52 protein-coding genes, 1 tRNA gene, 1 other RNA gene, 1 pseudogene and 1 other annotated feature (1 of these 56 cut by a window edge) are annotated in these 57,112 nt (G+C 53.4%); of the genes and pseudogenes, 21 read left to right on the forward strand and 34 right to left on the reverse strand.

The window, feature by feature from the left end; all coding sequences use genetic code 11:
- Positions 1-682: 682 nt before the first annotated feature.
- Genes J1779_RS14105 through galB form a run of 4 tightly spaced genes read right to left on the reverse strand, consistent with a single transcriptional unit; the run spans position 683 to position 4,180 of the window.
- Complete coding sequence (locus J1779_RS14105; RefSeq protein WP_217204041.1) at positions 683-1,585, reverse strand: NAD(P)-dependent oxidoreductase; 903 nt, start codon at positions 1,583-1,585, stop codon at positions 683-685.
- A complete protein-coding gene (locus J1779_RS14110; RefSeq protein ID WP_217204042.1) occupies positions 1,578-2,702 on the reverse strand; it encodes a 4-oxalomesaconate tautomerase in 1,125 nt (374 codons plus the stop codon). Before J1779_RS14110 ends, J1779_RS14105 begins: the two co-directional genes overlap by 8 nt.
- A gap of 9 nt (positions 2,703-2,711) precedes the next feature.
- Positions 2,712-3,437: a 4-carboxy-4-hydroxy-2-oxoadipate aldolase/oxaloacetate decarboxylase gene (locus tag J1779_RS14115; RefSeq protein ID WP_217204043.1), complete on the reverse strand. Its 726-nt coding sequence runs from the start codon at positions 3,435-3,437 to the stop codon at positions 2,712-2,714.
- A complete protein-coding gene (gene galB, locus J1779_RS14120; RefSeq protein WP_217204044.1) occupies positions 3,434-4,180 on the reverse strand; it encodes a 4-oxalmesaconate hydratase in 747 nt (248 codons plus the stop codon). Before galB ends, J1779_RS14115 begins: the two co-directional genes overlap by 4 nt.
- Before the next feature lie 151 nt (positions 4,181-4,331).
- Here galB and J1779_RS14125 point away from each other — a divergent pair, with 151 nt between their 5' ends.
- Positions 4,332-5,546: a LysR family transcriptional regulator gene (locus J1779_RS14125; RefSeq protein ID WP_217204045.1), complete on the forward strand. Its 1,215-nt coding sequence runs from the start codon at positions 4,332-4,334 to the stop codon at positions 5,544-5,546.
- Between the two features lies 1 nt (position 5,547).
- Here the strand turns inward: J1779_RS14125 and aroQ are convergent, their stop codons facing one another.
- The 6 genes from aroQ to J1779_RS14155 all read right to left on the reverse strand — a co-directional run bounded on the left by aroQ (position 5,548) and on the right by J1779_RS14155 (position 11,407).
- Positions 5,548-5,988, reverse strand: a complete 441-nt coding sequence (gene aroQ, locus J1779_RS14130) for a type II 3-dehydroquinate dehydratase (protein WP_122095532.1) — start codon at positions 5,986-5,988, stop codon at positions 5,548-5,550.
- A 15-nt stretch (positions 5,989-6,003) separates the two neighbouring features.
- Positions 6,004-6,837 (reverse strand): amidohydrolase family protein, encoded by an 834-nt coding sequence (locus J1779_RS14135; protein ID WP_217204046.1) that lies wholly within the window; start codon positions 6,835-6,837, stop codon positions 6,004-6,006.
- On the reverse strand, positions 6,834-8,096 hold the full coding sequence (locus tag J1779_RS14140; protein WP_217204047.1) for a gallate dioxygenase: 1,263 nt from the start codon (positions 8,094-8,096) through the stop codon (positions 6,834-6,836). The genes J1779_RS14135 and J1779_RS14140 overlap by 4 nt, the downstream gene beginning before the upstream one ends.
- 121 nt (positions 8,097-8,217) lie before the next feature.
- Positions 8,218-9,597 carry an MFS transporter gene (locus J1779_RS14145; RefSeq protein ID WP_122095530.1) on the reverse strand — a complete coding sequence of 460 codons (1,380 nt, stop codon included), beginning with the start codon at positions 9,595-9,597 and terminating at the stop codon, positions 8,218-8,220.
- Between the two features lie 321 nt (positions 9,598-9,918).
- Positions 9,919-10,758, reverse strand: a complete 840-nt coding sequence (gene dapF / locus J1779_RS14150) for a diaminopimelate epimerase (RefSeq protein ID WP_217204048.1) — start codon at positions 10,756-10,758, stop codon at positions 9,919-9,921.
- A gap of 73 nt (positions 10,759-10,831) precedes the next feature.
- Complete coding sequence (locus tag J1779_RS14155) at positions 10,832-11,407, reverse strand: nuclear transport factor 2 family protein (RefSeq protein ID WP_217204049.1); 576 nt, start codon at positions 11,405-11,407, stop codon at positions 10,832-10,834.
- Positions 11,408-11,612: 205 nt separating this feature from the next.
- Between J1779_RS14155 and J1779_RS14160 the strand changes: the two genes are divergently transcribed.
- Positions 11,613-12,197 (forward strand): GNAT family N-acetyltransferase, encoded by a 585-nt coding sequence (locus J1779_RS14160; RefSeq protein WP_217204050.1) that lies wholly within the window; start codon positions 11,613-11,615, stop codon positions 12,195-12,197.
- Positions 12,198-12,292: 95 nt separating this feature from the next.
- Here J1779_RS14160 and J1779_RS14165 read toward each other — a convergent pair whose 3' ends face one another.
- Genes J1779_RS14165 through J1779_RS14180 form a run of 4 tightly spaced genes read right to left on the reverse strand, consistent with a single transcriptional unit; the run spans position 12,293 to position 16,577 of the window.
- Positions 12,293-13,222 carry an ROK family protein gene (locus J1779_RS14165; protein ID WP_217204051.1) on the reverse strand — a complete coding sequence of 310 codons (930 nt, stop codon included), beginning with the start codon at positions 13,220-13,222 and terminating at the stop codon, positions 12,293-12,295.
- Positions 13,219-14,085 (reverse strand): ABC transporter permease, encoded by an 867-nt coding sequence (locus tag J1779_RS14170; RefSeq protein WP_056780840.1) that lies wholly within the window; start codon positions 14,083-14,085, stop codon positions 13,219-13,221. Before J1779_RS14170 ends, J1779_RS14165 begins: the two co-directional genes overlap by 4 nt.
- A complete protein-coding gene (locus tag J1779_RS14175; protein ID WP_183846697.1) occupies positions 14,085-15,005 on the reverse strand; it encodes an ABC transporter permease in 921 nt (306 codons plus the stop codon). Before J1779_RS14175 ends, J1779_RS14170 begins: the two co-directional genes overlap by 1 nt.
- A 27-nt stretch (positions 15,006-15,032) precedes the next feature.
- A complete protein-coding gene (locus J1779_RS14180) occupies positions 15,033-16,577 on the reverse strand; it encodes an ABC transporter substrate-binding protein (RefSeq protein ID WP_217204052.1) in 1,545 nt (514 codons plus the stop codon).
- 235 nt (positions 16,578-16,812) lie between these two features.
- On the opposite strand from J1779_RS14180, the gene J1779_RS14185 reads away from it, so the two are divergent.
- From J1779_RS14185 to J1779_RS14195, 3 genes are read left to right on the forward strand one after another with little or no spacing between them, the layout of a single operon-like run.
- Entirely contained in the window at positions 16,813-17,952 is a 1,140-nt protein-coding gene (locus J1779_RS14185) for an ROK family transcriptional regulator (protein ID WP_183846701.1), read from the forward strand.
- A 12-nt stretch (positions 17,953-17,964) separates the two neighbouring features.
- Positions 17,965-19,398: a M81 family metallopeptidase gene (locus J1779_RS14190; protein ID WP_217204053.1), complete on the forward strand. Its 1,434-nt coding sequence runs from the start codon at positions 17,965-17,967 to the stop codon at positions 19,396-19,398.
- A gap of 1 nt (position 19,399) precedes the next feature.
- A complete protein-coding gene (locus J1779_RS14195) occupies positions 19,400-21,220 on the forward strand; it encodes an ABC transporter ATP-binding protein (RefSeq protein WP_217204054.1) in 1,821 nt (606 codons plus the stop codon).
- Positions 21,221-21,276: 56 nt separating this feature from the next.
- Here J1779_RS14195 and J1779_RS14200 read toward each other — a convergent pair.
- The 4 genes from J1779_RS14200 to J1779_RS14215 all read right to left on the reverse strand — a co-directional run bounded on the left by J1779_RS14200 (position 21,277) and on the right by J1779_RS14215 (position 23,111).
- A non-coding RNA gene (locus J1779_RS14200) (RtT sRNA) lies at positions 21,277-21,406 on the reverse strand.
- 45 nt (positions 21,407-21,451) lie between these two features.
- A tRNA-Tyr gene (locus J1779_RS14205) sits at positions 21,452-21,536 on the reverse strand.
- A gap of 216 nt (positions 21,537-21,752) precedes the next feature.
- Positions 21,753-22,601 carry a formyltetrahydrofolate deformylase gene (gene purU, locus J1779_RS14210; protein ID WP_056780822.1) on the reverse strand — a complete coding sequence of 283 codons (849 nt, stop codon included), beginning with the start codon at positions 22,599-22,601 and terminating at the stop codon, positions 21,753-21,755.
- Positions 22,602-22,646: 45 nt separating this feature from the next.
- Entirely contained in the window at positions 22,647-23,111 is a 465-nt protein-coding gene (locus J1779_RS14215; protein ID WP_217204055.1) for a YchJ family protein, read from the reverse strand.
- A 148-nt stretch (positions 23,112-23,259) separates the two neighbouring features.
- Between J1779_RS14215 and rssA the strand changes: the two genes are divergently transcribed.
- From rssA to J1779_RS14235, 4 genes are all read left to right on the forward strand, one after another.
- On the forward strand, positions 23,260-24,171 hold the full coding sequence (gene rssA, locus J1779_RS14220) for a patatin-like phospholipase RssA (RefSeq protein ID WP_056780813.1): 912 nt from the start codon (positions 23,260-23,262) through the stop codon (positions 24,169-24,171).
- Positions 24,172-24,267: 96 nt separating this feature from the next.
- Complete coding sequence (gene rssB, locus J1779_RS14225) at positions 24,268-25,281, forward strand: two-component system response regulator RssB (protein ID WP_217204056.1); 1,014 nt, start codon at positions 24,268-24,270, stop codon at positions 25,279-25,281.
- 227 nt (positions 25,282-25,508) lie between these two features.
- Positions 25,509-26,852: a UDP-glucose dehydrogenase family protein gene (locus tag J1779_RS14230; RefSeq protein ID WP_056780807.1), complete on the forward strand. Its 1,344-nt coding sequence runs from the start codon at positions 25,509-25,511 to the stop codon at positions 26,850-26,852.
- Positions 26,853-26,861: 9 nt separating this feature from the next.
- Positions 26,862-27,869, forward strand: a complete 1,008-nt coding sequence (locus J1779_RS14235; protein ID WP_217204057.1) for an NAD-dependent epimerase — start codon at positions 26,862-26,864, stop codon at positions 27,867-27,869.
- A gap of 197 nt (positions 27,870-28,066) precedes the next feature.
- Here the strand turns inward: J1779_RS14235 and hns are convergent, their stop codons facing one another.
- Positions 28,067-28,474 carry a histone-like nucleoid-structuring protein H-NS gene (gene hns, locus J1779_RS14240; protein WP_056780802.1) on the reverse strand — a complete coding sequence of 136 codons (408 nt, stop codon included), beginning with the start codon at positions 28,472-28,474 and terminating at the stop codon, positions 28,067-28,069.
- A 624-nt stretch (positions 28,475-29,098) separates the two neighbouring features.
- On the opposite strand from hns, the gene J1779_RS14245 reads away from it, so the two are divergent.
- Complete coding sequence (locus J1779_RS14245) at positions 29,099-29,707, forward strand: thymidine kinase (RefSeq protein WP_217204058.1); 609 nt, start codon at positions 29,099-29,101, stop codon at positions 29,705-29,707.
- Positions 29,708-29,843: 136 nt separating this feature from the next.
- On the opposite strand, the gene adhE is transcribed toward J1779_RS14245, so the two are convergent.
- On the reverse strand, positions 29,844-32,519 hold the full coding sequence (gene adhE, locus J1779_RS14250) for a bifunctional acetaldehyde-CoA/alcohol dehydrogenase (RefSeq protein WP_056780797.1): 2,676 nt from the start codon (positions 32,517-32,519) through the stop codon (positions 29,844-29,846).
- A gap of 540 nt (positions 32,520-33,059) precedes the next feature.
- Here adhE and J1779_RS14255 point away from each other — a divergent pair.
- From J1779_RS14255 to oppF, 6 genes are all read left to right on the forward strand, one after another.
- Positions 33,060-33,704, forward strand: coding sequence for a YchE family NAAT transporter (locus J1779_RS14255; protein ID WP_056780794.1), 645 nt, complete (start codon positions 33,060-33,062; stop codon positions 33,702-33,704).
- A gap of 1,165 nt (positions 33,705-34,869) precedes the next feature.
- Positions 34,870-36,510: an oligopeptide ABC transporter substrate-binding protein OppA gene (gene oppA, locus J1779_RS14260; RefSeq protein ID WP_122095517.1), complete on the forward strand. Its 1,641-nt coding sequence runs from the start codon at positions 34,870-34,872 to the stop codon at positions 36,508-36,510.
- A 181-nt stretch (positions 36,511-36,691) separates the two neighbouring features.
- Positions 36,692-37,612, forward strand: coding sequence for an oligopeptide ABC transporter permease OppB (oppB, locus tag J1779_RS14265; RefSeq protein WP_056780787.1), 921 nt, complete (start codon positions 36,692-36,694; stop codon positions 37,610-37,612).
- A gap of 15 nt (positions 37,613-37,627) precedes the next feature.
- Positions 37,628-38,536, forward strand: coding sequence for an oligopeptide ABC transporter permease OppC (gene oppC / locus J1779_RS14270; RefSeq protein WP_056780783.1), 909 nt, complete (start codon positions 37,628-37,630; stop codon positions 38,534-38,536).
- 11 nt (positions 38,537-38,547) lie between these two features.
- Entirely contained in the window at positions 38,548-39,570 is a 1,023-nt protein-coding gene (gene oppD / locus J1779_RS14275; RefSeq protein ID WP_056780780.1) for an ABC transporter ATP-binding protein, read from the forward strand.
- 29 nt (positions 39,571-39,599) lie between these two features.
- Positions 39,600-40,604 carry a murein tripeptide/oligopeptide ABC transporter ATP binding protein OppF gene (gene oppF / locus J1779_RS14280; RefSeq protein ID WP_056781023.1) on the forward strand — a complete coding sequence of 335 codons (1,005 nt, stop codon included), beginning with the start codon at positions 39,600-39,602 and terminating at the stop codon, positions 40,602-40,604.
- Between the two features lie 70 nt (positions 40,605-40,674).
- Here the strand turns inward: oppF and J1779_RS14285 are convergent, their stop codons facing one another.
- Complete coding sequence (locus J1779_RS14285) at positions 40,675-40,998, reverse strand: HI1450 family dsDNA-mimic protein (protein WP_056780777.1); 324 nt, start codon at positions 40,996-40,998, stop codon at positions 40,675-40,677.
- An 80-nt stretch (positions 40,999-41,078) separates the two neighbouring features.
- Positions 41,079-42,539, reverse strand: coding sequence for a cardiolipin synthase (gene cls / locus J1779_RS14290; RefSeq protein ID WP_056780773.1), 1,461 nt, complete (start codon positions 42,537-42,539; stop codon positions 41,079-41,081).
- A 280-nt stretch (positions 42,540-42,819) separates the two neighbouring features.
- Here cls and J1779_RS14295 point away from each other — a divergent pair, with 280 nt between their 5' ends.
- Positions 42,820-43,002, forward strand: a complete 183-nt coding sequence (locus J1779_RS14295) for a YciY family protein (protein ID WP_056780770.1) — start codon at positions 42,820-42,822, stop codon at positions 43,000-43,002.
- Here J1779_RS14295 and J1779_RS14300 read toward each other — a convergent pair whose 3' ends face one another.
- Together J1779_RS14300 and J1779_RS14305 are read right to left on the reverse strand one after the other, a co-directional pair.
- On the reverse strand, positions 43,003-43,194 hold the full coding sequence (locus tag J1779_RS14300; RefSeq protein ID WP_338019865.1) for a YnfU family zinc-binding protein: 192 nt from the start codon (positions 43,192-43,194) through the stop codon (positions 43,003-43,005).
- An 83-nt stretch (positions 43,195-43,277) separates the two neighbouring features.
- Positions 43,278-43,574, reverse strand: a complete 297-nt coding sequence (locus J1779_RS14305; RefSeq protein ID WP_056780765.1) for a YciI family protein — start codon at positions 43,572-43,574, stop codon at positions 43,278-43,280.
- Between the two features lie 213 nt (positions 43,575-43,787).
- On the opposite strand from J1779_RS14305, the gene J1779_RS14310 reads away from it, so the two are divergent.
- Positions 43,788-44,519 carry an energy transducer TonB gene (locus J1779_RS14310; protein WP_122095516.1) on the forward strand — a complete coding sequence of 244 codons (732 nt, stop codon included), beginning with the start codon at positions 43,788-43,790 and terminating at the stop codon, positions 44,517-44,519.
- Between the two features lie 80 nt (positions 44,520-44,599).
- On the opposite strand, the gene yciA is transcribed toward J1779_RS14310, so the two are convergent.
- From yciA to J1779_RS14330, 4 genes are all read right to left on the reverse strand, one after another.
- Positions 44,600-45,040 (reverse strand): acyl-CoA thioester hydrolase YciA, encoded by a 441-nt coding sequence (yciA, locus tag J1779_RS14315; protein ID WP_056780758.1) that lies wholly within the window; start codon positions 45,038-45,040, stop codon positions 44,600-44,602.
- Between the two features lie 74 nt (positions 45,041-45,114).
- Positions 45,115-45,654, reverse strand: a complete 540-nt coding sequence (locus tag J1779_RS14320) for a septation protein A (RefSeq protein WP_056780754.1) — start codon at positions 45,652-45,654, stop codon at positions 45,115-45,117.
- Between the two features lie 99 nt (positions 45,655-45,753).
- A complete protein-coding gene (locus J1779_RS14325) occupies positions 45,754-46,506 on the reverse strand; it encodes a YciC family protein (RefSeq protein ID WP_056780752.1) in 753 nt (250 codons plus the stop codon).
- A gap of 122 nt (positions 46,507-46,628) precedes the next feature.
- Positions 46,629-46,994, reverse strand: a complete 366-nt coding sequence (locus tag J1779_RS14330) for a YkgJ family cysteine cluster protein (RefSeq protein WP_136375055.1) — start codon at positions 46,992-46,994, stop codon at positions 46,629-46,631.
- A 291-nt stretch (positions 46,995-47,285) separates the two neighbouring features.
- On the opposite strand from J1779_RS14330, the gene ompW reads away from it, so the two are divergent.
- The gene (gene ompW / locus J1779_RS14335; protein WP_217204060.1) at positions 47,286-47,918 is read left to right on the forward strand and encodes an outer membrane protein OmpW; all 633 of its coding nucleotides are present in this window, start codon (positions 47,286-47,288) and stop codon (positions 47,916-47,918) included.
- 67 nt (positions 47,919-47,985) lie between these two features.
- On the opposite strand, the gene J1779_RS14340 is transcribed toward ompW, so the two are convergent.
- From J1779_RS14340 to J1779_RS14370, 6 genes and pseudogenes are all read right to left on the reverse strand, one after another.
- Complete coding sequence (locus tag J1779_RS14340) at positions 47,986-48,300, reverse strand: BON domain-containing protein (protein ID WP_056780743.1); 315 nt, start codon at positions 48,298-48,300, stop codon at positions 47,986-47,988.
- Positions 48,301-48,542: 242 nt separating this feature from the next.
- A complete protein-coding gene (gene trpA, locus J1779_RS14345) occupies positions 48,543-49,349 on the reverse strand; it encodes a tryptophan synthase subunit alpha (RefSeq protein ID WP_136375053.1) in 807 nt (268 codons plus the stop codon).
- On the reverse strand, positions 49,349-50,542 hold the full coding sequence (trpB, locus tag J1779_RS14350; RefSeq protein ID WP_183848127.1) for a tryptophan synthase subunit beta: 1,194 nt from the start codon (positions 50,540-50,542) through the stop codon (positions 49,349-49,351). The genes trpA and trpB overlap by 1 nt, the downstream gene beginning before the upstream one ends.
- 41 nt (positions 50,543-50,583) lie before the next feature.
- Positions 50,584-51,948, reverse strand: coding sequence for a bifunctional indole-3-glycerol-phosphate synthase TrpC/phosphoribosylanthranilate isomerase TrpF (gene trpCF, locus J1779_RS14355; protein WP_217204061.1), 1,365 nt, complete (start codon positions 51,946-51,948; stop codon positions 50,584-50,586).
- Between the two features lie 3 nt (positions 51,949-51,951).
- A pseudogene (trpD, locus tag J1779_RS25550) lies at positions 51,952-53,555 on the reverse strand (bifunctional anthranilate synthase glutamate amidotransferase component TrpG/anthranilate phosphoribosyltransferase TrpD).
- 1 nt (position 53,556) lies between these two features.
- A complete protein-coding gene (locus J1779_RS14370; protein ID WP_122095511.1) occupies positions 53,557-55,119 on the reverse strand; it encodes an anthranilate synthase component 1 in 1,563 nt (520 codons plus the stop codon).
- 42 nt (positions 55,120-55,161) lie between these two features.
- Positions 55,162-55,264 (reverse strand) — a sequence feature (Trp leader region).
- Between the two features lie 327 nt (positions 55,265-55,591).
- On the opposite strand from J1779_RS14370, the gene rnm reads away from it, so the two are divergent.
- On the forward strand, positions 55,592-56,515 hold the full coding sequence (rnm, locus tag J1779_RS14375) for an RNase RNM (protein ID WP_056780715.1): 924 nt from the start codon (positions 55,592-55,594) through the stop codon (positions 56,513-56,515).
- A 37-nt stretch (positions 56,516-56,552) separates the two neighbouring features.
- Positions 56,553-57,112 carry the 5' portion of an L-threonylcarbamoyladenylate synthase gene (locus J1779_RS14380; protein ID WP_056780712.1) on the forward strand. Its footprint extends 61 nt past the window's final position, so only the first 560 of its 621 coding nucleotides appear in the window; its start codon is at positions 56,553-56,555; its stop codon lies off the right edge, out of view.

The raw sequence follows: 57,112 nt of genomic DNA on the forward strand, positions 1-57,112 counted from the left end.
GTTAACTTTTTGAAAAGATGAGAATCATTCTGCTTTTGAATTTAAGATCGTGCGTGCGATTCGGAAATCTCGCTGAGTGAGAGGTTGCAGACCCGAGTTTTGAAAAGATGAGAGTCAGTCTGCTTTTAAATTTAAGATCGTGCGGGCGATTCAGAAATCTTGCTGAGTGAGAGGTTGCAGACCCGAGTTTTGAAAAGATGAGAGTCAGTCTGTTTTTGAATTTAAGATCGTGCGGGCGATTCAGAAATCTCGCTGAGTGAGAGGTTGCAGACCAGAGTTTTGAAAAGATGAGAATCAGTCTGCTTTTGAATTTAAGATCGTGCGGGCGATTCAGAAATCTTGCTGAGTGAGAGGTTGCAGACCCGAGTTTTGAAAAGATGAGAGTCAGTCTGCTTTTGAATTTAAGATCGTGCGGGCGATTCAGAAATCTTGCTGAACGGAGCGGCCTGGAGACCCAAGGCTCCAGGACCGAGAGAAGGAACCGCGCAGCGGCAAGATTTCCAGCCTGTCGCCGTGCTACCTGAAACATAGCCAGCGAGCGGTAGCGCGCAGTAAAAGAGCCGGAGATTCTTAAGAGGCGCGGCGATAGGCGCCTCTTGAGGCCGGTGTGGGTGGCAACCCACGGTTTTGACCTTGACCTTAAAGCCCGCGTGGCCGGCACCCCACGGTTTTGAATTTGACCTTATGATCGGTTCGCATCACCACGATGCAAAATATCCACGGTTCTCTGCCACTCAAACGGCTCCAGATCCGAATACCGGATCCCCTTCGCGGCCAGCGCATCCACCAGCCCTTGCTGGGCCAGCACCGTGCCGGAACTCATGTTCGGCGCGACGCCGACATCCGCGAGTGTTTTCACCACTTCGCGCATCTCCTCGGCGCGGCGTTTGCCGTGCTCGGCGATGCGGCTGATGAGATAGTGTGGCAACTGTGAATCCCAGCCGAGTGACGGAAAGCTGGCGTGCAGCGAGCCCAGCACTTCATTCTCCACGCCGTACTGGCGTGCGGCGCTCAGGCATTCGGCGGTCAGGGCTTCGAGGCCTTTGATCATCACGCTGCGGCACATCTTAATGGCGGAAGCTTCTCCGACGGCGGTGCTGTGGACTTTGCTGTTAAATCCGTTTTCGTTCAGCCATTCGCTGATGGCGTAAACATGCGTGCCGCCCAGCAGCAACGGGGTTTTCAGCCGCGCAGGCGGGTAGGGTGCCATGACGGCAACGTCGATGTAGTGGCCGCCCGCCTGTTCAATCAGCGCCATCGCCTCGCGTTTGGTGTTCGGCGAAACAGAATTCAGATCGAGAAAAAACTGTCCGGGCGCGAGATGCGGGGCGACGGCTTCGGCCACCCTCAGCGCTTCGGCAGCGGTCACGGCAGAGAACATGATCTGGCTGTTTTTTACGGCGTCTTCCACAGACAGCGCAAAGTTCACTCCGGCGTCACGGGCGCGCTGGCGTATCACCGCTGAATCGCTTTGCTTATCAAAGGCCACGATATCCAGCGCCGGATTTTGGTTTTTTAAATCTGTAGCCAGAATCGTGCCGACCTCGCCGAGGCCAATTAAGGAAATGCGGGTGACATTATTCATAATGCGGTTCCTGATGTTCGTCCTGATGGCCGTCCCACACACTGGCGGGGATGGCGACGCGGCCTTCAAAAATCAGGCGCGCGGTGCGTAACAGCGCGCAGCCTCTGAGGCGCTGTGCGCCAGTTTGAGCCGGATCGAGTTGTAGTTCCACGCTGAACTCGCCGGTCGGGTGTTCGACGCTGACCCGCGGCGTGTCGCCGGAGGGCGTATGCGCCAGTCCTTCGGTGATGCTGCCGGGGATCAGGCAGGCGCTGGCGACGCTGACCGCGCCGAGTACGCCAATCGAGGCGTGGCAGCGGTGCGGAATAAATGTCCGGCTGGAGATGGCGCCGCCGTTGCGCGGCTCAGCGAGCAGCGTCATTTTCGGTACGGTGCGCTGCGAGACATCGCCGAGATTCATTTTCGGGCCCGCCTGCAAGCGGATCGACTCGAGACGCTGTTTCAGTTCCGTATCGGCATCCAGTTGTTCGCGGGTTTCATAGCCGCTGCGACCGACATCGGCGGCGCGCAGCAGGATCACCGGCATACCGTTGTCGATGCAGGTGACGTCGATGCCGTCGAAGGTATCGCGGGCGTTGCCGGTGGGCAGTAACGCCCCGCAACTGGAACCGGCGATATCGGCAAATTCGACGCTGATTTTAGCCGCCGTGCCGGGTACCCCGTCGATGCGCAATTCCCCCTGATAACAGACTTCGCCGTCTCTGACCGGCACATGCGCGGTAGCAATCTGCCCGGTGTTTTCCATAAAAATGCGCACCGGCGTGATGCCGTCCAGCGGGCTGACCAGCTGCTTTTCGAGGGCGAACGGGCCAACGGCGGCCAGAATATTGCCGCAATTTTGTCCGTAATCCACCCCCGCTTTATCGACATTCACCTGTGCAAATAGATAATCGACGTCGGCATCAGGCCGCGCGGAAGGGCGGATAATCGCCACTTTGCTGGTCAGCGGATCCGCACCGCCGAGGCCGTCAATCTGGCGCGGATCAGGGGAACCCATCACTGCCAGCAGGACGCGGTCGCGCAACGTTTCATTTTGTGGCAAATCAGCGGCCAGGAAAAACGCCCCTTTCGAGGTGCCGCCGCGCATCAGCAGGCAGGGGATCCGGGTCTGTGGCATATCCGCTCCTCAGCGCTTTTCGGCCTGTTGTGCTTCTTCGGTGGAATCGAAATATTTCAGCCCTTTTTCTGCCAGACGCGGGCGCATGTTGTAGATATCCAGCCCGAGTTCGCCGTCAGCCATTCTGGCGCGTTTGCTTTCTTCCAGTGTTTCCCGTTCGCGGCTGACCTGCGCCACCCGGGCGACGTCTTCACGACGCACCACCACCACGCCGTCGTCATCGGCCACGATGGCATCGCCGGGGTAAACCAGTTGCCCGGCGCAAACCACCGGCACGTTCACCGAACCGAGCGTTTCCTTGATGGTGCCCTGCGCATGAACCGCCCGTGACCATACGCGGAATCCCATGTCGCGCAGGGTTTTGGTATCACGCACGCCGAGATCGGCCACCAGCCCGACCACGCCGCGCGCTTTGAGCGACGTTGCCAGCAAATCACCGAAGAAGCCGTCAGAACATGGCGACGTCGGTGCGACCACCAGAATATCTCCCGGCTGACACTGTTCGACAGCGACGTGGAACATCCAGTTATCGCCCGGCGCGGTCAGCACGGTGACAGCGCTGCCGGAAATCGCGCAATCTTGCTGGATCGGACGGATACCCGCCTCCAGCAAGCCTTTACGGCCCTGCGCTTCATGTACCGTGGCGACGCCGAAGGCCGCGAGTGCGGTAACGTCCGCTTTATCTGCCCGTGGAATATGGCGAACCACGACGCCTTTTTTACCGACAAGACTCATGCTAAATCCTCCGTCACGCGCGGGAAGATGCTTTGATAACCTTCGCCGTAAACGATGTTTTTGGCGCTGGTGATGCCGACGTTACGTTTCGCCTGCACGCCGCGCTGCTGGGCGACGCGGGTGTAGTATTCCCACAAATGTTCCTGACCGGCCATGCACTGAATGGCCTGATATTTTTTGTCCCAGACGTCGGTGATATCGAGCAGCACGTCGGGTTTCCAGTCGCACTGTTCCGGCTGATGTGGCTCAAAACAGTACACCGGTGGCGCGCCGACGATGGTTTCGCCCGGCTTATACCCCTCAGCCTGCGCGATAATCCGCGCTTCCTGCGCCAGATGCGTCGCCATCGGGTGATCGTAGTTGTACGGGTCTTTCAGGGAATGGGTCAGCACGAAATGCGGCTGCACGCGGCGGTAAACGTCGGCCAGGCGGAACAGTGATTCTTTATCGGCACGCAGCGGATAATCGCCCATATCGAAAAACTCAACGGTGGCACCGAGAATTTCAGCGGCGGCCATCGCTTCTTCGCGACGCGAGGCTTTCACCACGTCTTCGGTCATATTGCCTTTACGCCACAGTTTGGCGGATTCCCCGCGTTCGCCGAACGACAGGCAAACGATGTGCACGGTGTAACCGGCCTGGGTATGTTTGGCGATGGCACCGCCCGCACGCCAGACAAAATCGGCGGAATGGGCGCTGACGACTAATGCGCTTTTAGCATCATCTTTTTTGGGCTGAGTCATGAGGGTGTCCTTGGTTTTATTGTTCTCAAACGTCTGAGTTCCATGCTGTCAGCCAACGTGCGTGACGGGTAATTCATTTGATTGCAGGGGGTATGCGTTTTATTTATATTGCAGGGAGGTATCACGCAAAAAAACCAGAAGGGAGAAGGGGATGGCGGAAGCTGAGATGCTGAGTAACCTGATGCAAATACGGGCATTTTGTCAGGTGGTCGATCAGGGGAGCGTATCCCGTGCGGCGGATGAGCTGTACCGAACCCAGTCGGCGGTTACGCGGGCTATCCGTGACCTGGAACAGTTTCTCGATGTGCCGCTGTTTGAGCGCCACGCCAACGGCATGTTGCTGACGGATTTCGGCAAATGCGTCTTGCCCCGCGCCCGGCGGGCCATTGCCGAGCTGCGCCAGATCCCGTCGCAGCTGGCGAAATTGCAGGGCAAAAGCGGCCAGCGGCGGGGCGATACTGAACCGCTGTATCTGTTTAACGTCCGGCGTCTGCAAATCTTTATCTCTTTGTGCAACACGCGGCATATGCAGACGGTGGCGACCCTGCTTGGTCTGAGTCAGCCTGCGGTCAGTGCCGCGCTGAAGGTGCTGGAAAACGGTGCCGGTCTGGCGCTGCTCGAACGTACGCCGCACGGCATGATGCCGTCGCTGGCGGGGCAGGATATCCTGCCGAATCTGCGCCGTGCGCTCAGCGAGCTGCGGCACATTCCCGCCGATCTTGCGGCACGCCGCGGCGTGCTGGAAGGGACGGTGCAGGTTGGGGCATTGCCGCTTGGCCGTACGCGGTTACTGCCGCAGGCGATCATCGGGCTGACGCAGCGTTACGGCGGGGTAAAAGTGGTCACCAATGAAAGCGCGTTCAGTGCGCTGGCCTCTGAGCTGCGTTCCGGCGAAGTGGATTTTATTTTTGGCGCACTGCGCTCCAGCGATTACGCGGCGGATATGGCGACCGAAACCCTGTTTACCGAAAGCATGGTGATTCTGGCGAGAAAGGGGCATCCGTTGCTGGCAGAAACCGTGACGCAGGAGCATTTGCGCAAAGCGCGCTGGGTGTTGCCGCGCGCCGAAACCCCCGCCCGACGCCTGCTGGATAACAGCTTTGCCGCCATGGACATGCCGCCGCCTGACCCGGTAGTGGAAAGTGGCGATCTGGGTATTGTGCGCGGGCTGTTGCTCGGTTCCGACATGCTGGCAGCAGTGTCTGCCCGCCAGCTTGAACACGAGCTTGAATCCGGCGAACTGGTCAAACTGCCGCTGGAACTGGCCGATACGCACCGCGCCATCGGCCTGACGTTTCGCGCCGGCAGCCTGTTGTCACCGGCGGCCGGCGCGCTGGTCGAGGAGATCAGAAAGGTGTGCGGCTAAATTACTTCTTCAGATTTACCACTGCCTGCCTGATGGCATATTCGTAACCCTGAATGCCAAACCCGCAGATCACGCCGACGGAGACGTCGGAGAGAAAGGAGTGATGGCGGAAGGCGTCGCGTTTGTGCACGTTAGTGATATGCACTTCGTACAGCGGCAGGCTGACGGCGGTCACCGCGTCGCGCAGGGCGACGGAGGTGTGCGTCCAGGCGGCGGCATTCAGGACGATGGCATCCACATTGCCGCGACAGGCCTGAATGCGGTCAATCAGCTCGCCTTCATGATTGGTCTGGAAGAAGTCGATGGTTGCGCCGCAGCTTTCGCCAGTCTGATGACACAGTTTTTCGACAGTCGCCAGCGTGTCGTGACCGTAGGTTTCCGGCTCGCGCGTGCCGAGCAGATTGAGATTCGGGCCGTTAAAGACGGCGATTTTATAATTCATCGGTCTTTCCTTTCTTCAGTCATCCGTAAATCCAAACAACGCTTTCGGCGTCTGCCACAAAATCTGCTGACGGGTTTTTTCGTCGGGGAATAATTGCTCCACCAGCATCAGCAACGTGCCGAGATCCATCCGGTGCTCCGCCCGCAGGAACGGCCAGTCAGAACCCCACATGCAATGCTCAGCGCCAAAGGCATTGAGCAGGGCGTGCTGATAGGCGTGTCCGTCCTGATAAGGGAAAGGCTGGCGGCTGAACTTCGCCAGGCCCGAGAGTTTCACCCAGGTGCGTTGCTGGTCAGCCAGGCCGAGAAGTGCCTGAAACGCCGGTTGTTGCAAGCCCTGCGTGACATCAGGGCGGCCGGAGTGATCAATCAGCAGCCGCGTTTTGTTGCGGTTGATCAGCGGCAGCAGCGCCAGCAGCTGATCGTTTTGCACCTGAATGGCCGCGAACAGTTCCAGTTCGGCAAGACGCCCCATCAGTGCGTCGAGATGCAGAAACGGCTCCGTGCCGAGCATCGCCACATTCATGGCGATGCCGACCACACCGGCCTGTTTCAGGCTGGCGAGTTGCTCAATACTGATATCAAACGGCACCACGGCGATGCCTTTGAAGCGGCCATTGCCTTTTTCCAGCGCATCCAGCAGACAGGTGCTGTCGGTGTTGTAACCTGACGTCGGGCCGACAATCAGCGAGTGGCGGATGTTGTACGCCTGCATCACGGCGCGGTAATAATCGGTGGTGCCGATCTCGTGCCCTTGTGGACGATAAGGCGTGTCCGGAAGGTACGGGAAGCGCGTCGGATCAAACACGTGGTGATGCGTGTCGATCTTAGGTTGCTCAAAAATCGTCATGCTTTCGCTTTACCTGCTACTGAATAGAGAACTTGTTGATTGCGGGTTTTCTGGAATTCTTCCAGCGTTTCGCCGCGCATCGCGGAATAAATATGTAAGTTGGAGACGCCGACCACCGCGCCGAGTTTTTCCAGCAGGAAGAAGCTGACGCCGTAATGGATCATGCCGCGCCAGTCGAGTTCACGCAGAAGTGTTTGTTCCTCGCCGGTCAGCTTCGTTTCCGCGAACAGCGCATGCTGATCGGTGAGGAAACGCTCGCGCCACGCAGGCTGGATCAGACGGTGCAGGAACCGGTTGATGCGCAGGGCTTTCAGACTGCGCGCCTGGGTGAACGGATAGGTGCCCGGCAACTTTTCAACCCCCGCCATTTGCTGCGCGATTTTGTCACGCTGGCGCTGCTGCACGTCATACGGGGCTTCGCGGGACTGATTCTCAAGGATCAGCGTGGCGATACCGGTCATTGACGGCAGGTAATAGGCCTGATGCAGTTTCTTCACGTTGGCAGATAACGCCCCGCGCATCACCAGCCACATGATCACTTCTGCGCCTTCCATGCCGCCCAGCGTGGCGAATTCCGCCAGCGTCATTTCGGTTAAACGCTCCGGGTCGTTAACGATCATATCGATAAACTGTTCATCCCACGCCGGGTTGTTAAAACCACAGCGTTCGCCGTGTACCTGATGGGAAACGCCGCCGGTGGCGACAATCGCTACGTTCAGATCTTCCGGAAAACTTTCAATGGCGCGGCGCAGCGCCTGACCGAGTTTGTAACAGCGGCGGGCGGTGGGAATAGGGAACTGCAACACGCCGATTTGCAGCGGGACGATTTGCGTTGGCCAGCCGCCTTCGTGCGGCATCAGGGCAGAAAGCGGCGAGAACAGGCCGTGATCCAAAGGCTTATCCTGAAAGAAGGACATATCAAATTCGTCCGCCATCAGGCTGGCACCGATATGCTGCGACAGCGCCGCATGGCCTTTCACCGCAGGCAAATCGCGCGCGCCACCGCCTTCATCGGCCACTTCATAATGATCGTCGATACCCAGCGTAAATGCCGAATAGTGATCGAAGAAAAACGACGTGACGTGGTCGTTAAAAATGTAGATCAGCGCGTCAGGTTTCTTTTCTTCGAGCCATTTTTGCATCGGCGCAAAGCTTTCGAAAATCGGCGCCCAGGCACTCTCATCCTGCTTATTGTGGTCAACCGCAAAACCGATGGTCGGGGTATGTGAAACTGCTAAACCGCCTATGATTTTCGCCATCTTAAATCCTCAATACTTTTTGTAGGGTAACCGCGACGCCAGTGTCGCGCCGCGTGAGTGATGTGTCTGACTTAGGTTTTTGATTCTTGTGTTTCTAATTATAAGGTGGCTAATCCAGAGATTAGCGGATATTCAGGGTGCGCGACAACTCCGGGATGTCAGTAATATCAACGCCTTTGATCATCTCGGCCGGGTGCGCCGCGCGGTGCAAAAGAATGCTCAGACCCGCCAGCAAGGCAGGCAGCGCCAGAATAATAAAGATCATGTTTTGGCCGGAGAAAACGCCGAGCAGGACGCCGCCCAGTGATGAGCTGATGATCGCGCCGCTGCGCCCGATGCCGTGCATCCAGCAGACGCCGGTGGCGCGCATTTCTGTCGGGTAGAAGGCCGGGGAAAAGGCCTGCAAGCCGGTCTGAGCGCCGTTAATGCACACGCCGCTGATGAACACCAGCAGGGCGAGAATGTCCGGCCCGAAGTTGCCGATGCCCTGCGAGAGCAGGCTGACCACGCCCATCATGTAGAAGCCTGCGATGACGCGCTTGGCAATGAATCTGTCCATCAGCCCGCCGACCATCAGGCCGCCGAAGGTGCCGCCTAGCTGGAACAAACCGGCGACGATGGCCGCGCGCTCCAGTGAGAAGCCGCCGTTACGCATAATGGTTGGCAGCCAGCCGTTGAGCAGATAAATCACGAACAGCCCCATGAAATAGGTGACCCACAAGACAATCGTGCCCCTGGCATAGCCGTTGGCGAACAGCTGGAAGACTTTGGCTTTTTTCTGAATCACCGGGGCTTTAAGCACGAATTTGGTACCCTCGCTGAACACGCCACCGGCGCGGGTCAGCACTTTGGCGATTTTCTCTTTCGCTACGTTGCGGACCACCATGTACATGGCGGATTCCGGCAGGATCCACATCAGCAGAGGCAGCATCAGCAGAGGCAGGATCCCGCCCGCAAAAATCACCGCTTTCCAGCCAAAATGCGGCAGCAAACCGGCGGCAACAAAACCGCCTGCGCCGGAACCGACGTTAAAGCCGCTGTACATCACGGTGATCATCAGGCTGCGGCGGCGTTCGGGCATATATTCCGACACCAGCGTCACGGTATTAGGCATCACCGCCCCTAATCCCAGGCCAGTGAGAAAGCGCAGGATCGCCATTTCTACCGGCGTGCGGGCAAAGGTGCTCAGCAGGCTGAACAGCGCGAAACAGAGAATCGACCACATCAGCACCCGTTTGCGACCGAACCGGTCAGCATTTGGCCCGGCAATCAGCGCACCGATCGCCACACCAAACATGGCGGCGCCTAAAATCGGGCCCATTTCCGCACGGCTGATGCCCCAGTCTTCGATCAGCGCCGGGGCGATAAAGCCCATCACCGCGGCGTCGTAACCGTCGAACATAATGATGATGAAACACAGGGACAGGACCACCCATTGATATTTGGATATCGGGCGGTCATCTATCCAGGCTTTCACGTCCACGATGGAGTTGTTGCTCATAGGGTACGCTCTCTGTTTTTTTTATTAATATGTGATCGGATTAAAACTTTGAACAAAATTTCACTGACCGGCTTAGCACGCAGAACGGTCGCGAAGGGTTTTTATTAAGATTATTTTATTTGTTAAACAATGAGTTGGTTATTCATTGTGGTGCTTCCTGATAACCAACTTAGGGGCTGGAAAGCGCGCTGTCTGCCATAAAATCATTATGCAGGTATGAGTTTTATTTATATGAAGGCATAAAAAAACGGCAGACAAGCTGCCGTGATGAAAAGCGTTAATCAACAGAGAGGAGGAAAGTGGACACTGCACACCACCGGGCTAAGCAGGCATATCCCAGAAACAGTCGCTGTCGAGCGTGACGGACGCAATTTTTTGCACCGGCCCGCGCATGTTGACCTGAAAATCACCGCTGAAACGGATGGCAAGTTTTCCGCCCGGCATATGCACCGTGACATTTTCGTCCACCAGCCCCAGTTTGTGCATCGCGCTGGCCGCTGCACAACTGCTGCTGCCGGACGCCAGCGTATACCCGGCGCCGCGCTCCCAGATGCCGATACTGATGTTGCTTCTGTCCAGCACTTGGACGAACTGCACGTTGGTTCGTTTCGGGAAAATCGCCAGTGTTTCGATTTCTGCGCCGAGTTGTTTCACGACATCCAGATCCAGTTTTTCAACGCGGATCACGCAGTGCGGATTACCCATGGAAACCAGTGTCGCGCAAAGATGATGGCCGCCCGCAACCAGTGGCAACGCGAGGGCTTCATCACCTTCAACATTGGCCGGTAAGGCAGCCGGGGAGAATTTTGCCTGGCCCATATCGACAATCACCTGATGCGCGCCTTCGGTCACTTCGCAACGCACCTGGCCACCCGAGGTGTTCACCAGAAAGGGTTCATGGGATACGCGGCCGGTATCAAACAGGTAGCGGGCGTAAATGCGCAGTCCGTTGCCGCTTTTCTCGGCCTCAGAACCGTCGGGATTGATAATGCGCAGGGAGGGGATGTCGGCGTCGTCATGGTCGATCAGCAAACCGTCGGAACCGATGCCGTAATGACGGTCACAGATGCGCCGGATTTGCTCAAGGCTGAGCAGGGCGGCGACGCTGTGATGGCAGACCAGATAATCGTTACCCAGTCCGTGATAGCGGTGAAAAATCATAGTGGCAGCTCCGGAAGTATTCATCATTGATATGAATAGATTTAATCGGAAACTGCCCATTTGTCAGCTAATTTCAGGCATGCAACCACGCCAGACCTTCAGCCTTCATCTCTTTTTCGAGCTGGCTGAATTTCGTGGCGAAAATGCGCTTCACCGGAAAGCCGCTCTGTTCCAGCAGATAAGCCAGCGGCGCATATTCACGCGGGTATTTCGCGACAATGGATTGATCAATTTCCACCAGACCCTGCGGGAAGGTAAAAGTCCCCATGTCATAAACAGACTGGCGTTTTACGATGCGCCACACGCCGTCTCGTTTTTCGATCAGATCATAAAAGCGGTTGTGGTTGCTGCAACCAATGCCGAGTTTGACGTTTTCGCCGACAATCATCGCGTTGGTTTCTGCAATGGCGCGGTTACCGTTAAAGGTGATGACGGGGGAGGCTATCAGGTGTTTCGTCACAAGATCAGAACCGCCCATCTTTTTTGAGCCTTCCACAAACTGGCTGAAGATGCCTTCAAACCAGGTGACTTCAATGGTGCCGTCATCATGGAAAAGTTCAAGCAGTTGATCCCACTGGGATAAATCGCGGTGGATCCAGCCATTCATCAGGTCGGCTATATCTTGCTGGTCTTGCAGTGTTGGGGTCATGGTAAGACTCCGAAATAAACAGGGAACTTATGCTACATTTTAAATAGTAACTAATGCAACTATACCTTAAGTTATTTGTTTGCCAGATGTAACCGACGTTATGATGGTGGGCGCTTGCGGGGCGGGAATTTATTTCAAAAGGCTCGTCGGGTGTGATACTAAGAACATTCACGCCGAATAAACAGCCATAAACAAGGAGTTATGCATGGATACGTTTACTGTCCCCGTGGTTACCCCGCCGTTAACGATGGCCACGCCGCGTTTGATCCTGCGCCAGTGGCAGGAAAGCGATTTTGGCCCGTTCGCTGCGATGAATGCGGATCCACAGGTGATGGAATTTTTCCCGTCAGTGCTGACCCGGGAGAAAAGCGACGACATGGCAATGCGCTGTCGTGATTTGATTGCCGAACGCGGCTGGGGGATCTGGGCAGTAGCGTTACGCGAAACGGGCGAGTTTATTGGCTTCGTCGGGTTGCATACGCCGGGCTATGACCTGCCATTCACGCCATGTATTGAAATTGGCTGGCGCCTGCGGGCAGATACATGGGGTAAAGGGTATTGCAGTGAAGCCGCGCGGGCGGCGCTCGATGCCGGTTTTAGCGTGCTTGGGCTGAAGGAAATTGTGGCGTTTACTGCGTTGCCCAATCTGCGCTCGCAGGCAGTGATGAAGAAAATGGGTATGGTGTGTGATCCCACTGAAAACTTCAAACATCCGGCGGTGGCTGCGGGAGACTGGCTGGAGGAGCACTGCCTGTACCGGCTTTCTAAAGGGGCATGGCAAGCCACCTGATACAATATTGAAAGGCGCAAATCCCTGCGCCTTTTCACTTAACTCCTTGTTTGCCGTCTGAATGCTGGGGAAGGCGGGGAGGCTGAATCTGAAGGCTAGTTGCCGAGTCGCCCCATGACTGAAGCCCCGACTAACCCGCCGCCGGTCAGGAATTTCCCGGGTATCAGCAGCGGTTCGGTATAGGTGTGCAGCACGCCCGCGCGTACTTTTTGATCCAGCGCGGCGATCAGTTCTGTCGCCGAAGCCAGGCCGCCGCCTGCGACGATCCGTGATGGACCGAGAATATTCACCAGCAGCGCCAGCGGTTCGGCGACCAGTTCCAGCCAGGCGTTCACGGTGAGAGAGGCATCGGTATCGCCATTTAGCCAGCCGGTCACAATCTCCAGACTGGTGTTTTGCTGGCGGTGAAAATGCTGATGCAAACGCTCCATGCCGCGCGCGCCACCGAGCATGTCGAGACAACCGGTCTGCCCGCAGCCGCATGTCAGGCGCGGAATGAAGTAGCTTTCGCCATTGAGTGTCAGCGCCGTGCGGGTGATAGCGCCATGCCCCCATTCACCGGTGACACCCCCGTGGCCGCGCACCAGCTGGCCATTGATCACCAGCCCCCCGCCAACGCCGGTACCTAAAATGATGGCGGCGACCACCGCATGATGTTGGGCGTTGCCCGCATGGGCTTCGGCGAGGGCGAAACAGTCGGCATCGTTAGCGGCAGTGACCGGGCGCTCAAGCGCAGCGCTGAGATCTGCCGCCAGTGAATGGCCGGTAAAGGCCGGAATGTTGGTTGCCAGCATTTCACCCGTTTGCGGTGAAACCAGACCGGCAGTGGAAATGGCGAGCGGGGTGGATGACGGTAAATCCGCCCCGTAACGGGTGATGAGTGTTTGCATGGCATCGACGAAATCGTCCCAGGAGGCGACGGGTGTCGGGACTTTGCCGCACTCTTCAATTTCGCCTGAACGACGTGAAATGCCAAATTTAATAAACGAACCGCCGATATCGGCGCAAAAAACGGCTGAGGTCATGAGCGTGTGTCCAGTAAATCTCGCAGTCCGTCGCCCAGTACGTTAAAACCAAGCACGGTCAGCATAATGGCCAGACCGGGGAACAACGAAAGGTAAATATTAATGCCGAGGAAGTTGCGGCCATCGCTCATCATGGTACCCCATTCCGGCATCGGCGGCTGCACGCCAAGCCCGAGAAATGAGAGGCTGGCAGCGGCGAGGATCACCGTACCGGCGGTCAGCGTCGATTGCACGATAATCGGCCCGATGGCATTGCGTAGAATGTAATGCACGATGATGCGGTAGTTCGATAAACCGAGCGCCTGTGCGGCCTCGACGTATTCCATCTGCTTTAATCCGAGCGTCAGGTTACGGCTCAGGCGCGCGTACACCGGGATGGCAAACAATGAAATCGCGATCAGCAAGTTTACCAGCCCACCGCCGAGAATACTGACCACCAGAATCGCCAGCACGATGCCCGGAAACGCGAACAACATGTCCATAAACCACATGATGATCATGTCGGTATAACGACCCGCCATACCGGCGATAATCCCCAGCGGAATGCCGATGATCATCGCCAGCCCGACGCTCAGCACCACTTCGATAATCGAAATGCGTGCACCATAAATTACGCGGGCAAAAATATCGCGGCCATAATCGTCTGTGCCAAACCAGTGACCAGCATCGGGCGGCAGCAGGGTATCAATCAGATCCTGAGCGTAAGGATCGTGACGGGTGATAAGCGGCGCGAAAAGGCCAGCCAGAACGATCAGGCTGACGATAAAACCGCCGAGGGTCACGGCAGGATGACGCCATAACCAGCGGAAAAAGCGCAACGTGCGCGGTTTGCGACGGGCTAATGGCGTGATAATGGCAGACATTAATCGAACCTTATTTTTGGATTCAGGAAAGCGATCAGTAATTCACCGAGCAGGTTCATCACCACCACGCCGCAGACGGCGACCAGCGCCACGCCCTGAATCACCGGGTAATCGCGATAGCGCACTGAATCCACCAGCAGGCGGCCAATGCCCGGCCAGTTGAAGACGGATTCTGTGACCACCGCGCCGCCAATCAGGCTACCGAAATTGAGCGCCACGATAGTGACAATCGGGATCAACGCATTACGAAATGCATGGCTGCAATAGACGGTGGTGGCGGATAACCCTTTGGCGCGCGCGGTGCGGATATAATCTTCCGATAACACATCCAGCATGCTGGAGCGTGTCATGCGCGCCATCACCGCCATCGGTAAAACGGCCAGCGTGACCGAAGGCAAAATGTAGCTTTTCCATGACGTCGCGCCGAGTAACGGCAACCAGCCGAGACTGACCGAGAAGGTGTTCATTGCCATCAGCCCCAGCCAGAAGTTGGCGATGGACGCACCGGCGATCGCCAGCAACATCACGCCAAAATCCGGCCAGCGGTTGCGGTACACCGCGCCTATCATGCCCGCCGGAACGCCCACCGCCACCGCCAGAAAATACGCCAGCACGGCCAGCATCAGGGTATACGGCATACGTTCACCGATTTCCTGCGTGACCGGCTGCTGCGACTGCAACGAGACGCCGAGATTGCCGTGCAAAACGTCACCGGCAAAATGCAGGTATTGCGTCACCAGCGGCTGATCAAGACCGAGGCGCACCCGCATGGCATCGACCGCTTCCTGCGTGGCTTCGGGACCGGCCATCAGACGCGCCGGATCCCCCGGCAGCGCGCGGATGGAGACAAAAATCAGCATCGACACGCCGATCAGGATGATCGGGAAGGCGATGAGTTTTTTGGCAAGATAAGCTTTCATGGCGCTTTTCCACTGTTCATGCCGCAGTTATTTTTTCTGTGCATCTTTAACCACAATTTGCCCGCCCGGGATCATCGTGACACCTAAAATGTTTTTGCCGGTGGCATACAAATCATTCTGGTAATACAACAGCACTTGCGGCGCCTGCTGGTTAATCTCTTTCTGCGCATCGACGTAAATCGCATTACGGGTATTTTCATCCAGCGTCGAAGCCGCTTTGTCTAACATCTCATCCAGTTTCGGATCGCTGAAGAAGCCCAGATTGGCGCCGCCCGGTGCGAAACTTTTGCTGTAGTAAAGCGGACGAAGTTGCAGATCTGCGCCGTTCGCGCCGGAAGACCAGGAGGCCAGAACCGCGCCGGTGTTATCGGCTTTTTTACCGGCCTGATCGGCAAACGCTGCCTTAGTCCACACGCCGCTTTCCATGATTTTCACGTCCAGTTTCACGCCGATTTTCGCCCACATGCTTTGCAGCACCTGACCGATGCGGGCGTCCTGACCCTGCACCGCAATCGACATAGTGAAACCGTCAGCGACACCGGCTTCTTTGAGCAGGGCTTTGGCTTTTGCCAGATCCAGCGGATACGGGTTGAGTGTTTTGTCATAACCGGCGGTGACCGGTGCCAGCGGAGAGTTCGCCGGTTGTGCGAAACCGGACATGATGGCGCGCACCAGCCCGTCGCGGTCGGTGGCGAAGTTCAGTGCCTGACGCACGCGGACGTCGCTCAGCGGTTTGAGATCGGTGTTCAGCGCCACCCAGAATACGGAAGCACCAGGGCTTTCATGCAGGTCAAACTTCGGATTGTTCTTCAGCACGCGGGCAAACTGCGGCGGGACCGGGTTGATGACGTCGGCTTCACCGGCCTGCAACGCCATGTTCATCACCGAAGGTTCGGCGCTCCAGGTCCATTTGATGTCATCCGGCCCGGCGGCTTTATCGCCCCAGTAACCCGGATATTTTTCTTCCAGCACGAATTCGCCGGTCTTGTACTGCACCATTTTGTAAGGGCCGGTGCCGACGGCCTTGCTGTCGAGCGTGCCGGTTTTATCCGCCGCCGGGCTGACCATCAGACAGGCCCCGGTGGTCAGTAAATTCAGGAAGGCCGGGTACGGTTTTTTCAGTTTGAACACGACGGTGGATTCGTCGGTTTTGGTCACGCTGTCGAGGAAGGTACGCAGACGTCCGCTGGCCGCCAGACCGCGTTTGGTGTCGAGATGACGGGCGAAGTTGGCGACAACGGCGTCGGCGTTAAAGAGTGTGCCGTCGTGGAAGGTCACACCGCTGCGCAGTTTGAAGGTCCACACCAGACCGCTTTCGTCACTGCTCCACGAGGTTGCCAGCGCCGCTTCCGGTTTGAGTTGCGGCGACATGCGCAGCAGGCCTTCGTACATCGGGTCCAGTACCGTGCCGGTAAAAGTGGCGGTCTGGTTGCCCGGATCCATACTGCGCGGCGCTTCGTTTTGCATCACGTTCAGCGTGGCGGCAAAAACCGGCAGCGAAAAGGCGGCGAGCAGTGCGCTGCTCAGCAGCGTTAACTGCACGGGACGCCGGATGTAACGGGTAATCTTCATGTTCTGCCCTCTGCGTGAAAAATCGGATTAAGTGGCTCTGGCTCAGTCTGCCGGTTCGTCAAAACGCCGGTATTAACGACAGCTTGTTTTAACAAAGAGATTTAACAAATAGTTCATATGAAATACTTATGTATGAACATTTAGTTTAATTTGTGAACTAATTAGCATTGATATATCCATTTCTACCGTTTAATGTCAATGCAGATGAGCGAAAACTGAGAGCGCCAAAACGAATATGCTAACAACTTTGCAACGTCAGATTTTAGGTGCAGTGAATGCCGCAGGCGGTTTAAGCCGTACCGAACTGGCGCAATTCTCAGGCATGAGTAAAGCGGCCATCGGCGGCGTGGTGCGTGAAATGCTCGAGGCCGGTTTTCTGCATGAAGCGGAAACGGTGCCGGGCAGCGGGCAGGGCAGACCGTCGGTACGGCTGGTGGTGCATCCTGACGGCGCCTGGTTTGCCGGGGTTTCTTTGCTGCAAAATCCGGCGCAAATGGCGCTGATCAATTTGCATGGCGAAATACTGTCGCGGGTGTCTTTTGCGGCGGACGCGGATCCGCAGCAGCTGGCGGCGAACATCGCCGGTGCCTTACCCGCGTTACTCGAACCTCATCCCGAGGCGGCGAAAAAGCTGGTCGGGCTGGGCGTGACGCTCTCCGGGCTTATCGATGAACATCAGTCGACCTGCGTGCAGTCGGCGTTGCTGGGCTGGCGCGATGTGCCGCTGGCAAAGCTGATTTCGCAGGCGACCGGCATGGAAGTGGCCATTGAAAATGACGCCAAAGCGCTGGCGGTGAGCGAGAAAAGTTTCGGCCAGGCGCGGGATCTGAGCAGCTTTACGCTGGTCAGCCACGGCGCGGGCATCGGCAGTGCGCATTTTATTGCCGGAAAGCTGCACCGGGGTTTGCACGGCGGAGCGGGGGAAATTGCGCACTGCACGCTGGAGCTGAACGGTTCGCCGTGCCGCTGCGGCAAGCGCGGTTGTCTGGACACGCTGGCATCGCTCAATGCGATTGCGGAAATGGCGAAAGCGGAAGGGCTGGAGGCCACCACCATCGGCGGCCTGGAGCTGCTGGCGATGCAGGGGCAGACTGCCGCCATCCGTATTTTGCATCGTGCCGGGTCTGCGCTCGGTTTAGCGATATCCCATCTGATTCAAATTAATGACCCGGATCTGATCCTGATTGCACATCAGGATGCCGATTTCTCCGGGCTGTTCGGCACGGTTGTGCATCAGTCTGTTGAAGCCAACGTGCTGCCGGGCAACGCCGGTAAAACGCCGGTCCGCACTTTTACCCTAAACGACGACACCTGGGCGCGCGCGGCGGCAAGTATTGCTGCACATCGCTTTCTTGTCGGTCTGAAGCCAGTCTGAGGAATCATCAACATGCGTATAGCTGTCAGCGGTATCCATATTGAATGCAGCACTTACAATCCGGTTTTGAACGAAGAGAAAGATTTTACCGTTGTGCGCGATGCACAGCTTCTGGCTTCACCGCGCTTTCGTTTTTTGCAGGATTATCCGGCAACGTTTTTGCCGACCATTCATGCCCGCGCCATTGCCGGTGGTCCGGTAGCGCGGGCGACTTACGATAAATTCAAAGCAGAAATGCTGGCGGGGCTGGACGCGCAAAAACCCTTCGACGGTGTGTATCTGGCGATGCACGGCGCGATGTACGTTGAAGGTTTAGAAGATGCCGAAGGTGACTGGATCGCCGCGGCGCGAAAAGCGGTGGGGCCGGACTGCCCGATCAGCGTCAGTTACGATCTGCACGGTAATGTCTCGCAGCGCATTATTGACGCCATCGATATGTTTTCCACCTACCGCACGGCGCCGCATATTGATGTGGAAGAAACCATGCGTCGTTCGGTCGCCATGCTGGTGAAACATCTGCAAACCGGCGTGAAACCGACGCTGCTGTGGGTGCCGGTGCCGGTGGTATTACCGGGCGAGCGCACCAGTACCGAAGATGAACCGGCGAAAAGTTTGTACGCTCGCCTGCCGGAAATGGATGACGTTGACGGCGTGTGGGACAGTTCGCTGATGGTGGGTTATGTGTGGGCGGATGAACCGCGCGCGACGGCTGCGGTGATCATGACCGGCACCGACCGCGCGGTACTGGAACAGCAGGCCACGCAACTGGCGCAGGCTTACTGGGACGCGCGCGAAGAGTTCGTATTTGGCTGTGAAACGGACACGGTTGAAGCCTGCGTGAAAAAAGCCATTGCCTGTGAAACGCGCCCGGTGGTGCTGGCCGATTCCGGCGATAACCCCACCGGCGGCGGTGTCGGTGACCGCGCCGACGTATTACAGGAGCTGATCAGGCAATACGCACAAAATACGATTGTCGCCGGGATCGCCGATGCACCGGCGACGGAAGCGGCATTCAATGCCGGGGTCGGATCAATTCTGACCCTGACGCTCGGCGCGTCGCTGGATCATTCCAGCCCGCAGGTAAAAGGTGAGTTTGAAGTGGTTTTCCTGCTCGATGCGCTGACACCGGCAGACCGTCAGGCGGTTCTGCGTACGGGCGGCATTGATGTGGTGGTGTCTGCACGCCGCAGGCCGTATCACAACATCAGCGATTTCACCGTGCTGCAACTGGATCCGCATACTGCCGATATTGTGGTCGTGAAATCCGGCTATCTCTCGCCGGAACTGGCGCCGATAGCCAGCCCGAATTTAATGGCGCTGTCTAGCGGCGTGGTCGATCAGTTTGTTGAGCGCCTGCCGCGTAACCGCAAAGCGCGCAAAACTTTCCCGTTCGACCGGGACTTCAGCTTTGTCCCGCAGGTGCAGCTGTCGGCGAGGAGCAAATAAGATGAGCGAACCGGAAAATCGTCAGCCTGTGCTGAGCGTAAAACATCTCACCACCTCTTTTCGCGGTGATGATGACTGGCTGCCTGTGGTGCGGGATTTGTCTTTTGATGTGTATCCCGGTGAAACGCTGGCTATTGTCGGGGAATCCGGTTCGGGAAAAAGTGTCACGTCGCTGTCGGTGATGCGTTTACTTAAGGCGCAGGGCAGTAAGATTGAGGGCGAAGTCTGGCTGAATCAGCGCAGTTTGCTGGCGCTTTCCGATAAACAGATGCGCGATATTCGCGGCAATGAAATGGCGATGATTTTTCAGGAACCGATGACGTCGCTCAATCCGACTTTCAGCATCGGCAGGCAGATTGCGGAAAGCCTGAAGCGGCACCGCGGGATGTCCTCCGCGCAGGCGCGGGCCGAAACCCTGAAGCTGCTGGAGAAAGTCCGTATTCCGAATGCCAAAGCGCGTTTTGACGAGTATCCGCATCAGTTTTCCGGCGGTATGCGCCAGCGCGTGATGATTGCCATGGCGCTGGCGCTGAAACCGAAATTGCTGATCGCCGACGAACCGACCACGGCGCTGGACGTGACCATCCAGGGGCAGATTCTGGATCTGATTAAAACCTTGCAGGAAGAGGAAGGGATGGCGGTGTTGTTCATCACGCACGATATGGGCGTGGTGGCGGAAATCGCGGACCGCACGCTGGTGATGTACCGCGGTGAGGCGGTAGAAAGCGGGGCGACGGAGGATATTTTCCATCGCCCGCAGCATCCTTATACCCGCGCGTTGCTGGCGGCGGTGCCGAAACTCGGATCAATGCAGGGGCATGGCTGGCCGTTGCGCTTCCCGCAAATTAATCTGCAAACCGGTGAGGCGAGCGTGCCAAAGGAAGTGGCTGGCACGGTTGATGCCGGGGCGACGCCGTTGCTTTCGGTGAAAAATCTCAGCGCAAGGTTCCCGGTGTATGGCGGTATTTTCAGTCGTCAGGTGGGGGCGGTTCATGCGGTGGAAAACATCAGCTTTGATTTATTTCAGGGCGAAACGTTGTCGCTGGTCGGTGAATCCGGCTGCGGCAAATCCACCACCGGCCGCGCAGTAACGCGCCTGCTGAAACCGCACAGCGGGGCGATTGATTTCGACGGTTTCGATGTCATGAATCTGGGCAAACGCGACATTTTACAGATGCGTCAGCGCATCCAGATGATTTTTCAGGATCCGTTTGCCAGCCTCAATCCCCGTATGCGGATTGGCGACGCGCTGATTGAACCGATGCTGCAACACAAACTGCATAACCGCAGCGATGCAAAAGAGAAAGCCGCGTCGTTGCTGCAAAAAGTCGGGTTGTCGCCGGACATGCTGCGGCGTTTTCCGCATGAGTTTTCCGGCGGTCAGCGCCAGCGGATTTGTATTGCGCGTGCGCTGACGCTGGATCCAAAAGTGATTGTGGCCGACGAATCCGTTTCCGCCCTGGATGTCTCGGTGAAAGCGCAGGTAGTGAATTTGCTGCTCGATTTGCAGGAAAGTATGAATCTGTCTTATCTGTTTATTTCCCATGACATGGCCGTGGTTGAGCGGGTGAGTCATCGCGTGGCGGTGATGTATCTGGGGGAAATTGTCGAGATCGGCCCGCGTGCGGCAATATTCGATAATCCGCAGCATCCGTATACGCGAAAACTGATGGCGTCAGTGCCGGTGCCGGATCCGTCGCGCAGAATGCTCAAACGACAAATGCAGGTGGATGAACTGAAAAGTCCGGTGCGCGATAACGGTTATATTCCACCGCAAAGGCAGTATCAGGAAGTCTCGGCAGGGCATTTTGTTCAGGTTTGATTCGGAGTAGAGAAGAGGTTATTTCAGAGAAGTTACTAAGGGATGAGTCAGGAAGATGGTGGTGGGGGAAGGATTACCCGGCCTCTGGCCTCGCCCTGCGGGTCGTTGCTGCGCAACGCTGTCTCGCTTCGCTCGGCTCGAACCTTCGGGTCGAAGATTCTCTATCCTTCCCGATCTGAGCTTTATTTGATTTTTGTTTTTTTTGGGGATATTAGGAGAACTACGGGAAGATGGTGGTGGGGGAAGGATTCGAACCTTCGAAGTCGATGACGGCAGATTTACAGTCTGCTCCCTTTGGCCGCTCGGGAACCCCACCACAATTTTTTGTGGATTTTTACTACGTACTTCTTAGCCATAAATCATCATGTGCTACATGGATGATTTCACGTTACAGCGGTTAACGCTGCGAACGGGGCGCATAATACCAAATGAAACGGATGTGTAAAGTGCTGAAAGCGATAAAAAAGTTCGATTGCGGTTTTTTTGTTCTTAACGATGCTTCTCTGTGCGAAAAGCATCGTCAGAACAGCATTTACAGAATTACCGTGCGGTTTCCGTAAACAAACACGCGCTGCGCCAGGACGCGATAAAGCGCACGGCTGAGCACATTTTTTTCAACGTCACGACCGGCGCGCATCATATCTTCAGCCGTGTAGGTGTGATCGACGTTAATCACGTCCTGCATGATGATCGGGCCTTCGTCTAAACTGTCGTTGACGTAATGCGCGGTGGCACCAATCAGTTTAACGCCGCGCTCGTACGCCTGATGGTAAGGGCGTGCGCCGATAAAGGCAGGCAGGAACGAGTGGTGAATATTGATAACCTGATGCGGATAATGCTGCACAAAACCCGGTGTCAGCACGCGCATGTATTTCGCCAGTACGACGTAATCAGGCTGGTACTGATCGATCTGGGCAATCATCGCGCTGTCATGCTGTTCGCGGGTCAGGCCTTCGTGGCTGACCAGATGGAAAGGAATGTCAAAGCGTTCAACCAGCGATTGCAGCGTGTCGTGGTTACCGATAACGGCTGCGATCTCAACATCCAGTCCACCGTAAACGGCTTTCATCAACAGATCACCCAGGCAATGGGCCTCTTTGGTCACCAGAATGACGATACGGCGACGGCCTGTGCTGTTTAACTCACGCACCGAACCCGCCGGCAGCGCGCTGTCGAGATCGGCAAGCAGTGTGGTGTCGTTGAAGATCCCTTCCAGCTCGGTACGCATGAAGAAGCGTCCGGTGCGGTGATCCACGAATTCATTGTTCTGCACGATATTGAGTTCGTGCTTGTAGCAAATGTTAGTGATTTTGGCGATCAGACCTTTTGCATCAGGGCAAATGGTGCGTAATACCTTGGTTTGTACGTTCTGTTGCGGCATGAGGGTGTGGATCCTGTCCAAGACTGGTAGTCATAATGCGGTCAATTATTTACCGCAGCACTTCTTATATTTTTTACCCGAACCGCAAGGGCAGGCATCATTGCGGCCTGTCTGCGGTTTGATTCCATCTATATAGTACCAGCGATCTTTCAAACGAAGAAATCGCGAACGTTCATGAATAAGATGGATTTGTTCCTGACCGGTTTCGGTAAAGCGTGCGGCGAACTCCACAAAACCTTCGTCCTGATCACGGCCTTCGTGCTGGCTTAACACCTGCAATCCAAGCCATTGCGTGGTCGCAAACCCGTCCTGCAAACTTTCGCGCCAGTGCTCTGCGTGACAATCCGGGTGCCAGGTGGCGATCAGATAACTCGCATTTTTCAGTGTGTACGCGGTGTAGCGCGAACGCATCAGCGCAGCGGGTGTGGGCGCAGGTTTTGACTCGTCGATGTAAGGCTGGCAGCATTCGTCGAACAAAATGTTGCTGCCGCAAGGGCAAAGTAGGGACACGTAAACTCCTGATTCAGCCTGTATTACATATGTTACAAGCAGGTTGCGCTATTGAATGCGTCAAAGTGTTATGTTACCTAACATCCTCGCCGTGTGGCAACGCGCTTCCCGGTTCACTTTTATCCACAGTTGGCATTAAGGTTTTCAAATGAGTAGAAAAGTCACGATCGGTCTGGCCCTTGGCTCGGGAGCAGCAAAAGGCTGGGCGCATATTGGCGTGATTAATGCCCTGAAAGACATGGATATTGAGGTGGATGTGGTCGCCGGATGTTCGGTTGGCGCGCTGGTGGGTGCGGCGTATGTCAGCAACAGATTGCCGGCAATGGAAAGTTGGGTGCGATCTTTTAGTTACTGGGACGTGCTGCGGCTGATGGATTTTTCATGGAAGCGCGGTGGACTGCTGCGCGGCGAGCGGGTGTTTAATGCGGTCGGCCAGATTATCCGCGTCAGCGAGTTCGAAGAATGTTCGAAAAAATTCGGGGCTGTGGCGACCAACCTGAGTACCGGGCGTGAACTGTGGCTGACGAAAGGGGATTTGCACGAAGCGGTGCGTGCTTCCTGTAGTATGCCCGGCCTGCTGGCTCCGGTCTGGCACAACGGTTACTGGCTGGTGGATGGGGCGGTGGTCAACCCGGTGCCGGTATCGCTGACCCGTGCGCTGGGGGCAGATATCGTTATCGCAGTAGATTTGCAGCACGATGCCCATCTGATGCAGCAGGATCTGCTTACGGTACAGCCGACCGGAGATGAACACAGTCTGGAGAAAGAGCTGAGCTGGCGGGACAGACTTCGCCAGCGACTGACCCGCCCGAATGCCCGTAAGCCGAACGTCAGTCCTTCAGCCATGGAAATCATGTCGACGTCCATTCAGGTACTGGAGAACCGGCTCAAGCGTAACCGCATGGCGGGAGATCCGCCGGATGTGGTGATTCAGCCCTATTGTCCGCAAATTTCCACTCTGGATTTCCATCGCGCTGCGGAGGCGATCGAGGCGGGGCGTCTCGCTGTAGAAAAACAACGTGAGCAATTGTTACCCTTGATAAAAAACAAACCGTTCTGAGTGGCTTAACGTGCGCATTGACGGAATCTGATAATTCTGACAAGCAAAATCAGGCTTTATGAGCCACTATTAGAATAAGAAAATCCGGGGGTCGTGATGGATAAACCACTTACAAGCAAGCACATACTTATCGTAGAAGACGAAGCCGTTTTCCGATCTGTGCTCGCGGGTTATGTGAGTTCTCTCGGCGCTACCTTCACGGAAGCAGAAAACGGCCTTCAGGCACTCTCTCTGATCGAAGATTTCCCTCCTGATTTAATCCTTTGCGATTTGGCGATGCCCGAAATGGGCGGCATTGAATTCGTTGAGAACCTGCGATTGCAGGGAAATAAAATTCCTGTTCTGGTGATTTCAGCCACCGATAAAATGACTGACGTGGCAACGATGCTGCGCCTCGGTGTGGAAGATGTATTGCTCAAGCCCATCGGCGATCTCCAGCGCTTACGCGAAGCCTTACTCACCTGCCTTTATCCGAAACTGTTTTCTTCACAGGCGATGGAAGAGAGTTCACTGGTTCAGGACTGGGAAGCCCTGTGCCGGAATCCGAATGAAGCGCAGCGCTTGCTGAAAGAGTTGCAGCCACCTGTTCAACAAACCCTTGCTCACTGCCGCATTAATTACCGGCAACTGACCACCACCGACCATCCGGGGCTGGTGCTGGACATCGCGGCGCTGTCGTCTAAAGACCTTGGCTTCTATTGCCTTGACGTCACCCGTGCGAACGAAAATGGGGTGCTGGCAGCACTGTTGCTGCGCGCTATTTTCAACAGCCTGCTGCGGGAGCATCTGAGCGATCAGCATCAGCGGTTGCCGCAGATGTCGACGCTGCTCAAGCAGGTGAATCACTTATTTAAACAGGCCAATCTGAAAGGGCAGTTTCCTCTTCTGCTCGGTTATTACCATGCCGAGCAAAAAAACCTGATTCTGGTGTCTGCGGGATTACACGCCAACGTCAATACCGGGACCAACACCATCCAGCTCAGCAACGGCGTGCCGCTGGGCACGACAGGCGCCACCTATTCCAACCAGATAAGCCAGCGCTGCGACGCGTGGCAGTGCCAGGTGTGGGGATCGGGTGGGCGTCTGAGATTAATGTTGTCTGCTGAGTGAGCATATTTCTCAGCAAGTAGAATAATGCCTTAATAGTATTGAGCATTTCTTCCGCACGACTTTTCATATTCATGATTCATCACATTATTCTAAGACCTATCTTATGCAAAATATGCCATTGCAGAGGCACTTACGTGTGAAACTGGTATAATGCGCCCAGAAATTTAGCCGTCTAATTAACGTTGTCTAAAAATGTTTGTTAAAAAATAAATAATAGGAATTCGCTGATGAAAGTAACAGTTTTTGGTATCGGTTACGTCGGACTTGTTCAGGCGGCGGTTCTTGCTGAAGTCGGGCATGAAGTTTTGTGCATCGATGTTGATGCGAACAAAGTTGAGAACCTGAAAAATGGTCAGATCCCCATTTTCGAACCGGGTTTAACGCCGCTGGTTAAACAGAATTATGAAGCCGGGCGTCTGATGTTCAGCACCGATGCGGCCGAAGGCGTGGCGCATGCCACCGTTCAGTTTATTGCTGTGGGCACGCCGCCGGATGAAGATGGCTCCGCCGACCTGAAATATGTTACCGCTGTAGCGCGGACTATTGCTGAACATATGACCGACACAAAAGTGGTGATTGATAAGTCTACCGTTCCGGTCGGCACGGCAGATAAAGTTCGTGCTGTGATGACCGAAGTGCTGAAACAGCGCGGCGTAGACATCGATTTCAACGTGGTATCAAATCCGGAGTTCCTGAAAGAGGGGGCCGCTGTTGCCGACTGCATGCGCCCGGAGCGTATCGTCATTGGTACCGACAATCCTGACGCCATCGACCCTATCCGTGAACTGTACGAGCCCTTCAACCGCAATCATGATCGTATGATCCTGATGGACATTCGCAGTGCTGAGCTGACCAAATACGCTGCTAACTGCATGCTGGCCACCAAAATCAGCTTTATGAATGAGATGTCCAATCTGGCTGAAATGCTGGGTGCGGATATCGAGAAAGTCCGTCAGGGGATCGGTTCTGATTCCCGTATCGGTTATCACTTTATCTATCCTGGCTGCGGTTACGGCGGTTCCTGTTTCCCAAAAGACGTGCAGGCATTGATCCGCACGGCAGAACATATTGGTTATCAGCCAAAATTATTACAGGCTGTGGAACAGGTGAATTATCAGCAGAAATATAAATTACCGACTTTCATTCAGCGCCACTTCGGCCAGGATCTGCAGGGTAAAACCTTCGCACTTTGGGGGCTGTCCTTTAAGCCGAATACCGATGATATGCGTGAAGCTTCCAGCCGCGTTTTAATGGAACAACTTTGGGCCGCGGGCGCGAAAATCAAAGCCTACGATCCGGAAGCCATGAATGAAACTCAGCGAATTTACGGCCATCGTGAAGATCTCGAACTGATGGGAACCAAAGAATCCGCATTGCAAAACGCCGATGCGCTGATTATTTGTACGGAATGGCAGAATTTCCGCGCGCCTGATTTCGATGTCATCAAAAATGCATTAAAAGAACCGGTCATCTTTGATGGTCGTAATTTATTCGATCCTGAACGTTTAGAAAAACGCGGGTTCACTTACTACGGGATTGGCCGTGGTGCATCAGTTAATCCGGTTCTGTAAGGAGAATTCATGAAATATCTGGTTACCGGCGCTGCAGGGTTTATTGGTTTTTATGTGTCACAACGTTTGCTTTCGGCAGGCCATACCGTTGTCGGGATGGATAATCTCAATGACTATTATGACGTCAATCTGAAACTCGCACGTCTGTCACAACTGGAAAATAAAGACGGCTTTGAGTTTTTCAAGCTGGATTTAGCCGATCGTGAGGGTATGGCGGCATTGTTTGCGGCACAGCGTTTTGATCGTGTTATTCATTTGGCTGCGCAGGCCGGTGTCCGGTATTCCATTGAGAATCCTTTAGCTTATGCAGATTCTAACCTCATAGGATTTGTTAATGTGCTGGAAGGGTGCCGTCATAATAAAGTCGGTCATTTGCTTTATGCGTCTTCCAGCTCAGTTTATGGTCTGAACAAGAAGCAACCCTTCTCAACGGATGATTCGGTTGATCATCCCGTGTCATTGTATGCTGCGACGAAAAAAGCCAATGAATTAATGGCTCATACTTATTCGCATCTTTATCGCCTGCCAACCACCGGATTACGTTTCTTTACTGTTTACGGTCCGTGGGGGCGTCCTGATATGGCGCTGTTTAAGTTTACCAAAGCAATGATCGCCGGTCAGAGTATTGATGTTTATAACCACGGCGAAATGCGCCGGGACTTCACATATATCGATGATATTGCCGAATCCATTGTTCGCCTGCAGGATGTCATTCCACAAGCGCAGCAGGACTGGACGGTAGAAGAAGGTTCTCCTGCCAGCAGTTCAGCGCCTTATAGTGTCTATAACATCGGTAATAACCATCCGGTGAAGCTGACGGCCTATATCAGCGCGCTTGAGAAGGCCCTTGGGATAGAAGCTGAAAAGAATATGCTGCCTATGCAGCCTGGTGACGTGCATGAAACCAGTGCCGATACACAGCCGCTGTATGAGGCTATCCACTTTAAGCCGGAAACGACGGTTGAGCAGGGCGTGCAGAACTTTGTTGACTGGTACCGCGATTTTTACCAGGTCTGACATAAACTAATAACAAAAGGCTGCCCAGGCAGCCTTTTTTATTTATCAGAAATAATTCAGTTAAATCTTATGGTTGTTTAACCTGGTTTGTTTTTGATTTTTGTTGCTACCCGAAATGCATCACCCTAAATACATAACAAAAAACCCATCACAAGGATGGGTTTTAGCATTAATAACACTGAGGTCAATAAGGGCAATTACAGCAGGAAATCGTCCAGTGATTTGCCTTGCTCTTCAATTGCTTTCTTGATCACAGCTGGAGTACGACCCTGGCCAGTCCAGGTTTTGTTTTCGCCGTTCTCGTCGATATATTTGTATTTCGCAGGGCGTGCAGCACGCTTAGCTTTACCAGCAGATTTGGTAGCAGCCATTGTTTGCAGCAATTCGTTAGGATCAATGCCATCAGCAATCAGCATTTCACGGTATTGTTGCAGTTTACGTGTACGCTCTTCAATTTCAGCAGCTGCCTGAGAATCTTCTTCGCGACGTTCGTTAACAACAACTTCTAATTTCTCCAGCATCTCTTCCAGAGTTTCGAGAGTGCATTCTCTTGCTTGTGCGCGCAGAGTACGGATGTTGTTCAGAATCTTTAATGCTTCGCTCATTATACTAGTCTCAAATTATATGGTGGGGGGCGTTTGGTTAATAATAGATTGCTCTTCTCTATTCTGCAATAGCCAATTTGAACACCTGACTCTAATTTACGCATTTAAAGCAAATATTGATAACAGTGTAAAAATATAGTTGAGCCGGGACACACTATTTATCTGGGGCATATAAGCTAATTTTCAATACATTCTTCAGGTGTATTCGCGTGCCGCAAGATGCGTTGTATAACTTTGCGAGACTTCGCACAAATAAAACATTTACGTCAGCATCTATTGTAAGGATATGGCAAATCAGGGCATTAATGCTACAGCCTATAGGATTTTTACCGAATTTTTAAGACTCCGCTGATCGGATCCGCTATGTATAGACAAACCAGCGTACGCATAAGGTATTACATATAAATACCGGTCAGATAAGGTAATAAGGTGTTCAGATAACGCATTATGATTGGCGGGTTTTATAATTTCTGTTTGTAAGTTTCTGTGTTTTTTGAAAAGTCATAAAGCGTTATTCATGGATCTTATTGGGATCGGTGACGCGATGTTATCAGCCGGCAGGGGCTATGGTACAATCCGTGCCGAAAAATTCCGCCATCCAATACTTAACGGGGTCGCCGCTTAATGGCTCAACTTTATTTTTATTACTCGGCGATGAACGCCGGTAAATCGACATCTCTGTTGCAGTCTTCATATAATTATCAAGAACGTGGCATGCGTACGCTGGTCTTAACGGCGGAGTTAGATCACCGGTTTGGCGTCGGTAAGGTCAGTTCTCGTATCGGGTTGTCATCGCCTGCGGAACTTTACAATAAAGAAACCGATCTCTTTAATTTGATCGCACAGGACAGCGGCTCACAGCGCCTGAATTGCGTTTTGATAGATGAGTGTCAGTTTCTTACCAAGGCGCAGGTGTCGCAGCTTACAGACGTCGTGGACGACCTTGATGTGCCGGTTCTGTGTTACGGATTGCGGACAGATTTCCGTGGGGAGCTTTTTGAAGGCAGCGAGTACCTGCTGGCATGGGCGGATAAGCTGGTCGAGCTTAAAACCATCTGTCACTGCGGCCGTAAGGCCAACCGTAACCTCCGCATGGATGAGAAGGGTAACGCGCTGCACGATGGCGCACAGGTGGTCATTGGCGGGGATGAGAGCTATGTGTCCGTTTGTCGCAAGCATTATAAAGAAGCCATGGCCGCGATAGCTCCCCTTGACGATACAAAGACACGCTAAGTCAGCCGGGCCTGTGGGCGGTAGCAAACCTGTACCAGATTGAAGAGTGCCATTAAAACGTCGAGTGACGCTCCTGATGGCACAATAAAAAAACCCGCCATTTGGCGGGTTTTTTGCTTACGGGAATCTCAGCAGATTATTTTTTGCTGGTTTTCTTTTCAGCTTTAGGTGCCGGAGCTGCAATGGCAACTTCATCAGCAACATCTTCGTTGTACTCACGACCGTAGTAAGTATCCATCAGAATCTGTTTCAGTTCGGCGATCAGCGGGTAACGTGGGTTAGCACCGGTACACTGGTCATCAAACGCATCTTCAGACAGTTTGTCTACTTTCGCCAGGAAGTCAGCTTCCTGCACACCGGCTTCACGGATTGAAGTTGGAATACCCAGATCCGCTTTGATTTCGTCCAACCAGTTCAACAGTTTCTGGATTTTCTGTGCAGTACGGTCACCAGGAGCGCCCAGACCTAAATGGTCAGCGATTTCTGCGTAACGACGACGCGCTTGTGGGCGGTCATACTGACTGAAAGCAGTCTGTTTAGTTGGGTTATCGTTCGCGTTGTAACGGATAACGTTTGAAATCAGCATGGCGTTGGCCAGACCGTGTGGAATGTGGAACTCTGAACCCAGTTTATGGGCCATTGAGTGACATACACCCAGGAAGGCGTTCGCAAACGCGATACCAGCGATAGTGGCCGCATTGTGCACACGTTCACGAGCAACCGGGTTTTTAGAACCTTCGTGGTAGCTGGCTGGCAGGTTTTCTTTCAGTAATTTCAGCGCCTGCAGAGCCTGACCATCAGAATATTCATTCGCCAGTACGGAAACGTAAGCTTCCAGTGCGTGAGTCACCGCATCCAGACCACCGAACGCACAAAGTGATTTCGGCATGTTCATCACCAGGTTGGCATCAACGATAGCCATATCTGGGGTGAGCGCGTAGTCAGCCAGTGGATATTTCTGACCTGTTGCGTCATCTGTCACTACTGCAAACGGAGTGACTTCAGAACCGGTACCGGAAGTGGTAGTGACGGCGATCATTTTCGCTTTCACACCCATTTTCGGGAATTTGTAGATACGTTTACGGATATCCATAAAGCGCAGCGCCAAATCTTCAAACTGAGTATCTGGATGTTCGTACAGAACCCACATGATTTTAGCGGCATCCATCGGTGAACCACCACCCAGCGCGATAATCACGTCTGGTTTGAAGGAGTTCATCTGCTCAGCACCTTTACGAACGATACTCAGCGTTGGATCCGCTTCTACTTCGAAGAAGACTTCAGTTTCAATACCGTGACCTTTCAGAACGCTGGTAATTTGGTCTGCATAGCCGTTATTGAATAAGTAGCGGTCAGTAACGATGAAGGCGCGTTTCGCTCCGTCAGTCGCCACTTCTTCCAGTGCGATTGGCAGTGAGCCACGACGGAAGTAAATAGATTTTGGAAGTTTATGCCACAACATGTTTTCTGCTCGCTTCGCTACAGTTTTCTTGTTGATCAAGTGTTTTGGACCGACGTTTTCAGAGATGGAGTTACCACCCCATGAACCGCAGCCCAGCGTCAGAGAAGGGGCAAGTTTGAAGTTATACAGGTCACCGATACCACCCTGTGAAGCAGGGGTGTTGATCAGAATACGTGCGGTTTTCATTTTGTTGCCAAAATAATTAACACGTTCTGGTTGGTTGTCCTGGTCTGTATACAGACAAGAGGTGTGGCCGATACCGCCCATTTCTACCAGTTTTTCTGCTTTTGCTACCGCATCTTCGAAATCTTTCGCACGGTACATCGCAAGGGTAGGGGACAGTTTTTCGTGTGCAAACGGTTCTGATTCGTCAACAACGCTGACTTCACCGATTAACACTTTAGTATGAGCTGGCACTTTGATGCCGGCCATTTCAGCGATTTTCGCGGCTGGCTGGCCTACGATTGCCGCGTTCAGGCCACCATTTTTAAGAATGATGTCGGAAACGGCTTTCAGTTCTTTACCCTGCAGCAGGTAGCCGCCGTGAGAAGAGAAACGTTCACGCACTGCGTTATAAACAGAATCAACCACGATGATGGACTGTTCAGACGCACAGATAACACCGTTATCGAAGGTTTTAGACATCAGAACGGAAGCGACAACACGTTTGATATCAGCGGTTTCATCGACGACAACCGGGGTATTACCTGCACCAACGCCAATCGCGGGTTTACCAGAGCTGTAAGCGGCTTTCACCATGCCCGGGCCACCGGTTGCCAGGATCAGGTTCAGATCCGGGTGATGCATTAACTGATTGGACAGCTCTACGCTTGGTTCATCAATCCAGCCAATGATGTCTTTTGGCGCGCCCGCAGCGATAGCGGCTTGCAGAACGATATCTGCGGCTTTGTTGGTTGCGTTTTTAGCACGTGGGTGTGGAGAGAAGATGATACCGTTACGTGTTTTCAGGCTGATCAGCGCTTTGAAAATCGCGGTAGAAGTTGGGTTAGTTGTCGGTACGATACCGCAGATGAGGCCGATTGGCTCTGCGATAGTGATGGTACCGAAGGTGTCATCCTGACCGAGGATGCCACAGGTTTTTTCATCTTTATAAGCGTTGTAGATATATTCAGAGGCGAAGTGGTTTTTGATCACTTTGTCTTCGACGATACCCATACCGGATTCTTCAACAGCAAGTTTTGCCAGCAGAATTCGAGCATCAGCAGCAGCCAGGGCGGCGGCGGCGAAGATCTTATCTACTTGTTCTTGACTGAAGTTGGCGTATTCACGTTGTGCCTTTTTCACTCGGGCAACGAGTGCGTTCAGTTCAGCGACATTTGTTACAGCCATAATGCTCTCCTGATAAAGTTAAACTCTTTTAGTAAATAACCTGCCAGAGATGAGTATAGCCTTGCTATCCTCCACTGCGAGAAAGTAATTATTACTACTGTTCTCAATGTGTTATCTCTGTCTCTTTATTTGCTCAAAGAGCTTTCAGTCGTGTCGCACCCAGAGTAGATAAATTGTCATTCCGCGCCATTTTGTGAACGTTTATCTCAGAGAGTGTTCGCAAGTACCGGTGAGTGACTATGCGCAAAGCTTACCTATTTGTAGGCAGAGGGAATTTGATCTGGATCACTAAACACCAATGCTGACTCCTTTCAGCTGGGGTTTAATAAGAATGATTATCAAAAAAGTGGAAACTATCTACAACTTAACGGCTTTTTGAGGCAGTAATATTACACTTTTTTAACAAAAGTGTCATTCACTGCTTTTTAATGAAATTCTGGTGATAAATACCATGAAACGACGTGGCGCCATCTTTGCAATTCCAGTACATTAGCGCCCCATCAAGACCTTCATCTACTGGCAATTTGTGCGGAGTTCTGCGTGAGCCAATCTTTATTAGATTTTTCAGGCTATATCAAATTTTTCGTCGGGTTGTTCGCGCTGGTTAACCCGGTAGGGATCCTGCCTGTCTTCATTAGTATGACCAGCTATCAGGCTGCCGCCGGTCGTAATAAGACCAACATGACGGCTAACTTATCCGTTGCCATTATATTGTCGACAGCGTTGTTCCTCGGCGATGCCATTCTGCATCTGTTTGGGATTTCCATTGATTCATTCCGCATCGCAGGCGGCATTCTGGTTGTGACCATTGCGATGTCGATGATCAGCGGCAAGCTCGGTGAAGATAAGCAGAACAAACAAGAGAAGTCGGAAACTGCGATCCGTGAAAATGTCGGTGTAGTGCCTTTGGCATTACCCTTGATGGCAGGGCCTGGGGCAATCAGTTCTACGATTGTCTGGAGTTCCCGCTATAACGGCTGGCAGAATCTGCTGGGTCTTACGCTGGCGATCATATTCTTTGCCTTTTGTTGCTGGCTTCTGTTCCGTGCGGCACCGCTGTTGGTTCGTTTACTGGGGCAGACGGGCATCAACGTGATTACCCGAATCATGGGGTTGTTACTGATGTCTTTGGGCATCGAATTTATTGTGACAGGAATTAAAGCTATTTTCCCCGGCCTTCTCTAATCAATACGCAGCCAAATTATCACGAGATCATAAAGGTGATTTCGTGATAATTATTACGTCTGCTTATAATCGAATGCATTAATATAGTGCAGCTAATGGTGTAAATAAGAGCATTTGCACCCTAATGTGGCGTAAACTCCCTTCTCAGACTTCTTTTGAATCCAAGCCTTCATTTCTTCTAATAAACTTAGCTATTTTTTTGCTAAATACCCTCCTTTACTGCCCGTATTGCCGTTAATTTATCCACATCATTCTGTAAGGCTTGTGCAGGCCGTATCGAGATGTTATTAGTGTTAACACAGCAGTTAACAGGGCTTTATCCTTGAAATCGTCAGAATGTTAACTGATTGTGTCAGTCGAGTTCTTGAGCAACCTCGCAGGAGATTTCGGACCTGTAAATTGCATTTAAGATGAGTTTAAACAGCAAGTTACCTGCTGTTTCACGGTGTAGGTATCTTGGGCGCTCAAAAGCTTAGTAACGTATAAAAGAGAATTGCGTAACAAATTTGCAAAATTAATTGGCGCCGGTATCGGGCTTCTGATAATTTTCAAATCGTCTTAACAAATGGAAAATTGTGTAGAGTCATGCTCTAAGTGAGAACGAATCTTGCAAGGCACAGAAAGATTGAAGCAATTTCATTTGTTTTTGGAGAGCAAAGTGTCGCAATACGTACCGCAAAATTATCCTCAGTCGTTTTCTTTTCGCAGGAAGACGATCTTTGCGTTACCGCCATTACACAGCTCTGAGTTGAATCTTCCCGCTCAGCAAAACAAATCTTCAGTTCTTCTTCTTAATTGATTTCTGACGTTTGATGACGGCGGAAATGCTTTCACCTATACCGGTGACAGCCAAAAAATTTTATTTAAAGTCATTAGGAATATCAGTATGCGACTGCCTGGTGTACCTCCGGAATGAATGCCGGTGATAAACGGGGTAAGTCAAATGGAGGAGATCTTCCTTAACGATCTCTGAAACCGCATGGCGCTTAACAGCCTGACGTTTCACTTGCTTCACGCAGTAATAGGGGAAGCCATCCGCGGATGGTTACTGAATGGGGGCCTTTCTTGAGCAATTCGTTCCTGCTTGTGAAACCCGTTGACGCAGTAAGGGTTTATCTTGCGCCAGAGTGTGCAAGTTCATAATAAAAATTGGAGTTGAATGACAATGACCAACATCACAAAAAAAAATCTGCTGGCTGCCTGCATCATGGCTGCGGTTGGCGCCATTTCCATTAATACCGCCTTTGCAGCCACCGTGCCTGCTGGCGTGACCCTGTCAGACAAGCAAGAGCTGGTACGTAACAACGGTTCAGAAGTACAGTCCCTTGATCCGCATAAAGTGGAAGGCGTACCTGAATCCAACGTGATCCGTGATCTGATGGAAGGCCTGGTCAATACCGACAGCAAAGACGGCAGTGTGATCCCTGGTGTTGCCACCAGCTGGGATAATAAAGATTTCAAAGTCTGGACCTTCCACCTGCGTCCGGAAGCAAAATGGTCTAACGGCGATCCTGTGACTGCTCAGGATTTCGTATACAGCTGGCAGCGCCTGGCTGACCCAAAAACCGCTTCTCCTTATGAAAGCTACCTGCAATACGGCCACATCGAAAACATCGATGACATCATCAGTGGTAAAAAAAGCCCTGATACGCTGGGTGTGAAAGCGATTGATGACCATACTCTGCAAGTGACCCTGACTGAGCCAGTACCGTATTTTGTCAAAATGCTGTCTCACACCGCGATGAAGCCGGTGAACAAAAGTGTTGTTGAGAAATTTGGCGACAAATGGACTCAACCAGAAAACTACGTCAGCAATGGCGCATACAAACTGAAAGCATGGACCGTCAACGAACGTATCGTGCTCGAACGTAGCCCGACTTACTGGGACAACGCCAAAACTGTGATTAACCAGGTTACCTATCTGCCAATTTCTTCAGAAGTGACAGACGTTAACCGCTACCGCAGTGGCGAAATCGACATGACTTACAACAACATGCCGATTGAACTGTTCCAGAAGCTGAAAAAAGAAATCCCTACCGAAGTTCATGTTGACCCGTACCTGTGTACTTACTACTACGAAATCAACAACCAGAAAGCACCATTCACTGATTCACGCGTTCGTGAAGCACTGAAACTGGGCCTGGATCGCGACATCATCGTGAACAAGGTGAAAGCGCAGGGCGACCTGCCAGCCTACAGCTACACCCCTCCTTACACCGACGGCGCAAAACTGACGCCTCCGGCCTGGTTCAAAGAGACTCAGGATCAGCGCAACACCGAAGCGAAAAAACTGCTGGCTGAAGCGGGTTACACACCGGCTAAACCTCTGACCTTCGAACTGCTGTACAACACCTCTGACCTGCACAAAAAACTGGCTATCGCCGCAGCGGCTATCTGGAAGAAAAACCTGGGCGTTGATGTGAAACTGGTTAACCAGGAGTGGAAAACCTTCCTCGACAGCCGTCATCAGGGCAACTTCGATGTGGCGCGTGCCGGCTGGTGCTCTGACTACAACGAACCTTCTTCTTTCCTGAACACCATGCTGTCTGACAGCAGCAACAACACCTCTCACTATAAGAGCGCAGCGTTTGATAAAGCGATTGCTGACACTCTGACCGCGAAGACGGATGACGAGCGTGCTGATCTGTATCAGAAAGCTGAAACCCAGCTGGATAAAGATTCCGTTATCGTGCCTGTTTATTACTACGTGAACGCGCGTCTGGTGAAACCTTACGTTGGCGGTTACACCGGTAAAGATCCACAGGACAACGTCTACGTGAAAGATCTGTACATCATCAAACACTAATCAGTGAAAAGAACAGGGCATCCCCGAGCTGCCCTGTTTTTTATTTGATGTAAGTAATGTTCTTAGCGCTGACGTTCAGTGCCAAAGCAAAGAGCCACCATGATGACCCACACACGCGGGGCATCGTGACCAAGCCAAAACTATCAAGCTGTAGTGACAGGCTTAGAAACAGGTACGGGCAATGTTAAAGTTTATTTTACGCCGCTGTCTGGAAGCGATTCCGACGCTATTCATTTTGATCACCATTTCGTTTTTTATGATGCGTCTCGCCCCCGGTAGCCCTTTTACGGGTGAGCGTAATCTTCCGCCAGAAGTTATGGCCAACATTGAGGCGAAATATCACCTCAATGATCCAATCTATAAGCAGTATTTCAATTATTTAGAACAACTGGCGAAAGGTGACTTTGGCCCGTCGTTCAAATACAAGGATTACACCGTCAATGATCTGGTCGCGGCTTCTTTCCCGGTTTCGGCGAAATTAGGCCTGGCGGCATTCATTATGGCGATTGTGTTTGGTGTGACGGCGGGCGTTATTGCTGCGCTGAATCAAAACACCAAGTGGGACTATACGGTGATGGGGGTCGCCATGACCGGGGTGGTTATCCCCAGTTTCGTGGTCGCGCCATTACTGGTGCTGATATTTGCCATCACACTGAAATGGCTGCCGGGCGGCGGCTGGAACGGCGGTGGGGTGAAATACATGATCCTGCCGATGGTCGCCTTGTCACTGGCCTATATCGCCAGTATCGCGCGTATCACCCGTGGTTCGATGATCGAAATTCTGCACTCCAACTTTATCCGTACAGCCCGCGCCAAAGGCTTGCCGTTGCATCGCATTATTTTGCGCCATGCACTGAAACCTGCGCTGCTGCCGGTGCTGTCCTATATGGGGCCAGCATTTGTTGGGATCATCACCGGTTCGATGGTTATCGAGAGCATTTTCGGATTGCCGGGCATCGGCCAGTTGTTTGTTAACGGTGCTTTAAACCGTGACTACTCACTGGTATTGAGCCTGACTATTTTAGTGGGCGCATTGACCATTTTATTCAATGCGATCGTTGACGTGCTGTACGCCGTCATCGACCCGAAAATCCGTTATTAATGCCGGAGTACGTCAATGATGTTAAGTAAGAAAAACAGCGACGTTGTCGAGAACTTCAGCGAAAAACTGGAAGTTGAAGGCCGCAGCTTGTGGCAGGACGCACGTCGTCGCTTTATGCATAACCGCGCAGCGGTAACCAGTCTGATCGTTCTGGCCTTTATTGCGCTGTTCGTGGCATTTGCCCCGTTGCTGTCGCAGTTTGCCTACGATGATACTGACTGGAACATGATGTCAGCCGCGCCTGATATGGCTTCTCACCACTTTTTCGGTACTGACTCATCAGGCCGTGACTTACTGGTGCGTGTGGCAATCGGCGGGCGAATCTCCCTGATGGTCGGCGTTGCTGCTGCACTGGTGGCGGTGATCCTCGGGACTCTCTACGGGTCTTTGTCCGGCTACCTGGGCGGCAAAATTGACTCCGCTATGATGCGTTTGCTTGAAATCCTCAACTCCTTCCCGTTCATGTTCTTCGTTATCCTGCTGGTGACCTTCTTCGGGCAAAATATCCTGCTGATATTCGTTGCGATCGGTATGGTGTCGTGGCTGGACATGGCGCGTATCGTGCGTGGTCAGACGCTCAGCCTGAAACGTAAAGAATTCATCGAAGCGGCGCTGGTCAGTGGTGTGAGTACGCGAAATATCGTATTGCGTCACATTGTTCCTAACGTACTGGGTGTCGTCGTGGTCTATGCGTCGCTGCTGGTGCCAAGCATGATCCTGTTCGAATCCTTCCTGAGCTTCTTGGGTCTGGGTACGCAGGAGCCGCTGAGCAGTTGGGGCGCGTTACTGAGTGACGGTGCCAACTCGATGGAAGTTTCACCTTGGTTACTGCTGTTCCCGGCAGGCTTCCTGGTTGTAACTCTGTTTTGTTTCAATTTTATCGGCGATGGCCTGCGTGATGCCCTCGACCCGAAAGATCGTTAAGGAGTGCAATCATGAGCACCATTGAACAAATTCAGGCGAATGCCGCGTCATCGCACGCTGCGAACGGGCAGACGCTGCTTGATGTTAAAGACCTGCGCGTCACGTTCGAAACTCCGGACGGTGATGTGACTGCGGTTAACGATCTTAACTTTGATCTGCGCGCTGGCGAAACCCTGGGGATCGTTGGCGAATCCGGCTCCGGTAAATCTCAGACTGCGTTTGCGCTGATGGGGTTGCTGGCGAGCAACGGTCGCATTGAAGGCTCGGCAAAATTCAACGGCCGCGAAATTCTCAATCTGCCGCAAAAAGAGCTGAACAAGCTGCGCGCCGAACAGATTTCGATGATTTTTCAGGATCCGATGACCTCACTGAACCCTTACATGCGTGTGGGTGAGCAGCTGATGGAAGTGCTGATACTGCACAAAAATCTCAGCAAACGTGAGGCTTTCGAAGAATCTGTGCGCATGCTGGACGCGGTGAAAATGCCGGAAGCCCGCAAGCGTATGAAGATGTTCCCGCACGAGTTTTCCGGCGGCATGCGTCAGCGTGTGATGATTGCGATGGCGCTGTTGTGCCGTCCAAAGCTGCTGATTGCTGACGAACCGACCACCGCCCTCGACGTGACCGTTCAGGCTCAGATCATGACGCTGCTGAATGAGCTGAAAGCCGAGTTCAATACGGCGATTATCATGATCACCCACGATCTGGGCGTTGTTGCCGGTATCTGTGACAAAGTGCTGGTCATGTACGCGGGGCGAACTATGGAATATGGTCGCGCCCGCGACGTTTTCTACGAGCCTTGCCACCCGTATTCCATTGGTTTGCTGAATGCCGTTCCGCGTCTTGATGCGGAAGGTGGCGCGATGATGACCATTCCGGGTAACCCGCCGAACCTGCTGCGCCTGCCTAAAGGCTGTCCGTTCCAGCCACGTTGTCCGCACTCGATGGATATTTGTGCCACTGCACCTCCGCTTGAGCGTTTCGGTGATGGTCGTTTGCGTGCGTGCTACAAGCCGCTGGAGGAACTGGTATGACAGACAATACAATCATGGACAGCGCGGCGATGAACACCCATGCGCCGGAGAAAAAAGTCCTGCTCGAAGTGGCCGATCTCAAAGTCCATTTCGACATCAAAGATGGTAAACAGTGGTTCTGGCAGCCTTCCAAAACCCTGAAAGCGGTCGATGGCGTGACGCTGCGTCTGTATGAAGGGGAAACGCTTGGCGTCGTGGGGGAGTCCGGTTGCGGCAAATCCACCTTTGCCCGTGCGCTGATCGGCCTGGTGAAAGCGACCGATGGCCGTGTGGCGTGGCTTGGCAAAGACCTGCTGAATATGTCTGATAACGAGTGGCGTAAAACCCGCAGTGACATTCAGATGATTTTCCAGGATCCGCTGGCGTCGTTGAATCCACGTATGACCATCGGGGAAATTATCGCCGAACCGCTGAAAACCTATAACCCGAATATGCCTCGGTTAGAGGTGAAAGAGAAAGTGAAGGCGATGATGCTGAAGGTCGGGCTGTTGCCTAACCTGATCAACCGCTATCCGCATGAATTCTCCGGCGGTCAGTGTCAGCGTATCGGTATTGCACGCGCACTGATCCTTGAGCCGAAACTGATTATCTGTGACGAACCGGTTTCCGCTCTCGACGTTTCCATCCAGGCGCAGGTGGTTAACCTGCTGCAACAGTTGCAGCGCGAGATGGGGTTATCCCTGATCTTCATCGCGCACGATCTGGCCGTGGTGAAACATATCTCCGACCGTGTTCTGGTCATGTATCTGGGCCACGCTGTTGAGCTGGGGACCTATGATGAGGTGTACAACAATCCTCAGCATCCGTACACCCGTGCGCTGATGTCAGCGGTGCCGGTACCTGATCCGGATAAAGAGCGCAACAAAGTCATTCAGTTGCTGGAAGGGGAATTGCCTTCGCCGATCAACCCGCCGTCAGGCTGCGTTTTCCGCACACGCTGTCCGATTGCCGGTCCGGAATGTGCGATCACCCGTCCGTTGCTTGAAGGCAGTTTCCGCCATGCGGTTTCCTGCCTGAAAGTCGACCCGCTCTGATAAAACGCTTCAGACGCAAAGCATAAAAAAACCTGCCGGTGGCAGGTTTTTTTTCATGCAGCTTTTCAGATTACTCTTTCCAGAGAATATGGCAGAGCTTGTGATCTTTCTCGCGGCACAGCAGTACGCGGGCAAAGATATCATTGATCGGCTGGTCTTCTGCATCAGCCAGACCAATCACCACTTCGGCGAAGAAGTCAGGATTCAGATCGAAATCGACGTGATCCACCCAGTCTTCTGCCGGATCGTATAACTCAGCGCCACCGCGTTCTTCAAATTGCAGATTGAAGATCAGGATATCTGCGGGGTCGAGGTTATCTCCGGCCAGTTCCAGAAAGATATCATAGGCTTGCTCAAGCGTTTCGTCTTCGGTCAGGCGATTATTCAGGTCCATAGCATTCTCATTTACAAAAAGTGTATTCAGGCATCAAAAAAGCCGGTACTGCGTCTATTACACCACGCCCAATCCGGCATTTACAGCAGCGGACTGAAAAAGTAGAACAAACGCTCGACGATACGGTGCCAGAAAGGCCGTTTGAGCCAGGCTTCGACATCCAGCAGGTGCGAACGGGCAATATAATCGTCCTGAACACGGCCAAGATCATCACCAAATCCGGCGTCATCGATCACCAGCGTTATCTCGAAATTCAGCCACAGGCTGCGCATATCCAGATTCACCGTACCCACCAGACTCAGCTGCCCATCAACAAGAATACTTTTGGTATGCAGCAGACCGTCTTCGAACTGGTAAATTTTGACACCGGCTTCCAGTAATTCTCCGAAGAACGCTTTGCTTGCCCAATCCACCATCATTGAATCGTTTTTCATTGGCAGAATGATACTGACGTCCACCCCGCGCTGGGCGGCGGTACAAATCGCATGCAGCAGATCATCGCTTGGCACCAGATACGGTGTGGTCATCACCAGTTGTTCGCGGGCGGAATAGGTCGCGGTCAGCAACGCCTGGTGGATCATATCTTCCGGGAAACCCGGCCCGGAGGCGATAACCTGAATAGTATGGCCACTTTCCTGCTCGAACGGCATCTGGTTGAGATCCGGTTCGGGCGGCAAAATGCGTTTACCGGTTTCAATCTCCCAGTCACAGGAGTAGACGATGCCCATGGTGGTGGCGACCGGGCCTTCCATGCGCGCCATCAGATCAACCCACTGGCCGACACCGGCATCCTGTTTGAAGAAGCGGGGATCGACCATGTTCATGCTGCCGGTATAAGCCACATAGTTATCAATCAGCACTACTTTGCGGTGCTGACGCAAATCCATACGGCGCAGGAACACACGGAAAAGATTAACCTGCAACGCTTCGACCACTTCGATACCGGCATTACGCATCATTGCCGGATACGGGCTGCGGAAGAAGGCCACGCTGCCCGCAGAGTCCAGCATCAGGCGGCAATGAATACCGCGACGTGACGCCGCCATCAGCGATTCTGCGACCTGATCCACCAGCCCGCCGGGCTGCCAGATATAGAAAACCATCTCAATATTGCTGCGTGCCAGTTCGATGTCGCGCATCATCGCCTTGAGGACGTCATCGCTGGTGGTCAGCAGTTGCAGCTGATTCCCTTTGACACCCGCAATGCCCTGACGACGCTCGCACAGCTGGAATAATGACGCGGCGATTTCGCTGTTTTCGGTCGCGAAAATTCGCTGGCACTCTTTCAAATCGTTCAGCCAGCGAGCCGTGGAAGGCCACATCGCTTTCGCCCGCTCGGCGCGGCGTTTACCCAGATGCAATTCACCAAACGACAGATAGGCAATAATTCCGACCAGAGGAATGATGTAAATGATCAGCAGCCACGCCATGGCAGAAGGCACCGCGCGGCGTTTCATTAAAATGCGTAACGTCACGCCGGCTATCAGTAACCAGTAACCAAAAACCAGAAATCCGCTGATTACCGTATAAAAAGTTGTCATAAAGACGAAAAATCCTGTTCGAAAGCCATGGGCATAAGTGTACGTGTTTGGGGAGTTCTTTTAACCAAATTTTTCCCACCAATCAATCAGCTACCTCTTAAAGCAACCCGGCGATAAGAAAATCATCAGGGTGCTGACTTCAAGGTTAGCTGATTACGGTCAACAAGGTGAGAAACAAGACTTGGATAACACGATCATCGGCCTATAATGTCCCGGCTAAATTCTTCCGTTCTTATTCTTTCATGATTGAACAGTGACGGCCACCACGGGACACAGGTGTATGAAACGCAGTAAAAATGAAGTCGGTCGCTGGCGCATGTTACGCCAGACTCAGCGCCGGAGAAGCCGCTGGCTGGAAGGTCAGTCGAGACGCTATCGTCACATCTACCGTATTCGTCAAATCCACCATCAACAACATCAACGCCTGTCATTGTATGCCGTGAACTACGAATGGGGTTCATGATTAGCGGGATTTAGGCTGAAAAAGCGCGCCACATTTTTTACAGACCAGCGTGGAGTTTTTGCGAACTTTGGTGCTGATTTGTTCAGCAACATAACCGCATTCCGGGCAGGTAACCTTCGTGGTTTTACTGGTTAGAAACTTCAGTCCGTCGAAGAATGACATAATGCTTACCTCATGGGCAGGGGTGTACATCCTAACACAGAAGCCATGAAAGCATTGTGACGGGTTTCGGGGTTATTGCGTCACGAAGGTTGCGTTCGTGACGCTCTCCGGCCTTAGAAAACGCGTTTGAACGGTTTTACTGTGACGGATTTATACACGCCAGCCGCGACATACGGATCGGCATCAGCCCAGACCTTTGCCTCTTCCAGCGTTTCAAACTCAATCACTACCAGCGAGCCGGTCATGCCAGCGGTACCCGGATCTTCGCTGTCAATGGCCGGTGTCGGGCCGGCAATCACTACGCGTCCCTGGTCATGTAATGCTTTCAGACGTTCAATGTGTGCAGGGCGGGCCGCTGCGCGTTTTTCCAGTGAATCGGAAACATCTTCAGAATAGATAACGTAAAGCATGAGCCACCTTTAATTTGATTTTAATAAGCATTCTGTCCGGGTTCAGTGCGCGCAGAGTGATGTGCAGAATTAACATAGCTAAACCTGAAGCCGGATGAAAGTGCTTTGCGCGGGATCAAGGCAGAGGTTATTTGAGAATAGTTGTCATCTCGGTGTTGAATATGATTGCTATTTACATTTAAACTTGCGGCTTCACGGGGAAAAAGAATCATTATGCCGCTAAAAAAGTTTAGGTTTATTCGCAAGGTTTCTTTGCCGGTGGCACTTTCCGTCGGCTTACATGCTGCAGTTATTGCCGCTGTGCTTTATGTCACGGTGAGTGACGCGCTCAAGCTGCCAGTGCAGGAACAGAAAGTCATGAGTGTGACGATGGTCAATCCTGCTGACTTTGCGCCACCACCGCCGCCGCCTCAGGCAGAACCGACACCGCCGGAACCTGAACCAGAGCCGGAAGTGGTTCCAGAGCCACCGCCTCCGCCGGAAGCCGTGGTGATCCCGGAGCCCCCAAAACCTAAGCCGAAACCGGTTAAAAAACCGGTGGTGAAGCCGAAGGTAAAACCCGTTGAGCGTCCGGTAGAAAAGCCGACACAAACGGTTCAGACGGCACCGGTGACCAGCAACCAGCCCGTGACCAAGCCGGCCAACCAGCCGCCAGCGTCAAGTAATACGCAAAGTTCCAGCGGTCCGCGTCCTCTTGAACGTGGCAAACCGTTCTATCCGGCGCGTGCTTTAGCGTTACGCATCGATGGCCGTGTCCGTGTTCAGTTTGATGTAGACAGTGACGGTCGCGTGGAGAATGTGCGTATTCTCTCAGCTGAACCTCGCAATATGTTTGAACGCGAAGTGAAGCAGGCGATGCGTAAGTGGCGCTATGAACCGAAGGCTGCCAGTAACCTGGTGGTTAATCTGGTATTCAAAGTGGAAGGTGGTTCGTCCGTCGAGTAAGCCACGCTTTCAGTAGCGCATAAAAAAGGTCGCCCTTTAACAGGCGACCTTTTTTGTTTCTAAAGCATGACGGCGTTTTATTAATCCTGCGACACACCGTCAGAATCAACGCTGAAATTACTGCGGCCGTCTGGCAGCTGGCGCGATTTGCCTTCTTCATCCACGGCAACATACGTGAAGACCGCTTCAGTGGCTCTGTAACGCTGCCCGATGGGCTCGGAGGAGACTTTCTTAACCCAGACTTCCACATTGATGGTGATGGAGCTGTTGCCGGTGCGGATGCAGCGTGCGTAGCAACATACAACATCTCCCACAGCGACAGGTTTGAGGAACGTCATGCCGTCCACTCGCACTGTCACCACACGACCTTTGGCGATCTCCTTGGCCTGAATCGCACCCCCCATATCCATCTGCGACATTAACCAGCCGCCAAATATATCGCCATTCGCATTGGTATCCGCGGGCATTGCCAGCGTACGCAGCACCATTTCACCATTAGGTAAGCTATGTTTTTCGTTCATAGAGAGTGGCTTCACACAGTTCAATGACTTCAAAAATTAAGGCCTTTCAGAGAAAGGCCCAGACAGGAGAACACTTATTTTTTTTCTTCATCCGGCATATGCCGGTAAATATACACCCCGCTCAGCAGGGTAAATACCAGCGTCAGGACCGTCAGGCCGAACACTTTAAAGTTAACCCAGATATTTTGCGGTAACCAGAATGCGACGTAAATATTCGCCAGACCGCAGAGCAGGAAAAAGATCGCCCAGCTGACATTCAGTTTATTCCACACGTGATCGGGTAATGTCAGTTCTTTGCCCAGCATCCGCTGAATCAGCGGTTTTTTCAGCACCAGCTGGCTTATCAGCAGTGCGCCGGAGAACAGCACGTAAATCACGGTCACTTTCCATTTAATGAATTCATCATTATGGAAAACCAGCGTCAGGGTGCCGAACACGGCAACCATGGCAAAGGTGATTAATGTCATTTTTTCAATTTTACGGTACACCACCCAGGTGATGACCAGCGCCAGCGCCGTGGCAGCGATTAACGCGCCTGATGCGACGAAAATGTCGTAAAGCTTATAAACCACAAAAAAGACAATCAGGGGAAGAAAATCGAGGAGCTGCTTCATACTTCATTCCATGTTTTATGTATGGGATGACTATACCGGAATCATTTCGCGGACAAAAGAAAAGGGCGCCTGAGCGCCCTTTAAAAAGAGTTGTAAATATTACACGCGTAATTTTGTGTAAAGACGGAACAGATAAATCAGCAATAAGGCAGAAACCAGATTGCTCAGCGCGCTCAGAATCACCGCGGCAACGTCAGGAGACAGCATCGCCAGGCGGCTCACCACCAGCAACAGCACCATTTTTGCTGCCAGCCAGAACATGATCGCCGGAACCACTAAGCGCAGGTTCGCGAACGCCAGTTTGCTGCTCACTTTTACGGATTTAAACACGCCGAGTTTTTCATTAACGCACAGCACCGGAGACAGGGACGTCGCCACCGCCAGCACAATGCCCGGAACGACGAACAATGTCAGACCCAGTTGTACCAGCAGCGTACAAATCAGCATCAGACCGAACAGGCGAGGCATAATCGGTGCCGCAGCGCCAAGTGCCCGCAGCGCGCTGGTCCGCATTCCGCCGGAAACCTGCTGAAGCAGAACTAACATTCCGCCAACCAGTAACACATTGCCGATCAGCGCAGAAAAAGTGGCCGCTGCAGAAACCTGAAGCAACACTTTCTGCTGGTCAGGCGACATGCTTTGAACCAGCTCCTGAATACTCATGCCGGTGTTACTCAGCAAATCGTCGCTGCCTGCACTGAGCACGCTAAGCTGGTCGCTGCCAGGCATGAAAATCTGGTTCAAGATGACGGTAATTAATGCGGTCAGCACGCAGAGCAGCAAAATGCTACCCAACTGATTACGCATAAAATTAAAACTGTCACGGTACAACGTACTGGCCGTGATAGGCATGAACGCTCCTTGGCAAAAAGCAAAAAACAATAAGACGGCGATTGTAACCTTTAAATGGTTATCGCCGATAGTTTTGCGCTGACTTCCTGTCATTTTGCATGATGATTTGCTGCCTGAAGCCATCAGCTAACAAAATCAGGTAACGGTAAATTCACTTCCAGCGGGGGCAGGCCGTAATGCGCACGGGCGCGGTCACAGGCGGAGTTACTCACGTCATTCAAACCCGACTGATCGAATTCGCGGCAGGGTGAGGGGCGGTTAAGGTAAATGGAACAGGAAACAGACTGACCCACTTCACCTTCCAGAGCGATACAGCGCGGTGACTTACTGCCAGTGCCCTGCATACAACTCAAAAAGGGAGTGACTTGCTCTGTCAGCGCCTGCGGAACGCGTCCGCCAGCCTCTTCAGATTCAGCCCAATAAAAGGATACCCGGAAATACGCACAGCATGCGCCACAGGTCATACAGGGATTGTTCATTTCGCTCATTTTGGAAAGCGGCAGACTCCTTTACTGCACCAAACCAAAATCCACAGAACTGTCCAAACTACGCAGTGCCTTTTTTTTAAGCAACAGATATTCGCTGCATTTGTGAACTCAACAAATTCCCTCGTTTTTGATGTAGATCAATTCCTTTGTTTTTATAGATTTAGATCGGTTTGCGAAAGATGCAATTTGTGAAAATTTGTTTTAAAGATGTGATCCCGCGTAGATCAAACCATGCCACAGAGTGGGTATCATTCGCGCGGTGAATACTAATCCATACAAAGGGAAGGGATAATGAAAGCAGCATATTGGGCACTCGTCGCGGCAGCGGCATTTCCGGCGGTTGCGAACGCACATCAGGCAGGGGATGTGATTTTTCGCGTAGGAACAGCCACGGTTCGTCCGACCGAAGGATCAGACAATGTACTTGGACTGGGTTCTTTTGATATCAATAACAATACGCAGATGGGCATGACACTCGGCTATATGTTTACCGATAACATCGGCGTCGAGTTACTGGCCGCCACGCCGTTCCAGCATAAAGTCGGGCTGAAAAGCACCGGCACCATCGCGGAAGTGAAACAGTTGCCGCCGTCTCTGATGGCGCAGTACTACTTCGGAGATAAGCTGGATAAACTGCGTCCGTACCTCGGTGTGGGTATCAACTACACCACCTTTTACGACACAAATTTCAACCAGACTGGCCGCGATGCGGGATTGTCAGACCTGAGCGTAAAAGACTCCTGGGGCGTGGCTACGCAGGCCGGTGTTGACTACAACCTCGATGAGAACTGGCTGATCAACATGTCTGTCTGGTGGATGGATATTGATACGGAAGTGAAATTCAAAGCCGGTGGCGAGCAGCAAAACATCAACACCCGGATTGACCCGTGGGTCTTTATGTTTGGCGTCGGCTACCGTTTCTGATCGACGATACAGGCATAAAAAAGAGGCGCTCAGGCGCCTCTTTCACGTTTATTTCCGGCAAGCCTGATTACTTCAGACGCATGTCGTTCTCAATTGAACGAACACCGGCCACGCCGCGCGTCACTTCTACCGCACGGTTAGCATCAGCGGTTGACGTCACAAAGCCACTCAGCTGTACGCGACCTTTAAAGGTTTCGACGCTGATTTCACGCGATGCGATAGTTTTATCTGCCAGCAAGGCTGATTTCACTTTCGTCGTCACCACGGTGTCATCGATATACCCGCCGGTTCCTTCTGATTTTTTTGTTGGCGCACAGGCGGCAACAGCCATTACCACAACGGCTGCCATGCAGAACGCAGACAAGGTCTTGAATAGCTTCATAAATAACTCTCCATGCTTTGTTATAAAACCAAAAGAAACGATCAGTACACATAAGACCTGAACTCACGCAAGCGATGCGGTCAGAGCCCGTATAATCATAGGCTTGGTGAGTGATTTTAGTTTGGTTTATTCATGGGGTTTATACAAATAAATAGGCAACTATTTAAGTGCAGAAAAATCGCAAAGAGGTGAAAAGAGACAGAACGCGAGTGTTTTAACCCCTCACGTTCTGTTTATACCGGTTATGCGCGGGTGGCGGCTTTCATTTCACTGACGAAACGGGAAAGCTGAGCCAGCATTTCGGAAGGCTGGTGCAGATTGTTTTCGATAATACGCACGGTCGCAGAACCGGAAATAGCCCCTGCTGCGCCTGCGGCCAGGGTTTCTTTGACCTGCGCAGGTTCGGAAATACCGAAGCCCTGCAGAGGTGGCGCGGCGTTATATTCACGCAACTTATCGACCAGATGATTCAGAGGCGTCAGCGCACGCTTTTCAGTGCCGGTCACGCCAGCGCGAGAGAGCAAATACGTGTAGCCGCGGCCGTGCGAGGAGATCTCGCGCAGCAAATCGTCTGACGCATTAGGCGGACAGATAAAGATGGGGGCGATACCGTGACGCAGCGCGGCTGCACGGAATGGCGCTGACTCTTCAAACGGCACATCAGCCACCAGCACAGAATCGACGCCCACTTCAGCGCAACGCTGATAGAAGGTTTCAATGCCGTTATGGAAAACCAGATTAGCGTACATCAGCAGGCCAATGGGGATGTCCGGGTGTTTTTCGCGAATGCGTGCCAGCATATTGAAGCACTGCGTCGGTGACACACCGGCAGCAAAGGCACGCAGGTTAGCATTCTGGATAACAGGGCCGTCGGCCAGCGGATCGGAGAACGGGATGCCCAGTTCCAGCGCATCGGCACCGGCTTCAATCAGCGTATCAATGATTGACAGTGACAGCTCAACGCCCGGGTCACCAAGCGTAACGAAAGGAACAAACGCGCCTTCTTTTTTGCTTTCCAGACGCGCGAATAATTGCTGATAACGTTCCATTAAATTTCTCCCCGGGCAGTCAGGATGTCATGTACGGTGAAAATATCTTTGTCACCGCGACCCGACAGGTTCACCACCAGAATTTGTTCTTTCTCCGGTGTTTCTTTGATCATTTTCAGTGCATGTGCCAGCGCATGTGAGGATTCCAGTGCCGGAATAATCCCTTCATGGCGGGACAAAGCTTTAAAGGCTTCCAGCGCTTCGTCATCGGTGATCGAGACATATTCCGCACGGCCAATGCTGTTGAGATGCGCATGCTGCGGGCCGACGGACGGGAAATCCAGACCGGCGGAGATAGAATAGGACTCTTCGATCTGGCCTTCTGACGTCTGCATCATGGGCGCTTTCATACCAAAATAAATACCCACGTGGCCGTGTTTGAGCGGCGCGCCGTGCTGCCCGGTTTCAATGCCCAGGCCGCCCGGTTCAACACCAATCAGCTTCACGCTGGTGTCGTCGATGAAATCAGCAAACATCCCGATGGCATTGGAACCGCCGCCGACACAGGCGATCACCGCATCCGGCAGGCAGCCTTCGCGTTCCTGCATTTGTGCTTTGGTTTCTTCGCCGATCATGCGCTGGAATTCACGCACGATGGTCGGATACGGATGCGGACCTGCCGCGGTGCCGAGCATGTAGTGAGCGGTTTCATAGCTGCCAGACCAGTCGCGCAGCGCCTCGTTACAGGCATCTTTCAGCGTGGAGGAGCCGCTGTGCACCGGGATCACTTCCGCACCCATCAGACGCATACGGAACACGTTCGGGGACTGACGCTCGATGTCTTTGGCGCCCATATAAATGCGGCATTTCAGGCCGAGCAGGGCACAGGCCAGTGCTGACGCCACGCCATGCTGACCGGCGCCGGTTTCAGCGATGATCTCCGTTTTGCCCATGCGTTTCGCCAGCAATGCCTGACCCAACACCTGGTTCGTTTTGTGCGCACCGCCGTGCAGTAAATCTTCGCGCTTGAGGTACAGCTTGGTTTTAGTGCCGGCTGTCAGGTTTTTACACAGCGTCAGCGCCGTCGGGCGGCCTGCGTAGTTTTTCAGTAAATCAATGAATTCAGCCTGAAACTCAGGGTCGCGCTGTGCGCTGACAAAAGCTTCTTCCAGCTGCGCCAGCGCAGGCATCAGAATTTGCGGCACATACTGGCCGCCAAATTCGCCAAAGTAGGGATTAAGTAAAGTCATGATATTCCGTCCTGTCTGTCAATTTTTGCGTCATTGCGTGCGGCTTAATACGCCCGCAATGTCTGGAATACGGCGGTGATTTTTTCGGCATCTTTGATGCCCGGCTCGCTTTCAACACCGGAATTGAAATCCAGCCCTGCGCAACCGAGCTGCGCGGCTTCGACGCAATTATCTGCGCTCAGACCACCGGCAAGCAGCACATTGCTCAGATCCTGACCGGCCAGCTTGCTCCAGTCGAAACGATAACCGGTGCCGCCTTTGCCGTTGTCCAGCACGTAGCGGTCAACATTTTTCAGGTCGCGTGACGGGATGCTGTCTTTAACGCTCAGCGCTTTCCAGATCTGAATATTTTCTGGTAACGCCGCGCGCAGTTCATCGATGTATGTCTGGCTTTCCTCGCCGTGAAGCTGCACGGCGGCCAGGTTCAGTGTCTGAGCCGTTTCAGCCACGTTGCTGACCGGTTCATCACGGAATACGCCGACATATTTCAGCGGTGCGCCGTTCTGCACTTCTTTCGCCAGCGTGTGTGTCACAAAACGCGGTGACCCTTCGACGAAAATCAACCCGCCGTAAATGGCACCGGCTTCATGCGCGGCCCGGGCGTCCTGAGCGCGGGTCAGACCGCAGACTTTATTATCACCCAGCAGCACACGGCGTACCGCGCTGTTCAGGTTCTGTTCAGACATCAGCGCGCTGCCAATCAGGAAACCATTGGCGAAGCGGCTCAGCTCACGAATTTGCCCATAGGTGTTGATCCCCGATTCGCTGATGACGGTGACGCCGTGCGGTACACGCGGGGCCAGCTCGCGGGTGCGGTTGAGATCGATAGACAAATCGCGCAGATCACGGTTATTGATGCCGACCACTTTGGCTTTCAATTGCACCGCGCGATCCAGTTCTTCTTCATTACTGGCTTCCGTCAGCACGCCCATATTCAGGCTGTGGGCGACGGCGGCAAGCTGAACGTACTGATCATCATCCAGAACTGACAGCATCAGCAGAATCGCATCGGCCTGATAGAAACGGGCCAGATGGATCTGATACGGGTCGATAATGAAATCTTTGCACAGCACCGGCTGCGTGGCGGTTTTGCTGACCAGAGGCAGGAAATCAAAGCTGCCCTGGAAGTATTTTTCGTCGGTTAATACGGAAATAGCGGAGGCGTAGTCTTTATACACGCTGGCGATTTCTACCGGATCAAAGTTTTCACGGATCTTCCCTTTCGACGGAGAGGCTTGTTTGCACTCCAGAATAAAGGCCGTTCTTGCGCCTTGCAGGGCATGGTAGAAACTGCGCTGGCTCTGAGTTATTTCATTCTGAAAGCTGGCCAGCGGTTGTTGTTCTTTACGCGCCGCGACCCAAATTTCTTTGTCGCGAACAATCTTGTGGAGCACGGTTTCCTGCTGCATCACTTATCCTCTTGCTGCCAATGCCAACACGCGCTGGTAGGGTTCACCACTGCGCATGACGGCCAATGCCTGTTGTGCGTTTTGTTTTAAATCTTCCTGACCGAAAAGGCGCAGCAGCATCGCCACATTGACGGCTACCGCGGCTTCATGGGCCGGATCACCTTTACCTTGTAATAAGCGTGCCAGAATGTCACGGTTTTCTTCCGGTTCGCCGCCGAGCAGGGATTCAATCGGGTAATTGTCCAGACCGAAGTCCTGCGGCGTGACCTCGTAGGTGGTAATTTTGCCGTCTTTGAGCTCGGCCACCTGCGTGGCTGCGTGGATAGCGACTTCATCCATGCCTGCGCCGTGAACCACCGCCGCACGCTCGTAACCCAGTGCCCGCAGCGTTTCTGCAATCGGCAACACCAGTTCCGGGCTGTAAACGCCTATCAGCGCCAGCGGCGGACGTGCCGGGTTAATCAGCGGGCCTAGCACGTTAAACAGGGTGCGGGTTTTCAGTGATTTGCGCACCGGCATCGCATGGCGAAATCCGGTGTGATACTGCGGCGCAAACAGAAAACACACGTTCAGGTCATCAAGCGCCGCGCGGGATCCTTCCGCCGGCATATCCAGACGAATACCAAACGCGGCCAGTAAATCCGATGAACCGGAACGACTGGATACGCTGCGGTTACCGTGTTTCGCCACACGCGCACCACAGGCAGCCGCAACAAAGGCGCTGGCGGTAGAAATGTTGATGCTGTTCGTGCCATCGCCGCCGGTGCCGACGATATCCGCGAACGGATAATCCGGGCGCGGGAACGGCTCTGCATGCGCCAGCAGCGCCTTTGCCGCACCGGCGATCTCAGCCGGTTGCTCGCCACGCACTTTCATACTGATTAAGGCTGCCGCTAACTGAGCCGGTTCCAGTTCGCCATTGACGATGGCGGTAAATAACTGCTGGCTCTCTTCCTGCGTCATCGGCTGTGCGAGATACAGATTCTCCAGAATGCCGGGAATAGTTTGCGTTTGCATGATCGCTCTCCTTACGCCAAAGCCCAGGCCAGTGTCTGCTCAAGCAGACGGGCGCCCTGTGAAGTTAAAATGGATTCCGGATGGAACTGGAAACCGCATACGCGATCTTCTTCATGACGCACCGCCATCACCATGTCGCCGTAGCGCGCGTTAACGGTCAGCCCGTCGGGGATCTGGCTGCCGACCAGCGAGTGGTAACGCGCCACCGGCAGAGGGTTGTTCATTCCGGCAAACATGCCTTCATTATCATGCGTAATCGAAGACGCTTTGCCGTGCAGAATTTCACCTGCCTGGCCGACAAAACCCCCGTAGGTTTCCACAATCGCCTGATGACCGAGGCAGATGCCGATAATCGGCAACTGACCGCGCAGACGTTTGAGCAATTCAGGCATGCAACCGGCTTCTGACGGGGTGCCAGGTCCGGGAGAGAGCACCAGCACCGGTTTTTCCAGCTGGCTGAGTTTTTCGATAATCACGTCAGCCGGGATCTGATTGCGGTAAATCACCACGTTGTGACCGCTTGAACGCAACTGATCGACCAGGTTGTAAGTAAAGGAATCGACGTTATCGATGAGTAAGATATCGGCCATCTTAAAATACCTCTTTCGCATTGTGGGCAGTGGCGATGGCGCGCAGTACAGCACGGGCTTTATTACGGGTTTCGTCGGCTTCGGCCTGCGGTACGGAATCCAGTACCACGCCGCCGCCAGCCTGCACGGTGGCAATGCCGTCTTCAACGTAAGCAGAGCGGATGACGATGCAGGTATCCAGATCGCCGTGAGCGGTGAAGTAACCCACCGCGCCGCCATAGCTGCCGCGGCGGGTTTGTTCGGAAGCCGAAATCAGCTGCATAGCGCGCACTTTCGGCGCACCGGTCAGCGTGCCCATATTCATTACCGCCTGATAGGCGTGCAGTACGTCGAGATCATGACGCAGCGTGCCGACCACACGGGACACCAGATGCATAACGAAAGAGTAACGGTCCACTTTGGTCAGGTCGGCGACATAACGGCTGCCCGGCTCGCAGATACGTGCCAGATCGTTACGCGCCAAATCCACCAGCATCAGATGTTCGGCCAGCTCTTTGTGGTCGGTACGCATTTCCAGTTCGATGCGGCTGTCGAGATCCAAATCCAGCGAACCGTCGGCACGGCGGCCGCGCGGACGGGTCCCGGCAATCGGGTAAATTTCAATCTGGCGGTTAGTGGCGTCATATTTCAGCGCGCTTTCCGGGGAGGCGCCAAACAGCGTGAAATCGTTGTCCTGCATAAAGAACATGTACGGGCTTGGATTGTTATTTTTCAGCGTTTCATACGCGGCCAGCGGAGCAGGGCAAGGCAGGGAGAAACGGCGCGAAGGCACCACCTGGAAAATCTCACCGGCGCGGATGGCCACTTTCATTTTCTCAACCACAGCACCGAACTCTTCATCACTCTGGTTCACGCTCAGTTGCATTTCCGGCACGTTCTGCTGCGGGATGGCGTGCGGTGGCTGTTGCAACTGATGTTGCAGTTGTTCGAGGCGGGCATGCAGACGCTGTTTCTCATCAGCCGACGGCGTGAACAGGCTGGCCTGCAAACGACAGGTGCGGTTCTGGTGATCGAGCACCAGCAGCGTTTCAGAAAGATAGAAACAGAAATCCGGGCAACGCTGGTCGGAGGTTAATGCAGGTAAATCTTCAAAACCGGCGACCAGATCATAGGCAAACAGCCCGCCGAGGAACATCGCCTCACGCTCCTCAGCCGGAGATTCAACGCAGGTCAGAATGCTGCGTAACGCGTCGAACACTGAACGGGAACGCAAACGCGCATCTTCATCCTGCATCTGATCGATACCAGGGAACGTCAGTTCGCGGCCATTCGGGCGGACGTCATTGCGAATTTCAGCAGGCAGCGCGGCATCAATCAGCGGCAGTAAAGAGGCACCGTTCGGCGTCAGGGCCTGAATGGACACCTGCAAACCCAGCGCGGTGATGCGCAGTGCGCTGTCAACAATCAGCAGGCTCTTCAGGTTTTCTTTACTGGTCACTTCGGAGGACTCAAGCAGCAGGGTCGCAGGACGCGCGCCGCACAGCTGATGAAAAATGGCCGTCGGGTCGCCGCGATAACATCCCTGCGCGGTCAGCAATTCTAAACGTGGTGTTGGAGTTGTCATTTTGCTTCCTGAATTTTTATCAACGTTTTCAAATAAACGGCCATAAAAAAGCCCGCATTAAGCGGGCTTCGGAAATCTTGCAGCGTCTGATGACAGCTATGCGTGATTACTCCGCCCGACAAGGGGAAGTACGCCACCAGCTGAGAACCGCCATCATGTGAATTTTCATCATCAGACACTCTTGTTAGTTTATGAAAGCTATGGTTTTAAAAACTAAGCTTTCTGAATTGGTTTGTCACGACGTTCTTCAGCGAACTGCCTCGTGAACTTGCGTACTAGTAAACTAGTTCACGGATATAAAGTCAACCCTCTTTTCAGCGGATTTCACAACTTTAGTGCGCTCAGATGTTATCGCACCGTAACAGTGCGTAACGGCGAGGTGAAAACATCGGCAAGATAGCCCTAACGTGAGGCGGCCTAACGCGTTATGATATGAACTGCATTCAGAAAAGGTTAAATCCCCGACGTGACGATGACTTTACCCACAACAGTTTCACCCCCGAAAGACGACCAGAACCTCAGCACGGCCTTCACGCTTTACGATCTCCACAGCCATACCACGGCGTCGGACGGCTATTTAACGCCTGAAGCACTGGTCGCGCGGGCGGTTGAAATGCGCGTCGGCGTACTGGCGATCACCGATCACGACAGTACCGAAGGGCTGGCACGTGCGGCGCAGGCGATTGCGCAGCAGCAATTGCCGCTGGTGCTGATTAATGGCGTTGAGATTTCCACTTTGTGGGAAAACCATGAGATCCACATTGTCGGGCTGGGCATTGATCCGCAGCATCCGGCGATGATGAGTTTACTCAGTGCGCAGGCCGGTTTGCGTCAGCAACGCGCGCAGGAAATGGGCAACCGGCTGGCGAAAGCACGCATTGACGGTGCCTGGGAAGGCGCGCTGCGTCTGGCCAATGGCGGAGCCGTCACCCGTGCGCATTTCGCCCGCTATCTGGTGGAATTCGGCGCGGCGGATAACATCGCGCAGGTGTTCAAAAAATTCCTCGCCAAAGGCAAGACCGGCTACGTTCCGCCACAGTGGTGTACAATAGAACAAGCGATTGATGCGATTCATCAGTCAGGCGGGCAGGCCGTCGTCGCCCATCCGGGGCGATATGATCTTTCGACCAAGTGGCTGAAACGCTTACTGGCGTATTTTGCTGAGCAGGGCGGTGATGCGATGGAAGTCGCCCAGTGTCAGCAGGCACCGAATGAGCGTGCGCAGCTGGCAGCCTACGCCCGTGATTATCAGTTACTGGCCTCGCAGGGTTCTGATTTCCATCAGCCCTGTTCGTGGATTGAGCTTGGCCGCAAACTTTGGCTTCCCGCAGGCGTTGAACCGGTATGGCAACACTGGCCGCTTGCGATGACACAGCCTGAAATTGAACCGGTCTGATGCCTGACCGGAAAAGAATAAAGAGTGAGAGGATCCAATGAGTCAATATTTCTATATTCACCCCGAAAATCCACAGCCGCGCCTGATCAGTCAGGCGGTAGAGCTGCTGCGTAAAGGTCAGGTCATTGTCTATCCGACCGATTCCGGTTACGCCCTGGGTTGTCGTCTGGAAGAAAAAAATGCGATGGAGCGGATTTGCCGGATCCGTCAGTTAGACAGCAATCACAATTTCACACTGGTATGCCGCGATTTGTCCGAGCTTTCGACGTATGCCTATGTCGATAACGGCGCTTTCCGCCTGATGAAAAACAACACGCCGGGCAACTACACCTTCATTCTTAAAGCGACCAAAGAAGTGCCGCGCCGTCTGATGAGTGAAAAGCGCAAAACCATCGGTCTGCGGGTGCCCTCCAATCCTATCGCCATCGCCTTGCTCGACGCGCTGGGCGAACCGCTGATGTCCACCACGCTGATGATGCCGGGCAATGATTTTGCGGAATCTGATCCGGAAGACATCAAAGACCAGCTGGGCAAACTGGTGGATCTGGTCATTGATGGCGGTTCCATCGGCCAGCAACCGACTACGGTGATTGATCT

The organism is Rahnella rivi (assembly GCF_019049655.1).
Classification (GTDB): Bacteria; Pseudomonadota; Gammaproteobacteria; order Enterobacterales; family Enterobacteriaceae; genus Rahnella; species Rahnella rivi.

Excerpts from the sequence above, each read along its gene's own strand:
- J1779_RS14105 (WP_217204041.1), bottom strand. The coding sequence starts at position 1,585 with ATGAATAATGTCACCCGCATTTCCTTAATTGGCCTCGGCGAGGTCGGC.
- J1779_RS14310 (WP_122095516.1), top strand. The coding sequence starts at position 43,788 with ATGCCGCTAAAAAAGTTTAGGTTTATTCGCAAGGTTTCTTTGCCGGTG.
- J1779_RS14295 (WP_056780770.1), top strand. The coding sequence starts at position 42,820 with ATGAAACGCAGTAAAAATGAAGTCGGTCGCTGGCGCATGTTACGCCAG.
- oppB (WP_056780787.1), top strand. The coding sequence starts at position 36,692 with ATGTTAAAGTTTATTTTACGCCGCTGTCTGGAAGCGATTCCGACGCTA.
- J1779_RS14370 (WP_122095511.1), bottom strand. The coding sequence starts at position 55,119 with ATGACAACTCCAACACCACGTTTAGAATTGCTGACCGCGCAGGGATGT.
- dapF (WP_217204048.1), bottom strand. The coding sequence starts at position 10,758 with ATGATTTTTCACCGCTATCACGGACTGGGTAACGATTATCTGGTCTGC.
- rssA (WP_056780813.1), top strand. The coding sequence starts at position 23,260 with ATGAGTAGAAAAGTCACGATCGGTCTGGCCCTTGGCTCGGGAGCAGCA.
- J1779_RS14320 (WP_056780754.1), bottom strand. The coding sequence starts at position 45,654 with ATGAAGCAGCTCCTCGATTTTCTTCCCCTGATTGTCTTTTTTGTGGTT.
- J1779_RS14300 (WP_338019865.1), bottom strand. The coding sequence starts at position 43,194 with ATGTACACCCCTGCCCATGAGGTAAGCATTATGTCATTCTTCGACGGA.
- J1779_RS14180 (WP_217204052.1), bottom strand. The coding sequence starts at position 16,577 with ATGAAGATTACCCGTTACATCCGGCGTCCCGTGCAGTTAACGCTGCTG.
- J1779_RS14110 (WP_217204042.1), bottom strand. The coding sequence starts at position 2,702 with ATGCCACAGACCCGGATCCCCTGCCTGCTGATGCGCGGCGGCACCTCG.
- J1779_RS14140 (WP_217204047.1), bottom strand. The coding sequence starts at position 8,096 with ATGGCGAAAATCATAGGCGGTTTAGCAGTTTCACATACCCCGACCATC.
- J1779_RS14160 (WP_217204050.1), top strand. The coding sequence starts at position 11,613 with ATGGATACGTTTACTGTCCCCGTGGTTACCCCGCCGTTAACGATGGCC.
- oppC (WP_056780783.1), top strand. The coding sequence starts at position 37,628 with ATGATGTTAAGTAAGAAAAACAGCGACGTTGTCGAGAACTTCAGCGAA.
- oppD (WP_056780780.1), top strand. The coding sequence starts at position 38,548 with ATGAGCACCATTGAACAAATTCAGGCGAATGCCGCGTCATCGCACGCT.
- J1779_RS14170 (WP_056780840.1), bottom strand. The coding sequence starts at position 14,085 with ATGTCTGCCATTATCACGCCATTAGCCCGTCGCAAACCGCGCACGTTG.
- J1779_RS14195 (WP_217204054.1), top strand. The coding sequence starts at position 19,400 with ATGAGCGAACCGGAAAATCGTCAGCCTGTGCTGAGCGTAAAACATCTC.
- J1779_RS14330 (WP_136375055.1), bottom strand. The coding sequence starts at position 46,994 with ATGAGCGAAATGAACAATCCCTGTATGACCTGTGGCGCATGCTGTGCG.
- trpA (WP_136375053.1), bottom strand. The coding sequence starts at position 49,349 with ATGGAACGTTATCAGCAATTATTCGCGCGTCTGGAAAGCAAAAAAGAA.
- J1779_RS14155 (WP_217204049.1), bottom strand. The coding sequence starts at position 11,407 with ATGACCCCAACACTGCAAGACCAGCAAGATATAGCCGACCTGATGAAT.
- J1779_RS14235 (WP_217204057.1), top strand. The coding sequence starts at position 26,862 with ATGAAATATCTGGTTACCGGCGCTGCAGGGTTTATTGGTTTTTATGTG.
- J1779_RS14325 (WP_056780752.1), bottom strand. The coding sequence starts at position 46,506 with ATGCCTATCACGGCCAGTACGTTGTACCGTGACAGTTTTAATTTTATG.
- trpCF (WP_217204061.1), bottom strand. The coding sequence starts at position 51,948 with ATGCAGCAGGAAACCGTGCTCCACAAGATTGTTCGCGACAAAGAAATT.
- J1779_RS14285 (WP_056780777.1), bottom strand. The coding sequence starts at position 40,998 with ATGGACCTGAATAATCGCCTGACCGAAGACGAAACGCTTGAGCAAGCC.
- adhE (WP_056780797.1), bottom strand. The coding sequence starts at position 32,519 with ATGGCTGTAACAAATGTCGCTGAACTGAACGCACTCGTTGCCCGAGTG.
- J1779_RS14230 (WP_056780807.1), top strand. The coding sequence starts at position 25,509 with ATGAAAGTAACAGTTTTTGGTATCGGTTACGTCGGACTTGTTCAGGCG.
- rssB (WP_217204056.1), top strand. The coding sequence starts at position 24,268 with ATGGATAAACCACTTACAAGCAAGCACATACTTATCGTAGAAGACGAA.
- oppF (WP_056781023.1), top strand. The coding sequence starts at position 39,600 with ATGAACACCCATGCGCCGGAGAAAAAAGTCCTGCTCGAAGTGGCCGAT.
- J1779_RS14190 (WP_217204053.1), top strand. The coding sequence starts at position 17,965 with ATGCGTATAGCTGTCAGCGGTATCCATATTGAATGCAGCACTTACAAT.
- J1779_RS14245 (WP_217204058.1), top strand. The coding sequence starts at position 29,099 with ATGGCTCAACTTTATTTTTATTACTCGGCGATGAACGCCGGTAAATCG.
- oppA (WP_122095517.1), top strand. The coding sequence starts at position 34,870 with ATGACCAACATCACAAAAAAAAATCTGCTGGCTGCCTGCATCATGGCT.
- J1779_RS14340 (WP_056780743.1), bottom strand. The coding sequence starts at position 48,300 with ATGAAGCTATTCAAGACCTTGTCTGCGTTCTGCATGGCAGCCGTTGTG.
- J1779_RS14115 (WP_217204043.1), bottom strand. The coding sequence starts at position 3,437 with ATGAGTCTTGTCGGTAAAAAAGGCGTCGTGGTTCGCCATATTCCACGG.
- J1779_RS14135 (WP_217204046.1), bottom strand. The coding sequence starts at position 6,837 with ATGACGATTTTTGAGCAACCTAAGATCGACACGCATCACCACGTGTTT.
- J1779_RS14125 (WP_217204045.1), top strand. The coding sequence starts at position 4,332 with ATGGCGGAAGCTGAGATGCTGAGTAACCTGATGCAAATACGGGCATTT.
- galB (WP_217204044.1), bottom strand. The coding sequence starts at position 4,180 with ATGACTCAGCCCAAAAAAGATGATGCTAAAAGCGCATTAGTCGTCAGC.
- hns (WP_056780802.1), bottom strand. The coding sequence starts at position 28,474 with ATGAGCGAAGCATTAAAGATTCTGAACAACATCCGTACTCTGCGCGCA.
- rnm (WP_056780715.1), top strand. The coding sequence starts at position 55,592 with ATGACTTTACCCACAACAGTTTCACCCCCGAAAGACGACCAGAACCTC.
- ompW (WP_217204060.1), top strand. The coding sequence starts at position 47,286 with ATGAAAGCAGCATATTGGGCACTCGTCGCGGCAGCGGCATTTCCGGCG.
- aroQ (WP_122095532.1), bottom strand. The coding sequence starts at position 5,988 with ATGAATTATAAAATCGCCGTCTTTAACGGCCCGAATCTCAATCTGCTC.
- J1779_RS14305 (WP_056780765.1), bottom strand. The coding sequence starts at position 43,574 with ATGCTTTACGTTATCTATTCTGAAGATGTTTCCGATTCACTGGAAAAA.
- J1779_RS14185 (WP_183846701.1), top strand. The coding sequence starts at position 16,813 with ATGCTAACAACTTTGCAACGTCAGATTTTAGGTGCAGTGAATGCCGCA.
- cls (WP_056780773.1), bottom strand. The coding sequence starts at position 42,539 with ATGACAACTTTTTATACGGTAATCAGCGGATTTCTGGTTTTTGGTTAC.
- J1779_RS14165 (WP_217204051.1), bottom strand. The coding sequence starts at position 13,222 with ATGACCTCAGCCGTTTTTTGCGCCGATATCGGCGGTTCGTTTATTAAA.
- yciA (WP_056780758.1), bottom strand. The coding sequence starts at position 45,040 with ATGAACGAAAAACATAGCTTACCTAATGGTGAAATGGTGCTGCGTACG.
- J1779_RS14175 (WP_183846697.1), bottom strand. The coding sequence starts at position 15,005 with ATGAAAGCTTATCTTGCCAAAAAACTCATCGCCTTCCCGATCATCCTG.
- J1779_RS14145 (WP_122095530.1), bottom strand. The coding sequence starts at position 9,597 with ATGAGCAACAACTCCATCGTGGACGTGAAAGCCTGGATAGATGACCGC.
- purU (WP_056780822.1), bottom strand. The coding sequence starts at position 22,601 with ATGCCGCAACAGAACGTACAAACCAAGGTATTACGCACCATTTGCCCT.